Below are 57,459 nucleotides of genomic sequence, written 5' to 3'. Positions count from 1 at the left end.
TATTCCAGAAACCTATATTGTCGGCTAGTCCATTAACTTGTATCGAGCCACTTGAAGTATGGGGTGATTAAGCCGTTAAGCATTGCCTTCTAGAAGGTAAACTAGCCGTAAGTGACGTAACTACTCGTAATTGAGCTGAAAATTTTTTGGGTTCAGCTAATTGCATCGAACATTTAGTAAAAGTACTCACGACTAAGCTTAATTGCTAGCCTAAATTTTAGTTGAATAACGCCAGGTTTGCAGGGGATTAGTCAGACTGTGTTGGGCTGGTAATGTGAATGCTTAAAGCACATCGACACCTTGACGGTGTAGAAGATCGATAAGTGAGATCAAAGGTAAACCTATTAGGGTGTTTGGGTCTTTTCCTTCTAGCTTTTCAAACAGTGCGATTCCAAGCCCCTCACTTTTAAAACTGCCAGCGCAGTAATAAGGTTGTTCGAGATCAACATAATTGCAGATTTGTGCATGGGTCAGACTGCGAAAGTGCACGATAAACGGCTCAACAATCGTTTCTACTGCGCCAGTTATGCCATTGTGGACGGCAAGCCCTGTATAAAAAGTAATTGATTGACCACTTGCTGCCGTCAACTGGGCGATGGCCGTTTCACGGTTAAGGGGCTTACCGATGATTTGATTATTGATCACGGCAACTTGATCTGAGCCAATCACAATCGAGTTTGGCTTTTGTTTTGCCCCTGTAGCGGCTTTTAGCTTGGCTAAGCGCGACACCAATTCAGTTGGAGACTCGTTTTCAAGTGGAGTTTCATCGACATCTGGAGAGCAGCAGTCAAATTCTAATGCTAACTTTTTTAATAGTTGTTGCCGAAAGGGGGAGGTTGAAGCTAAAACGATAGAAGTGGACATAATGGACCTTGTGATATTTAGGGAAGCTAAAATCTATTGCTGAAGTCTTATATAAGGAGACTACCTTAAGCAAGCCTAAGTTTAACTCGTTTGTAGCGAAGAGGGTATTGTCACTAAAGTTGCTACATTGGAGCAAGTTTTATCAAGAGCAATTGAGCTTTCTAGTGATGACTTAAGCATTATGGCAATAGCAGTAACAGCGTCGCTGGTGTCTGTCTATAAGTGCTATATATATCGTTATTTAATGCAAATCGATATCAATAGGTGACGTTCAGCTTAGGTACAGGGCGTAAACCGTATTGTGTGCTGGAACTGAGCTTATATAGAGGATTAAGGTTATGCTTAAATTATGGATTGCGATTTTGATTATGTTGTCTGTAGTGGTTCACATTAGTGGCGATGTAAGCCGTCCTTTTTATCCTACGATTTTGTTTGCCATGGTACTAGGTGCCCTTGCAAGGGAGGGGATTGCAAGACTTGACCACGTAGTCGTGCATTGGGCGTCAGGTGTTAAACATGCCTGTGAGCGCGAAAGTTAACCTATATTTATGCAGCGTTTTTTAACGTTGCGCAGCTGGGCAAGGGGCATCGGCTTATGGCTGAAAAATCTCAGCTCAAACGGTGGCTTTTAGTCGTTATCAAATTATTCAATAAGTTAGCTTAGAGCACGCTAGCGTTAAATTTGACCCATTAATCTAACGTGATAGTACTTTTACAGTAGCCTTTTATAGATGCGCTTTATTAACAAGGTCACAAAAATACAATGCGCCGCTGGAATTACGAACACTTAAACACATTTATAGGTGAAATATAATGTATTGGCGGCTGTGTTTCTTGTACAATGCGGTTACCTAACAACTCACTTAGCTGAATCAAACAGTGGTTATTCATCTTGGACATACAAGAGTATTGACTTCTGCTAAAATTCACCTAAAATGCGCGCCTTATGCAAACAGTAAAGATACCGGTTTCAATTGATCCCGTTCGCGCTGCCAGTAGCCAGATTTCATATGAAGGCATGGTGCCTGGTAAGCAGTTAAAGCGATTAAATGAATTATGTGCCGGCGACTGTTCTGACGTGGCAGTGTCGCTTGAATGCGGCGTCGATATACAGGGGATAGTCTACCTTAACGGGAAGGCTGTGACGGAGCTCACTCTGGATTGTCAACGTTGTATGACACTATTTACCACTGAGGTTACGGTCGAGTTTAGTTTTGGACTTTGTAAGACTGAAGCTGAAATCGATGAGCTCCCGGATGCGTATGAGCCTATTGAGTGCAATGAAATTGGCGAAATTCGTCTACATCAATTGATTGAAGATGAATTGATAATTGCTATGCCTTTGATTGCCATGCATGAGAATGAAGATTGTCATCTAGGCAAACAAGACATAGTTGTAGGCGAGATCGAACCCGCTCAAGAGGAGCGTCCAAATCCGTTTGCAGTGTTAGAAAAACTGAAGAGCAAGTAATCTAGGAGACAGGGCCAATGGCTGTACAACAGAATAAAAAATCTCGTTCTAAGCGCGGAATGCGTCGTTCACACGATTCTTTGAGCACAGCTCAACTATCTGTGGATGCAACGAGTGGTGAACTACACCGTCGTCACAACGTGACTGCGGACGGTTTCTACCGTGGTCAAAAGGTTATCAACAAGTAATTTGTTGAGACCCTTATGACAAATCTGACGCTTGCGTTAGATGCGATGGGGGGCGACTTTGGTCCCCGCATCACAGTGCCTGCAACTTTGCAGGCACTTCGCTTAAACCCCCTTCTAAAAATCGTACTCGTGGGTGATAAAACCCAGATCGACGAACATTTAGCATCTGCCGAACCAGCAATAAAAAGCCGCATTGAGATTAAACATACGACCGAAGTGGTTACTATGTCTGATCGGCCTGTTCATGCCTTAAGAAACCGTAAGCAAAGCTCGATGCGTTTAGCCATTGAGTTAGTTCGAGACGGAAAGGCTCAGGCATGTCTGAGTGCAGGTAATACCGGCGCGCTTATGGCGATGTCTAAGGTACTACTTAAAACCTTACCAGGTATCGACCGTCCAGCATTAGTAAGCTGTTTACCCGCGGTAAATAATACCCCTGTTTATTTACTCGATTTAGGCGCGAATATTTCTTGTGATTCCGAAACCTTATTCCAATTTGCGGTTATGGGGTCGGTGCTCAGTGAAACTGTTGATAAAACCGTTTCACCTAAGGTCGCGTTACTCAATGTTGGTATCGAAGAGATTAAAGGTAATGATCAGGTTCAACAAGCTGGTCAGTTACTGCAACAAATTCCTCAAATAAACTATACCGGTTTTATTGAAGGTGATGAGATTTACTCAGGTAATGTAGACGTGATTGTGTGTGATGGTTTTGTGGGTAATATCACTCTGAAAACCTCAGAGGGCATTGCTCGTTTACTCGTCCATCAACTGAAAAAGAGCCTAAGTGATGGTTTTTTTGTCAAGATGCTCGCTAAAATCATCGCCCCACGTATACGTTCTTTGTTAAATCAGATGAACCCCGACCACTATAATGGCGCAAGTCTGATAGGATTGCGCGGAATTGTAGTAAAAAGTCATGGGTGCGCAGATGAAGCTGCTTTTTTACAAGCAATTACTTTGGCAGCTACCGAAGCGCAACGTCGACTCCCGCAGATGATCGAAGATCGTCTAGAGTCGATTCTTTTAGACATTAATAGCTGATAAATTCCTTATGCATACAAAAATTCTTGGTACTGGTAGTTATCTACCGGTGCAGGTGCGTAGTAATCACGATCTTGAACAGATGGTTGAAACCACAGATCAATGGATTGTGGAGCGCACTGGTATTTCAGAACGTAGAATCGCGGCAGCAGACGAAACCGTTGCGACCATGGGATATCAAGCTGCGTTAAAAGCCATTGAGATGGCGGGTATCGAAGTGGCTGAAATTGACATGATCATCTGCGGAACGACGAGTGCGAGCAACGCGTTTCCAGCGGCTGCATGTGAAATACAGGCCATGTTAGGAGTTCATACTATCCCGGCCTTTGACATCGCCGCAGCTTGCTCTGGTTTTGTATACGCCTTATCTGTAGCGGATCAGTTTGTAAAATCTGGTGCAGCTAAAAATGTGTTAGTGATCGGTGCCGATGTGCTTTCTCGTTTGTGTGAGCCAGAAGACCGCTCAACGATTATTTTATTTGGTGATGGTGCTGGCGCAGTGGTCATAGGTAGATCAGATGAGCCTGGTATTATTTCGACGCATATCTTTGCCGATGGTCGCCAAGGCGATCTGCTAAAATGTTCTATCCCACCGCGTAAAGGAGAAACCTCTGAAGCCGTGGGTTATATGACAATGAAAGGTAATGATGTATTTAAAGTTGCGGTGACTCAGTTATCTCATGTCGTAACCGAAACCTTGCGTCATAATAACGTGGATAAGTCAGAGATCGATTGGCTCGTGCCACATCAGGCTAACTTTAGAATTATTAAAGCAACCGCAAAGAAACTTGATATGAGTTTAGATAAAGTGGTGCTAACGCTGGCTAAGCACGGTAACACCTCAGCGGCATCTGTGCCTATTGCACTGGATGAAGCTGTTAGAGATGGTCGTATTCAGCGTGGTCAGCTATTGCTACTTGAAGCCTTCGGTGCAGGGTTCGCCTGGGGAAGTGCTTTAGTTCGTTTTTAATTATCGTCTTAGATAATATCTTAAGATAACGCCTGACTGATAAACGTCAGCAGGCGTCGATTTAGAAGGTAGATTAATATGGAAAATACAGCTTTTGTATTCCCAGGACAAGGTTCTCAAGCATTAGGAATGCTAGCCGAACTCGCCGAAACTCATTCGGTAGTTGGTGAGACCTTTGCTCAAGCAAGCAACGTTCTTGGATACGATTTATGGGAGCTGGTTCAGCAAGGACCTTTAGAAACCCTAAATGAAACCGATAAGACTCAGCCTGCACTATTAGCTGCAAGCGTAGCGATTTACCGTGCCTATTTAGCATCGGGTAAAGGTTTTCCAAGTGTTATGGCGGGCCATAGCTTAGGTGAATACTCTGCACTTGTATGTGCTGGCGTGATTGACTTTGAAGCGGCGATTAAATTAGTTGAGCTGCGTGGACAACTGATGCAACAAGCGGTTCCAGCAGGTACTGGTGCTATGTTTGCCATTATTGGCTTAGATAATGACGCTATCGCTAAGGCGTGTGAAGAGGCAGCAGAAGGTGCCGTGGTTAGCCCTGTTAACTACAACAGCCCTGGACAAGTGGTTATCGCAGGTGAAAAAAACGCTGTTGAGCGCGCTGCAGCACTGTGTAAAGCCAATGGCGCGAAGATGGCTGTTGCGCTGCCAGTTAGTGTGCCATCACACTGTCAATTGATGAAACCAGCTGCCGATAAGCTAGCAGTGGCACTAGAATCAATTGAGTTCAACACGCCTTCCGTAAAAGTTATTAATAACGTTGATGTAGCAAGCCCAGAAGCCGCTGCTGATATTAAAGATGCACTAGTGCGTCAATTATATTGCCCTGTACGTTGGTCTGAAACCGTAGAGTTAATGGCTAACGATGGGATCACCAATCTGTTTGAAATAGGGCCTGGTAAAGTACTAACAGGTCTAACAAAACGTATTAATCGCTCGCTTTCAGCGCAAGCTGTAAACGATGTGGCCTCTTTAACGGCGTTGACCGAATAAGGAAATCTGATGAGTATAAGTTTTGATTTGACTGGTAAAGTAGCCTTAGTAACAGGCGCTAGCCGTGGTATTGGACGTGCCGTTGCAGAAACATTAGTTTCAGCTGGCGCAGTCGTTATCGGTACTGCAACCAGTGAACGCGGTGCAGAAGCGATTCAAGCCTATTTAGGCGATAAAGGCCATGGTCTTGTTTTAAACGTAACTGACGCAGATTCTGTTAAAGCTTTGTTTGAAACGATAAAAGAAAAAGCAGGCGATGTTGATATTTTAGTTAATAACGCAGGTATTACTCGTGACAATTTATTAATGCGCATGAAAGATGACGAATGGCAAGATATCATAGATACTAACCTGACATCTTTGTTCCGCACCTCGAAAGCGGTGATGAGACCTATGATGAAAAAACGTCATGGTCGTATTATTAATATTGGCTCAGTTGTAGGCACCATGGGCAATGCAGGGCAAACTAACTACTCTGCAGCTAAAGCGGGTCTGATTGGATTTACAAAATCTCTTGCAAGAGAGGTTGCATCTCGTCAGATTACAGTTAATGCTATTGCCCCTGGATTTATCCAGACAGATATGACGGATGAGCTGACGGAAGACCAGCAACAAGCTATTATGTCTCAGGTACCAATGGAAAGACTTGGTCAGGCGCAGGAAATTGCTAACGCAGTCCTCTTTTTAGCGTCTGACTCTGCTGCTTATATCACTGGGGAAACTCTCCATGTGAATGGTGGCATGTACATGGTTTAAAGGGATCGGCAGGCTGTGATTACTCTAGGGTGATCTGCATCAACTGTAGGCTCGATTGTGGTTAGACCACGAAAGTTAAGCTTGCAATGTCTGCCAAATTCAATAAACTACTCGCAATCTTGCGCAAGTGCGTAATTTGAATAGGAAAGAAAACTAATGAGCAACATCGAAGAACGTGTAAAGAAAATCATCATCGAGCAACTAGGTGTTAAAGAAGAAGACGTTAAATCAGCAGCATCTTTCGTTGACGATTTGGGTGCAGATTCTCTAGACACTGTTGAGTTGGTTATGGCTCTAGAAGAAGAGTTTGACACCGAGATCCCTGATGAAGAAGCTGAAAAGATCACTACTGTTCAAGCAGCGATCGATTACGTTTCTAAGAATCAGTAATCTAGAATTCTTGAAAACAGGCGGCATTTTTGCCGCCTGTTTTTGTTTGTAAAAGCCGCTGGTTGATGTTCATTTTTAGCAGTTAAATTTTTCGATTTACCCTAAATACTTGTCGATCGAGATAAGTATTATTCCAACCAGAACTGGCACATACCCGTTGAAACCATATTTTCAAATGCTGGGTATAGGTATTGGTAGTTCAATCTCTTTGCAGCTATCATCATTATTCATTTTTAAAGTAAAAAGGTGACCGCGTGTCTAAACGTCGAGTAGTCGTAACGGGCTTAGGCTTAGTCAGCCCTGTGGGAAATACAGTGGAGTCTTCTTGGAAGGCCCTAGTTTCTGGTAAGAGTGGTATCGCGCCGATAACTAAATTTGATGCTAGTGAGTTTTCTACTCGCATTAGCGGTTCTGTTAAAGACTTTGATGTCGAGCAGTACATGTCTCGCAAAGACGCGCGTAAGATGGATCTGTTTATTCAATACGGTATGGCCGCAGGCATTCAAGCCGTTGAAGATTCGGGCCTTGAGATGGATAAACTTAACCCCGCTCGTGTAGGTACCGCAATTGGTGCCGGTATGGGCGGTATGCCACTGATTGAGCAAAACCATGCTGCTTTACTAAAAAGTGGCCCACGTAAGATTTCTCCATTTTTTGTGCCAAGCACGATTATCAACATGATTGCGGGTCATCTGTCGATTAAATATGGCATGACAGGTCCTAACTTTGCTGTGACCACGGCTTGTACAACAGGCGTGCATAATATTGGCTTTGCTGCGCGTACCATTGCTTATGGTGATGCGGACGTGATGGTTGCTGGCGGTGCAGAAGATGTAACTTGTCCATTAGCCGTAGGTGGCTTTGGCTCAGCGAAAGCCTTGTCTACTCGTAACGATGATCCTGAAGCGGCGAGTCGTCCTTGGGATAAAGATCGTGACGGCTTCGTTATTGGCGATGGTGCTGGCGTTATGGTGATGGAAGAGTATGAGCATGCTAAAGCTCGTGGTGCCACAATCTACGCCGAGTTAGTGGGTTTCGGTATGAGCGGTGACGCATTCCATATGACATCGCCACCAAGTGATGGTGCTGGCGCTGCTGCAGCAATGGTTAATGCGATTAATGATGCAAAAGTTGGCCGTGAAGAGATCGGTTACATTAACGCTCATGGTACTTCAACACCGGCAGGCGACAAGGCCGAGGCTGCTGCTGTTAAGTCCGTATTTGGTGATCATGCTTACGATTTGTTAGTGAGTTCTACTAAATCTATGACAGGTCACCTATTAGGCGCCGCAGGTTCAGTTGAGGCGATCGTAACGATTTTAGCACTTAAAGATCAGGTGGTTCCACCTACGCTAAACTTAGATAACCCAGATGAGGGTTGTGATCTTGACTTTGTGCCTCACACTGCCCGCGATTATAAGTTCGAATACGGACTATGTAATTCATTCGGCTTCGGTGGTACTAACGGTTCATTACTGTTTAAAAAAATGTAGTCAGTGATTTTGTCGAACATATAAAAAGCGCCTAAGGGCGCTTTTTTTTATGTCGTTTGAAGTTTGATATTTGAAGTGATTCACATAATTTAAGCCAAATATTAAAACAGTATATCGGCTAGATTAACCTTGTTTAATGTAAAGATAAGTCGCTAGAATTCGGATCTTATTAGGCAGATACTGCAGCTCTTAGCTCACGCAGATGAGCTCAACGCAGATCATACCTGAGGAACACGAAAAAGTGCTTAATCCAATTGTTATTCCTATCATGCCAATCCTAGGCATTATTACTGCCAATATAAATGAGCTTATTCGGGGCGAGTCATTAGCACGCTTTCCCAAGTTGCAATTGGGAGTTAAAACTTTCAACTTAGCCGTCGCCGCATTTACTGTGGTTTGGTTCGCGCTATTGATTGCCGCGATCGATGTGAGTAACGCTAACAGTGTTCTTGCTGGCATTGAAGTGATGGCATTGTTCCTTGCTGGCATTGGTGCTTACACTCTGTTTAATGGTGGCAGATTGCTTGGAGAGAAGTCACAGCTTTGGCTTTATCGTTTAGCGTTACCGACTGTGTTAGTTGGTAGCTTTTTCGTCAGTCAGTTTGGCTAAAAGGTGCTGATGTAAAGAATTTGGCGTAAAATACTCAATAGTGAGTAAAAATTATTGAGGCCAGATATGGCAGGTACAGAAAGACAACTGACACTGAGGTTTTTAGCAGAACCAGCAGATGTAAACTTTGGCGGCAAAGTACATGGCGGCGCCGTAATGAAGTGGATTGACCTCGCCGGTTATGGCTGTGCGGCAGGTTGGAGCGGAAAGTACTGTATTACCGCTTATGCTGGTGGCATTCGTTTCGTAAAGCCGATTCATGTGGGGAACATTGTTGAGGTGACGGCCAAGGTTATCTACACGGGTAGAACCTCTATGCACCTTGCCATAGATGTAAGAGCTGGCGATCCTAAGTGTTCAGAGCGTGCATTGACGACTCACTGTGTGCTCGTTATGGTAGCAGTTGATGATGAAGGCCAACCGACGGAAGTGCCTGATTGGAAGCCGACATCAGCTACGGATATTGAATTACGTGAGTCAGCGATTCGATTGATGGAGATGCGTAAGAAGATTGGCGCAGAGATGCAGGCCCATCTGGATCTGCAGCCACAGCTTTAGTGATTAACCTCATTAAAGTTTATGTTCATTAAAGCTAGCCCTAGGCTAGCTTTTTTATTGCCTCAATAAAGTTGGTTTCTATCACTCCTTGCCTTTAGAATGGGCAAATTACTAAAAATATTCCCTACAACATTCCCTACAATAGGACATAAAATGGCTAAGGTTGCATTCATAGGTTTAGGTGTGATGGGTTACCCCATGGCGGGTCACTTAGTTAAGCATGGTCATCAGGTTACGGTTTATAACCGTACTGAAGCAAAAGCCCAAGATTGGGTAAAAGAGTTTAATGGTGAGTACCGAACGACTCCAAGAGAAGCTGCAATCGGCCAAGATATAGTGTTTGTATGTGTCGGCAATGATGACGATCTCCGCCAAGTAACACTCGGTGATAACGGTGTATTAGCGGGAATGAGTGCAGGGGCCATTTTGGTTGACCATACCACCGCATCCGCCGATGTGGCCAGAGAGATCGCCAGTGTGGCTAAGCCATTGGATATTGGCTTTATCGATGCTCCGGTATCGGGTGGACAAGCAGGTGCTGAAAACGGCGTGTTAACTGTTATGGCTGGCGGTGAACAAGCCACATTTGATAAAGCCAAACTTGTGATTGAGTCGTATGCCAGATGCGTTGAGTTACTCGGTGAGGTAGGTGCAGGGCAGTTGACCAAGATGGTCAATCAAATTTGTATTGCAGGTGTGGTTCAGGGGCTGGCTGAAGGACTGCACTTTGCACGAAGCGCGGGCTTAGATGGTGAAAAAGTCGTTGAAGTGATCAGCAAGGGCGCGGCGCAATCTTGGCAGATGGAAAATCGTTATCAAACTATGTGGAAAGGCGAATATGATTTTGGTTTTGCCGTTGATTGGATGCGTAAAGACTTAGGTATTGCGCTAGATGAGGCGCGCCGCAATGGTTCTCACTTGCCGTTAACGGCTTTGGTGGATCAGTTTTACTCTGAAGTGCAGGCCATAGGTGGTAAGCGCTGGGATACGTCGAGTTTATTTGCAAAGCTAGAGAAAAACCGTAGTTAACCGATGTTAGTTTAAGGCGATAGATAGGCATAATAAAAAAGGACCACAACTGTGGTCCTTCTCTTTGTAGAACAGGGTGGCGACAGCGACTATTCTGGCTCAACCACAATATGTTCAAGCTCGACCGCAGCAACGCTATGTAGGGCGTCCATAGCGGCGCCAACGAGTGAAATAACCCCTTTAGAAGACTCTATTAATACTGCGCGGTTAATTTCGCTGAAATCGCGGTTATGACGTGCCATGGTAGATAACGCCATCTGCATAGGTTGCATCGATGGGTTAAATGCAGCGTTTTCAGCATAACGACCGCAATAGGTCGCGCCATCTTTAGTCTCTAACACGACTGCTGCATAAGTCTTGGTATACGGCGCATAACTCAGCCCTGCATGATCGAGTCCTTCGATGATCATCGGATCGTTAGAATCTAATGTGAGCGTATGCTGCTGCTTAGAAAGTAAAGGTTCGGTGATGTTAAGGTCGCTTGGGCCGAATGCATAAGGCAGGTAATGAGACAGCGGCTCAACTTTCTGCAGCGGCAGGTGAATGTTCACTTTACCACCTTCAACAAGCTCATTGATAAATTGACGGCAATGTCCGCAAGGTGACGCGTTGACTATGATATCTTCAATAATGCTTTCACCGCTTAGCCATGCATGGCTAATGGCGCTTTGCTCTGCGTGAACCGAATGAAATAGTGCTTCACCTGGAAGTTCAATATTCGCGCCCATATAGATATCACCGCTCTTACCTCTAGCGATGGCCCCCACGTGAAAATCACTGATAGGCGGTCTAGCTAAAGCCGCAGCAATGGGAAGTAGGGCTAAAAGTAGTTCGTTTAGCTCCATCTTGGTTGCTGTTTGAAGCTCTTCTATTTGCTGAGCATCGATATGGCCCGCAAAGTCTTTATTCAGTATTGGTACGATAGCGGTTGCTAGTGGCTCTGGTAACTTAGCTACGCTTTTTAAGAACCTGTCCTGCATATGCTATTTCCTTTTATTAACACTAAAGAAGTATCATTCTAGTAATCTTGTTACAATTAGAATGAGACGAAGATCTCAGTTGTCGCCGATAAAGCTTATAGGCTTCTAAGATAATGACATAAAGCCTGTAATAATTTTTGCTTAGATTCATCTTGCTCGGTCTCTTCAAGTAAGTTTTCCAAGCGAATGATATAATCGGGATCGTTTAATCTCGATTGGCAGAAATCGCGCCAACGATATTGCTCAGTATCATCGAGGGTTTCCGGATAGTTACGTGCGCGGTACCTAAAGAGCATCTCTGTGAGTCTTGAATCATCGAAATCCAGTTCAAGAGCCGCTAGGTTATTTGGCTGAGTGTTGCGGATGATCTCAATTTTAGCTTTGTCGGCAGCGCTGAAGAAGCCACCGCTATAGAGAGCTTGATCGGGATCGACAGTTTTTTCTTCATGTTCTACATCAAATACGGCAACTAGCTTTTCACGCAGTTCAGGATGTTGTTTTAGCTTTCTGTATTGGTCTCTGGCAAAGGCTTTATTAATGTCGAGTCTGGCTGCATTTTCATCGGTTAAGGTATTCGCCGCTGCAATAAATGGACTCTTGTTGATATGGATCTGCTTAATACCTATAGGCAACTCATCGGGTGCTAAATCGCTGCGGCGGGTATACATGCGTTCACGGATCTGCTCGACACTAAGCTCAATAAGCGGACTCACATCCATGGCAAGGTTTACGCATATAACCGCATTCTTATTGGTTGAGTGATAAGCGACAGGCGCAATAATGGTGGTGCAACCGTTTAGCGCACTAATTTTGGAGCTAACATGGACAAGTGGCTTCATATCAAGCACATCAATCAGCTTAGATACCTGCTGTTTCTGTCTCAGGCTAAAGTAATAATCAAATAGCTTAGGCTGCACCGTTTTGATCAGTTTTGCCATGTCGATGGTGGCGTACACATCAGACATAGCATCATGGGCTTTCTCATGGCTTAAGCCATTGGCAACGGTAAGTTGCTCAAGCTTAAAGCTAGGCGAGCCATCTTCTTTCTCTGGCCAGTTAATGCCTTCGGGTCTAAAGGCGTAGCAGGCACGAACGAGATCGATAATATCCCAGCGGGTGTTGCCGTTTTGCCATTCACGGGCATAGGGGTCGATAAAGTTGCGATAGAAGCCATAGCGTGACACTTCATCGTCAAAGCGCAATGAGTTGTAACCCACTACGCAGGTCTTAGGTTGACTAAACAGGCCGTTAATCCTGTCCATAAACTCGGCCTCAGGCATACCTTTAAGGTTAGCGAGTTGCGGAGTAATACCTGTGATCAAGATAGCCTCTGGTGACGGCAGGTAATCATTAGCGACCTTACAGTAAAAGGTTTCAGGCTCACCGATGATATTAAGGTCCATATCCGTACGCACGCCAGCAAACTGAGAAGGCCTGTCTTTCGCTGGGTTGGCCCCGAAAGTCTCATAATCGTGCCAGAAGAGGGTGGGTTGGTTATTGGTAGACATATATTGATTGGCTATCACAAATAATAATTGTGCTTATCATAGCACTTGAGTGATTTGAATGTCTTAGTTTCCTTGAGCACAATGGTCCTATTTGCCTGAGTTCATACAGTTTACTGACTGGATCGAAAAAGCTAAGCGCAGTAGAATAGCCGCCCTTTTTAGGATAAAGGTTAAGTTTGAAGCGTTTTATGGCTGCTAAGAACTATTGAGGCATACTGCAAACTGTCCAGTCGAGCATTTATCAAGCTATGCTTCCCAATCAATTTGTACCGAACCGTAGCGAGCAATGTGGTCGTGACAGGTGTAATTGATTGTCTAGGTTACCTTGCTACTTAGCCTTGCTCGCCTGTCCTATAAAAGAGTTGGCTCATATTGAGCCCTCTATCTATTGCTCTCGTGTCATCAGCTTCCGTTCTTGGAGGAGTCGACGCTATGTTGAGTCTGTTGATAGCCCAATTAAATAGCATCACTCTTATTAGGATGCTAATTAAAGTGTAAGCCTGAGCTTGTCTTTTCAAAGGATGGTATTTTTTGGAGATTGAAAAATGATTTACCGCTGCCCACTATGTGAACAGACTTTATCAAAACAAGATAAAACCTGGTGCTGTCCTGCGAATCACAGATTTGATTGTGCTAAAGAAGGTTACGTAAACCTGTTACCAGTACAAAAGAAGAAGTCGAACGATCCTGGTGACAATAAAGAGATGATGTTTGCTAGACGAGAGTTTCTTAATAAGGGGTATTACCAAGTACTTAGCGATAAGGTTAACCTGCTAGCCAATGAGTATCTTGAAGATGCCCGTTATGGATTGGATATTGGCTGTGGGGAAGGGTACTACTCAAATCGCTTGGTAGAGAGTTTACCTGAAACATTTTCGCTTTATGGTGTCGACATCAGTAAATCAGCTCTGAAGTATGCAGCCAAACGTTACCCTAAGATTGCCTTTAGTGTTGCCAGTGCGTTCGATATGCCGTTTCCTGACGATAGTTTCGACTTTATGTTACGCATTTATGCGCCGTCCCTAGATGTAGAGCTTAAGCGAGTAATTAAGTCGGGTGGGATATTGATAACCGTATGCGCAGGCCCTAGACATCATTTCGCGCTTAAAGAGCTTATTTATGATAATCCGAAAGAGCACACCCAAGAGGCATCGCAAATCGAGGGCTTTGAGCTGATCCACCAAGAGCGGATTGAGCAAGTGTTAACACTGAGCGATTCTGATGACATTAGTCACTTCTTAAAAATGACACCCTATAACTGGAAATTAACAGAAGAACAAAAATTAGCTTTGGCTAATTCAGGTTTGAGTTGCGAGCTAGATTTTAAAGTAGAAGTCTTCCGAGCCTTATAAATCAAAGGTTGTAGCTTGGTGGTTGTTTTTTAAGCGGTTGTTGTGGTTTAAGTTTGAACTGATATAGTTAAAATTTTTGATCTAATTAGCAAGCCGCAGAAATATAAGTAAAAAGACTCAAAATATCGATACTAATGTGTGTTGACTTATGGTGAGAATGGTTTATAGTGTTTGCAGCTTGAAGGTTAGGCTTATTTTTATGTGTTCAATACGACAACGTTCGTCCTGTTAACATTAAGTAAACCGGCATTTTCCAGCTCTACTGCCGTTAAGGCTTTAATTTATATTTACAGGATTCAATATTATGTCTCAAGTTACTGGCGTTGTTAAGTGGTTCAACTCTGATAAAGGTTTCGGATTTATCGAGCAAGAGTCTGGTCCAGACGTATTCGTACACTTCCGCGCTATCAACTCTGACGGTTTCAAGACTCTTGACGAAGGTCAAAAAGTTCAGTTTACTGTTACTCAAGGTCAAAAAGGCCCACAAGCTGAGAACGTAACTGTTATCTAAGTTACCAGCTTGATTAGCACTCGCTAATCACACAGAATTTTGAAGAGCCGTGGTTTTACCACGGCTCTTTTTTCGTTTAAAGCTAGAAATAATAGTTTTAAAGTCGCTCAACACTCCCAGAGCTAAAACTCAAAGCTCATCTCGTAGCACGTCCGTAAGCTCAAGTTTCACCTCTCGTTAAGCATTCCCAGCTCACTCTTGATTTCATCTTACTCGCGGTTTGTCATCATATTGTAGCTGCGGTTCTCTGTAACCCAATATTAGAGAAGGGAGCCGCAGAGCGCTGAGTCACAAGCTGCGGCGACAAAGCGCAGTATGCTACCGTTGGAAAGCATAATTTAGGACTCAATAGGGTTAGGAGATAAGGCGAAGCAAAGGAATAGTGAGCGGTATAATAAGAATGGCGCCTGTTGGCGCCATTCTGTTTTGGTTTAACGCTCTGAGTCTCAAGATAATAGTATAAGCCTAATCGAACAAGCGAGGCTTAAGCTTTCGAGAATAGCTTCTCTTCTAATGTTCTCCCTTTTAAGAGCGCTTTATACTGCCAGTTTTGCTGCTTAAATAAGTTGAGTAGAGCGAGCTCGATGGCATAGTTTTCGTCACTATTGTGCTTAATTAAGAACTCGTTGGGCTGACGTTCTTCGATGGCGGAAATATCACCAAGTTGTAACACCGCAGAGACTAATTCGCTAGCGTCACATTGCTGCATGGTCAGTGTTAGGTAATCTTCATGCTGCGATTGCTTCACCGATACCGATTGGCTTAACTGACCTTGCTCTAGGTAGAGCACTTGATCGCAAAGCTTTTCCAGTTCATCTAAATTATGTGAGCTGATAATAAAGGTTGTTTCACCTGAAAGTGTCTTTACCAGCTCACGGATCTTCTTGGCATTAGCGGGATCTAGGCCTGCAGTTGGTTCGTCGAGTAACACTAATTCTGGCGAGCCAATAAGTGCCTGCGCAATAGAGACACGTTTTGACATACCGTGGCTCAAAGATTTTGGCTTTTGTTGGGCGCTATCGGCCAAATCGACCAGACTCAATACACGCAACGCCTCGGCCTTAGCTGATTTAGTCGAAAACCCTTGCAAAGTGGCAAACAGGGTTAACTGAGTGATGATATCAAGGTTTGGATCTAGCGCCGCATCTTGTGGCAAAGATGAGACTCTTCCCAATAATTCCGCGCTACCAGGTTTAGCTCCTAACAAGGAAACTTCACCTGCCGATGGCTTAATGTAACCACATAGAAGACTAAATAGCGTCGTTTTACCTGCGCCATTTGGGCCGACTAACGCAATAGGGCTACCAGCTTCAAGTGTGATGCTGACTTGTCTTAAGGCTTGTTTATTACCGTAGGTTTTAGATAAGCCTTTGCAACTAACTAAACTCATAGTGCGCTCCTATTGATATACATTCTGCCTAATACCAGCAACACAAAGGCTTGGCATAACGGTACTGGAGCATAGACAAAGCTGCCTAGGCCTTGGGTATTTATCATTAAGGAGATCTGAGAGCCCGGGAGGAGCCACTTCAGTTCACTAATAATAGGTAAATAGTTGTTGATAATCGCGATGCTGACCGACATCAAGGCCCAAACTAAAATGGCATAGATCGTGGCTTGACGAGCCGAATTAGCATAAAGGGATAACAGTGCCATCAAGGCGGTGTAGGGCAGTAATACTATAATGAGATTAAGTGTGACAAGGAGTCCTGAGAACAGAGCTGGCATTAACAGGGTTACATCTCGGCTTACTGCAAGCACAATGGTGGCGATAACCGTCATTGCGAGTAATAGGCTTTGTAGTGCCATATGGCCGAGATAGCGACCAAAGAACAGACTGTCTCTACCGACTCTAAGGGTCAAGAAGCGGAATGTGCCCCGTGAATTATCGGTAGCAAACTGATCGGCGGATACAAAGATACTAAACAGTGGGAAGATATAAAGCGCTGCAATCCAATAAACGGCCATTTCAGCTACAGGCCACTTAAACAGTTCACTCACGGCTTGCTGGCCGAAGATCCCTTCAATAAGCCCTCTAAAGTCAGGGTTAAGCAAGAAGCTTGATGCACCACTTATGGGGTAAAGTAAAATAAGTAGCCAAACTAGCGAAAAGGCCACGAGAGCGATTAACCCTCTAGGGTTAAAAAGCATTTTTTTTAGCTCAAACTGAGCGAGTAATAGCGTATTTTTAAGCATGCTATTTTTGGGGGAGCTGTTTTGCAAACTAATCCCTTAATCGTTAGGTATTGTCGAGAGTTCCAGATTAACACCTATTGTCGATAGGCGTTAATCTTAACCTTGTAAAAGGATGTTATTGCGACTTAATTATTGAGTAAGCTTTGCAATTGGGCCTTCAGTTCCGCCACTTCTTGCTCAAGGGTACTGACTCTCGCTTGCAGATCGTTGCTATCCTGTGTACCAAATGCTTCTGACACTGGAGCAGACACTGCTGGTATTTGACTGGGATCGACTTCACTAAAAAGTTGACGATAGCGAGCCTCACGTTTACCAGGCTCTTTAGCTAATTGGACAACCAGTGGCTTCTCTCGTCTGTGCAGATCGTTTAATGTGGCTTCGACTTCGCTAACATCGTGAAACTCATGTAGGCGGTTGCTACGAGTTCTTAACTCACCGGGCGTTTGCGGCCCTCGAAGCAGTAAAAGACAGATAACCGCAAGCTCTGACGGTTTAAGCTGTAGATCACTAAATTCAGTATTGCAGAAACGGTGCTTGTATTTCACCACTCGGCTACCAAAACCAGACTGCTCTGAGATTAAGCGTTTTTTGCTCAATGCATCTAAGGTGTTTTGTACCTCAGATTCGCTAAGGCTAAGGACGGGCTCTCTACTGGTTTTTTGGTTGCAGCCAGAGGTTAAACTGTTGAGGGATAGGGGATATTGTTCTGGGGTGGTGATCTCTTTTTCGAGTAAAACCCCGATAACGCGCGCTTCATGTGGAGTCAGTTCCATATTAACCTCTTAATAAAAAAGCATGGCTTTGTTATAACAGAGCCATGCTTTAATGCAAAGGTGGTTTAGAAGCCCTAACTATGCAGTTGCTGAGTTTATAAGCAATATCTGCGTTTAGATTAGTCTGCTAGACGGATCCCATCAGGTGAGATGGTGATCTGCTTGCTCTTATAAAGACCGCCGATACTCTTTTTAAAGGCTTTTTTACTCATAGATAGTTGAGAGTAGATCACCTCTGCATCGGTCTTATCATTTAGAGGCAGGAAACCGCCAGCTTGTTTAAGCTTGATCATAATTGTCACAGAGTGCTTATCGAGTTCCTCTTTGGCGCCTTTTTGTAAAATCAGGTCGATTTTACCATCGCTTCTCATGCGTTTGATAAAGCCTTTCAGTTTTTGACCAAAGCTTAAACGAGTGTAAACCTCGTTTTTATAAAGTACGCCCCAATGGGTGTTGTTGATAATAGCTTTATAGCCCAGATCGGTGCTGCCACCAATGATAAGGTTAACTTCTTCACCTTCTCTGAACTTTGGCTCCGTCAGATCTAGGAACTTCTCGATTTTAGAAGAGGCGACGATGCGGTCATCAACATGGCTGGTATAGATATAAACTAGGTATGACTTACCTACCTCAATTTCTCGGTGCTGCTCACCGAATGGCAGGAGGAGATCTTTATCTAAACCCCAGTTTAAAAATGCACCGTATGGACCAGTAGCCGTTGCTTCAAGGTAGGCGAATTGTCCGACTTGCGCAAAAGGACGTTTAGTCGTGGCAATGATCATATCTTCTGAGTCTAAATAGAGAAACACATTGATTAGATCTCCGACTTGGCAATCCTTTGGTACAGCTTTGCGAGGAAGAAGTACCTGGCCCATCTCTTTAGCGTCTAAATAGACACCAAAATCAACTTGTTTGACGACTTCTAGCTTACAGGTTTTGCCTATCTGGATCATGATGTTCTCTACTTTAAAAACAGTAACGATTAAATTCAGCTGCGATTATAGTGGAAAACATTCCAATATGCTTTAGCCCATTGAAACTAATGGCTCAAAGTCGCGAAGTCACTGTAATTAAAATGGGGGATTTATCACGATTAGAGTCATAAATGGTACGTAATGTTACCGCGCTATTATAAGGTGATAATAAATTAGCACTAAATGCGCATATGAGTCTTGCATTCTCAACAGTCTCAAGGTTTAATTGCGCCGCAAAAATTCAGTGAGAAAAGTGCGTCGTTCGTGCTCTCATTTTTTGAATAAAAAATACCGAACTGCGGTTAGGTAATATTTAAAGTCACAAATAGTTTTTTATGGATTCGGTTTTACATGTTAGCTTTTACAGCATACATTCATTAGTAACCATAAAAGTAGTGAATCGCTGTGATTTAAGTAGGCGGTTTTACTGGGTATAGTTAATACTTATTGAGGGTAACGCTTGCGATGTTACCGAGTGTTGAGCCAAACAATTTGTACTTTGTAGATGAATCGGGATGTTACTGATTTAAATAATCGCAAGTTGATTGATATAACAAAGATTCGATCAGCTTATTTGAGTTAAATAGACAGGTTAGGACAAATATGAGCAATTGGTCTATTGATGATGCACGCGCAAGTTATAACGTAAATCACTGGAGCCAAGGACTATACGGCATTAGCGATGAAGGCGAGGTGACAGTGTCACCGGATCCTAGCCGCCCAGATTGTAAAATTGGTTTGAATGAAATGGCAAAAGATATGGTTAAGTCAGGTGTGGCTTTACCAGTTTTGGTGCGTTTCCCACAAATTTTACATCATAGAGTAAATAGCCTGTGTCAGGCATTTAATCAGGCGATTCAAAAGTATCAATATGAAAATGATTACTTGCTGGTATACCCGATTAAAGTAAACCAACAGCAAACTGTTGTTGAAGAGATCCTAGCCAGTCAGGTCGCGAAAGAAGTACCGCAGTTAGGTTTAGAGGCGGGCAGTAAGCCTGAGCTAATGGCTGTGTTAGCTATGGCGCAAAAAGCCAGTTCGGTCATTATCTGTAACGGCTATAAAGATAAAGAATATATTCGACTTGCCCTAATCGGTGAGAAGCTTGGCCATAAGGTGTATATCGTCCTTGAGAAGATGTCTGAGCTTAAAGTCGTCCTTGAGCAAGCTAAAGAGCTAGGCGTGACGCCACGTCTTGGTTTACGTGTTCGTTTGGCGTTCCAAGGCAAAGGTAAGTGGCAGGCTAGTGGTGGCGAAAAGTCTAAATTTGGCTTGAGTGCTGCGCAGGTATTGCAGGTGATTAACTCGCTCAAGCAAGAAAATATGCTTGATTCATTAGAGTTACTTCACTTCCACTTAGGTTCGCAAATCGCTAACATTCGTGATATTCGCCAAGGTGTAAGCGAAGCGGGTCGTTTCTATTGCGAATTGATGAAGCTTGGTGCAAACGTTAAGTGTTTTGACGTAGGTGGTGGTCTAGCGGTTGATTACGATGGTACTCGCAGCCAAAGCAGCCATTCAATGAACTATGGCTTGACTGAGTACGCTAACAATATCGTCAGTGTATTGACCGATATGTGTAAAGAGTATGAGCAGCCAATGCCGAGAATTATCTCGGAGTCAGGTCGTTACTTGACTGCACATCATGCGGTACTACTAACTGATGTAATTGGTACTGAAGCCTATAAACCTGAGGACATTCAACCGCCAGCGGAAGATGCACCTCAGTTACTGCACAACATGTGGCAGTCATGGGTTGAAGTGAGCGGTAAAGCCGATCAACGCGCCTTGATTGAGATTTTCCATGATTGCCAAAGCGATCTGTCAGAAGCTCACTCTCTGTTTGCTGTTGGTCAGTTAGGTTTGGCAGAGCGTGCATGGGCAGAGCAGGTAAACCTACGAGTTTGCTACGAACTTCAGGGCAGCATGAGTTCTAAGTATCGCTTCCATAGACCGATTATTGATGAGTTGAACGAAAAGTTAGCGGATAAGTTCTTTGTTAACTTCTCATTGTTCCAGTCGCTACCAGATGCATGGGGTATCGATCAGGTGTTTCCTGTGATGCCATTATCAGGTCTTGATAAGGCGCCAGAGAGCAGAGCGGTAATGCTAGATATCACTTGTGACTCTGACGGTACTGTCGATCAGTACGTAGAAGGTCAAGGTATTGAGACTACGCTACCTGTTCCAGCTTGGACACAAGAGAGCCCATATTTAATCGGCTTCTTCTTGGTTGGTGCATATCAAGAGATTTTGGGTGATATGCATAACCTGTTTGGCGACACTAACTCTGCGGTTGTCCGTTTGGACGAAGATGCGCGCACTAACGTTGAATCAGTATTAGCTGGTGACACGGTGGCTGACGTACTTAGATATGTAAACTTGGACGCGGTTTCATTTATGAGAACCTATGAAGAGTTAGTAAACAAGCATATTGCTGAAGATGAGCGTGCTAACATTCTAGAAGAGTTACAGTTAGGTCTAAAGGGTTACACTTACCTAGAAGACTTCTCATAAGCAGATTGTTAGCTGGGGAGTCGACCCTGTGTTTGTTGAAGCCGAAACGTTTTAACTAGGGTTAACGACCGAGCTAGATATGTATAACCAGCTTTAAGTTCGCTTGAAGCTGGTTTTGTTTTTAAGCCTTTAGAAGCTTGTATGAGTTATCAAGAACTACTGGCTAGATTTTGGTTTAGTAAGAAGCTAGGAACTTAATTCAGTCTAGCTGCTCAAACAACTTACACTCGTTTGCATAAGTTAATAGCTCTCATTACTTAGCTGCTATTTGAAGGAATCGCGATAGGATGTTTTTTGAAGGGTCGGAGAAGAAAATAGAGCTACAGGTCAACTGCAGTGCTGTTTCATTGCGATCTTTGCCATTGGATTTTTGGCAGCAAACACTATCGCTGGCTGGAGCTGAGATCTTATCACAGCTTTCAAATCAAACTTGTGATGCTTATGTTCTCAGCGAGTCGAGCCTGTTGGTTTGGGAGCGAAAACTTTTATTGATCACCTGTGGCAATACTCGTCTCGTTGACGCAGTAAGCTATGTGCTCGAACAGATCGGGACAGAGGCTATATCAAGCTTTAGCTACCAACGTAAGAGTGAATTTCTATCTCATTTACAGGCCAGTCGTTTTGAAGATGATGTCGAGCAACTCAGATCCCAACTTTCGGGCACTGCTTATAGAGTCGGACACTTAGATAATCATCATCACTATCTTTTTTGTAGTGAGCCCGTCGTGCAGAGCGATGCGAGTGCCTGTTTGTTGATGTACCACATAAAAGGTGAACTAGCCAAATATTTACGCAGCGATAATCAATCGAGCCATGAGATCCGTAAACGATTACAACTTGAACGGTTATTACCTGAGTTTAAGTTCGATGACTATCTATTTAAGCCCTGTGGCTATTCGGTTAATGGCATATTTGAAGACCAATTTATAACCATACATATCACACCTCAAGAGCACAGCTCTTATGTGAGTATTGAAACAAACTTGAATTTTTCGCAGTATCCGTTCAACATTTTCTCTGAGTTGTTGAACATATTGAACCCCAGCAGTTGGGACATCATTGGGATGAATATGCAGGTCGCCAATAAGGACTTTCCTTCTCATCGAAGGATTGCCAGTTGTGATCTACAGTTAAATCCGCTCAATGAATTTAATTACAATCACTATACACAAGCCGACAGCGAAAAACTGTATGCTGAAGTATTGTGACTCTAGACACTTTATGGAGTATTTATGACCACTATTGCAGATAAGCCTGATTATTCGCTTTATTCAAATGCATTTGGTTACTTAAGACAGCCGCTGGACTTTAAACCATTAGAAGGTGATGCGGATGTTGTTGTATTAGGCTTACCGTTTGATATGGCGACAACGGGGCGTTCTGGTGGACGTATGGGGCCTGGCGCTATCCGTAACGCTTCAGTTAACTTGGCTTGGGAAGAGACTCGCTGGCCTTATCAGTTTAAATTAAGCGAGCACGTAAAAATCGTCGATGCTGGTGACTTAGTTTATAACTGTGGTGACTCTGCAGACTTCACTCAGCGTGTAGAGGATTTCGCGACTAAGATCCTAGAAGCAGATAAGGCGATGCTAAGCTTTGGTGGCGACCACTTCGTGACACTACCTTTGCTACGTGCTCACTATAAGAAGCACGGTAAGATGGCGTTATTGCACTTTGATGCGCATACCGACACATATAGCCAAGGTAGCAAGTATGATCATGGTACTATGTTCTACCATGCGCCAAATGAAGGCATCATCGCTGCAGAAAACTCAATTCAAGTGGGTATTCGTACTGAGTACGATACAGCAAATCACCTTTTCAAAGTGATTGATGCTGCAGCTGCTAATGAAATGACAGCAGATGAGATCGTTGCACAAATTCGTGAGCGCGTTGGTGATATGCCACTTTACGTGACTTTCGATATTGACTGTTTAGACCCTGCTTTTGCACCTGGTACCGGTACGCCTGTATGTGGTGGTTTAACTAGCGACAAGGCGATGAAGATTATTCGTGGTCTAAAAGGCATGAAGATTGTAGGTATGGATGTGGTTGAAGTCGCCCCTGCCTACGACAGTGCAGAGATCACCGCTTTAGCTGGTGCTACCTTAGGTCTAGAGATGCTGCATGTTTGGGCTGAGTCTAACGGTAAGATCAAATAAACCATCCTAGCTAACATGTTAGATGAAAATATCTAGCTCGGGAGCGCGTTAAAAGGTTCCCGCCTAACGGCTAAGATTGTTATGATTAAAGAAGCGCTCAATGAGCGCTTCTTTTTTTATGTGCTTTGAAAGGATTTTTACATGTCAGAGATCAGTGATATCAGACGCGAATACACATTAGGTGAATTGCATAATGAAGAGGTGCCTAGTGATCCTATGGACCTATTTAATGCGTGGTTGGAAGTCATTCGTGACTCTGACATCAAAGATCCAACGGCTATGTCCGTAGCGACGGTCGATGAAAATGGGCAACCTTTTCAACGAATTGTATTACTTAAACGGTTTGATAACGATGGCTTTGTGTTTTTCACGAACCTTGAAAGCCGTAAGGCTCAGCATATTGCTAATAATGCACAGGTTAGCATTCTATTCCCTTGGCACAGCTTAGATAAGCAGGTTGCTGTTACTGGTATCGCTGAACCGTTATCAAAGACTGAGGTGCTTAAATATTTTATGAGCAGACCTAAGGAGAGCCAAATTGCAGCATGGGTGTCTAAACAATCTAGCCCTATTAGTGCAAGAAAAGCACTCGAGAGTAAGTTTGCCGAAATGAAAGCTAAATTCTCTAAAGGTGAAGTGCCTCTGCCTAAATTTTGGGGCGGTTATCTTGTTAGGCCAAAGAGTATTGAGTTTTGGCAGGGAGGAGAGCACCGTCTGCATGACCGGTTTATCTATACCAAGGTTGAGGATGGCTGGCAGCACAGCCGCTTAGCGCCATAATTCCAATCAGTATTCCAAAAGCCGCATTGTTTGCGGCTTTTGTGTTTTTGGCTATCCGTCCTAATATAAATGAATGTAGTTTGAGCTATCGAGCTAACAATTACTGGGGCTGGTGGGGTAAAAATAAGCCCTTGTGAATGTTAAACCATTGAATTAGGTTAAGCTTAACTAAAAGTGAATAACTAAATCATGAGAGGACATGGGCATGAGCATAAAAAATATTATCATAGGCATATTACTACTGCCTTTTTCGCTGATGGCGTCGGCTGGCGATTGGATTGTTGAAAACGACAGCTCTGAAGTTAACTTTATATCCGTTAAGAAGGGTGATATTGCAGAGATTCATCATTTTAAATCTATCGCTGGAACCTTGACTGATAAAGGCAAATTCAACTTTTCGATTGCCTTGGCTAGTGTGGCAACCAACATAGATATTCGTGATGAGCGTATGGACTCTTTATTATTTGAAGTCGATAAATACCCAAAATTGAAGCTAAAAGCTAATATTGATCCAAAGATACTCGCAGGTATTGCTGTAGGCTCTGTGAAAGTGGCGACAATTGACGCTGAAGTTTCGTTACATGGCAAAAAGCAGAAGATGGCGTTTACTGTGAGTATCGCAAAGCTCTCAGACTCTCACATCCTCGTTGCGAGTGTGGCTCCGGTTATTGTTAATGCCGACAGTTTTGGTCTGTCTTCTGGAGTTGATAAATTACGTGAAGTTGCTGGGTTGTCTGCAATTAGTAAAGCGGTGCCTGTGTCATTTATGCTGAATCTTAAACGGTAGATAAATAAGCAGGATTAGCGCTGACTTTGAGTGAATTAGAGTGGCTTTGAGCGTTTTAGTAGGGGGCGCTTAAGTTATTTTGTAAAGTGCGGCGCTTTGCGGGAAAAGTGGTGTCGATTAAACTGGGGTGATTTCAATTAGAAACAAACTCAGATACTATCCTTGCAAGAAGATAAACAATAAATTGACTACGCCCCTTGCGTAAACAGTATAGATTGCAGTGCGCATAGGGTTGTGTATTTTAGGTTGACTATGGTTACCGATAAAGACGGATATATACATTTGATTCAGTACTTGACTGAGCATTTAGGAATATTTGAAAACTCACAGCAACATAGCCCCAGTGATGAGACAGTCATGGAGCTATTTGAAGAGCAGCTTGCCGCACAAATTATCATGGTTTGTGGTCAAAACCCTTCATTGACATTTTCTCAGAGAAATTTGGTAATTCGAGAAGTCGATGCCATCGTTTATGATCTTGAGGAGATCTTAGCTCGAGTCGCCGATCATAAGGCTACCGTTGAGCAAACTCGATTTATTAGCGAATTTTCGGGATTGATTAAGAATCTGTTTGATCAAGAAGTCGCGAGATTAACCGCAGCTTAATGGCAGCAACTTTATATTTAGTTACAGTTCTCTCATGCTATCAGCTTGTTAGCTTTGGCTTAAAAGCCTAATGTTGCTGTATAGATGTGAGGGGTTATAATGCTAAATGAGCTGAGAAAATCTATAAATAGACAGCATATGTTAGTGTATGCCTGTCTACTGCTGTTTTGGTTTTTCCTAAGGCTTTTTAGTGATAATGCTTTCGGTTTTGGCTGGGGCTTTTTTCCGTTAGTCGTGTCTTTGCCATTTGTGCCCTTTATCCTAGTCTGGTTGGCTGTGCAGTTTTATCGGCACCTAAGACTATTTAACAGTCACTTTAATCGAAAGTTACACGCATGTCATTGTACCTGTACATCAGTACTGTTTAGTTTATTTGTTTTTCATTTTATTTACTAAAATCGATGAGTCGGAGGCAGTGATTATCTTAATTGGTGTTAATGAATCTTTGCGGTGATTTTTTCTTTATACGCCAGTATTCATACAGCTTTCTTATGCCATAGTACCGCAGTCTTTATTCACCTTTATTTCTTGCTATCATAAAGCTAAACAAGTCTAGGTTTATGACTCTTATATTAAGGAAACACCATGCTTAAAAAAGCAGGATTGTGCTTATTGATCCTCACATCTTCTTTCTCTGTAGCCGCGAGTGAGAAAGCGGTAATAGGTTCTACCGCCAAGATGTCGGTGGCCCATGCCGACCTTTCTTATGTTGCACGTATCGACACTGGAGCGGTTAATACTTCACTGCATGCCTATGACATAGAGGTTGAGGGCGGCAGTGCTAAGAATATGAAAGACAACATTGGCAAGATGGTCTCTTTTACAACAGAGAATAACGCTGGTGAAAAAAAGCGCCTAACAGCCAAGATAGTTAAGACCTCTACGGTGAGTAACTCCCAAGGTACAGAAACTCGCTATATGGTCGATCTAGATGTTGGCTTTAAGGGTAAAGAGCGAAAGGTTCGTGTTAATTTGCGAGATCGCAGTCATATGGATTACAAGCTCTTGATAGGTCGAAATTGGCTTAAAGGGCGTTATGTCGTCGATGTTTCAGAGAAAAAGCTCATTGGGCCAACAGCGCCGATTAGTGTTGTTGAGTCGGGGTTAATTTTTAAAACCCGTATCGATACCGGCGCGGTTGAAAACTCGTTGCATGCCTATGATATGAAGATTGACAATGAAGATCCTGACATGGAAAAAAATGTCGGCAAGGTGATACATTTTACCACTGAAAATGAGAAGGGAGAGTCTCATGTGGTGAAGTCTCGTATCGTGGAAACATCATTGATCCGAAATGCTCAAGGAAGCGAGATCCGCTATATGGTAGAACTTAAAATTGGCGAGCCAGGTCACGAGTATAAAGTTAAGGTTAATCTGAGAGACAGAAGTAAGATGTCTTATAAACTCTTGATTGGTCGAAACTGGCTACAAGGGCACTATATTGTTGATGTATCGAAATAGGCCTTAGCGTCACTGCTAAGCTTTTACACGGTTCATAAAAGCGCCTACACGAACGAGTATCGTGTAGGCGCTTTTTATTTTATTAATTGAATAACTGGTAGCTTACCAAGGTCTTAAATCTTGACTCTATTGGTAAGGCTGTAACGGTGAGCTGGCCCTGAAACTCAGTCTTTAGCCAGACAGAAAGCGCCGATAGGGTGCCTGCAACTTTGTCACTATCTAGTGTGTTCTGCAGCACGGCTAATTGCTCTTCATTAAAGCCTTTACCGTTATCGTATATTTTCATGACGACTTGTTGAGCCTCTTTATTTAAGCTGACTTTCATTTTGTGAGCACTAGCTTGTTGGTAAAACGCATCGGTAATGGTGTTGCTGATGGCACGGTAAAAGATCAGTAAGTAGTGCCAATGGATCCCCTCAACAATAAGCCGGTTATCACTCTCAATTTGGAGCTCGATATTCTTAGCCGTTAACTTGGGTTGTAATAGGGCAACAACATGTTCAAGCAAGGAAACTAGGTCGATAGGTTTAGCGATATAGTCTTGCGCTGAGAAGAGATACTCGAGATGTCTGAGACGTTCGGTTTGATTAGCTAATTTATTGTTGAAGTCGGCGATACTCAGCTCGCCACTGGCCAGACGATATGCGCTGGCCGCTAAATCATCTTGCTTTCTAAAGATCGGCTTTACAATTGCCGCAACTAAAGAGGGATAAATCGTTTGATTTTCGTGTTTTACTTTCTCAAAGCTGTTTTGGCGATAGCTCTCCAATTTGGCTTGCTGACTCTCGCTCTGTAAGCGTTTATTCGTCTGTTCAAGTTTTTCAATAAAGCGGATGTTATCGGAGGTTTCCTGCCTAAGTATTTCAAATTGAGCTCGCTTCTTGAGTTCAGCCTCTTTCGTTACACTAATATCGAAAGCAATGGTTCCAACAGAAGTCAGCTGCTTGTTGTCATCGAAAATCGGGAACTTAGTCACAAGGTAGATATGCTGTTTACCCTCAACAGGGAAGCTCTGCTCATAACTTAGCTCAACTTTATCTTTGATCACGAGCCGATCTTTCTCTTGATTAAGAGTGGCTATCTCTTTTGGCATCACAAGGTGATCTTTTGTTCCTAAGATATTCTCTCTTTTGCGTGATAGGGTCTGGCAAAACTGGTCGTTTACTAACGTGAACTCTCCGTTTAAATTATTGATGAAAATTAAGTTATGAGCTGAGTTTAGTACTGAGTTAAGCTGTTCTTTTTTCTCTTGTAACTCAGCTTTTGATTGCTGCTGGACATCCAGCTGTTGTTCTAGGGCGAGGTTAGTGGCGTCTAGACTCGCGAGGGCAACCTCTAACTGGCGTGTCCGAGAGCTAAAGGCTTTGGCAAGCATGCCTATTTCATCTTTTCGGTTTGTCGCTTCTAGCTCGATTTTGGCGGGGTTTGAGTCATTCAAAGCGCGAACCATGCGGCTGATAGGGGCGATAAAGAGCTTATTTTGCACGATGAAAAGTAGTATTAGGGCAAGTATTTGTATACTCACTAGGTAAATACCGACGGAGCTTGCTAATGACTGAGCGTTGTTGGTAATACTCGACATGGGTGTCACTAAGATGATTTTCCAGTAGGTTCCCGGCATTAAGAAAACTGTGACTATGACGGGTTCTTTAAGCCTTGGATCGCTATTTAAGCGCTTGGTAGCAACAAGCTCGACTTGCTGAAGCTTGTTATTAGCATTTTGGTTAATCAGCGCCACAAGTTTAGCGCGCTCATGTTCGGGGGTATTTTTAATCACATCTGTGAGCTGTGCATCTTCATAAGCCTTATTCAGATTAGACTGACGAATAAAATCGGTATCTATTTTTTTTGATAGTCTGTTGCAGCGGTGCGAAAGAGGGGTGTTCTTTGGAAAATGCGCTAAAAGGCTGAAATAGGGTTCGATTATTGAGTGGTTCACTCGTGTCTATATCTGCGTCTGGATAAGATAACAAACGGTTTTGTTGATCGAGTGCGAAGACATATCCACCATGGCTCGATATGGCACTGTTAAAGAAGTTGTCTAGGCTCGATAGGGCAATATCTACCGTGGATACGCCGATGAAACGATGCTCCTGCCACATAGGAACCGACGCCGTTAGCATCGCATTCTGAGTATAGGGGTCGATATAGGACTTAGACCAGTATGTGGTATCTGTCGGGTAGTACTTGGCGGGTACGTACCAAGGTTCATTGTAGTAGGGGGAGAGGCTATCGGCGTTATAGTCGTTGACTTTAATCAGCTCTGAGGCAAAGTCTCGCGCCCAAAAATAACTGTCTTTTCGTTTGCTTGGGTCAAATGAAAAGGGTTCAGGCCAAACGCCTCCACCAAGTATTACCTCTTGTTGCCCTGGTTGCTCTAAAAGTGCAGGAATAGCTGCATTTAATTGCTTAGGATCATGTTGGTACAGTTCACCTAAAGCGCCGATAGAAACAGCGAGATTTTCAATTTTATTAGTTTTTTGCTGTAGCTTCGCAACGATAGTTTTTCCGAGGTTTATGCTTAAAAACTCTTGATTATCGATTAAACGGTCAGTTTCAATGGATTTGAGAAACACAACGCTGGCGATAATGATGACCGCAGCCACGAGCAGCTGAACCAACATAAACTGCATCGGTAAATTTGTGCGCCAGTCGGTTAATTTTGAACTCTGTTTGTTAGGCTTTACCATGATAGTTGTCTGCTTAAATAATGAACATGCCCCTCAATTGGTATCCGTACTAAAAAAGGTATGGTTTTTATTCTGAGCTAATTATATAAGCCTTGTTGTTTTTATGTAAAATAAATGCGGCCAACCGAGGACGTAAATTTCTTTTAAATCAAAAAAAAACAGCCAAAAGGCTGCTTTTTTACCTCAGGCTTTAAATTATATCTTTAGGCCGATAAGCAATTTATCTAATTGCTCTGCCGTTGCATGTAATTCATCACAGCCTGATACCGATTGGTTTGCCGATTGTTCGACATCGTGAGATTGATTTCGAATGTCCATCAGGTTGGTGGCAATCTCGTTAGCAACGGAGGATTGTTCCTCTGCCGAGGTGGCGATCAATACACTCATTTCATAGACTTTGGCACTGTGATGGGCTATTCCTTGTAGATCTTTGCCCGTATCTAGCACGTGTTTCTTACCTTCTTCGGCCTTCTCAACGGTGCGGCTCATTACTAACTTTAAGTTACGCGCACCAGATTGTAGGGCCTCAATCATGGTTTTAATTTCAACCGTTGCGGCTTGCGTGCGACCTGCAAGAGTTCTGACCTCATCGGCAACTACCGCAAACCCACGACCTTGCTCACCTGCGCGGGCTGCCTCAATCGCTGCATTTAACGCGAGTAGGTTTGTTTGCTCTGAGATGGCGTTAATGGTGGTGACTACCTCATCAATTTTTGCTGCATTGTCATTGAGGTTGTTTACCGCTTCTGAAGCATCATCTATCTCTACTGAAAGGCTCCCGATCGCTTCAACTGTGACAGCGATATCACGAGAACCAGCATCGACCTGAACATTGGCTTCTTGGGTTTCTGTCGATGACATCTCAGCATTGCGGGCGACTTCCGATACTGCTGCGGTCATCTGCTCCATGGCGGTCGCTAATGAGTCGATATGTTGGCGCTGATTCATCGCTAAAGATTGTCCTTCCTGCGCCGTGTTTCTAAATGCTTGAACGACATTGCGGATCTGTAGGCTAGCATTGGTCATTTCTGTCACTAATTTATGCTGACGCTCGACGAGGGTGTCGATACTTATCGCTAGAATACTAAACTCATCTTTAACCTCGAAAAAATTCAGCCGCCCTGTGAGATCGCCTTCAGCTGCTCTTTTTAGCGCCATGACATTGGTATAGAGCGCACCGCCTACGAAACTCGAAATATAGTAGCTGACGATTAAGATAATGCAGATCAATATGGCGGTCGCAAGATAGCCAAGATATTCGTTATGGTTTTCAGTGTTCAGCTTGGTGGTAAGAACTGTAATTAGCCCGAGAGGACTTTGTGAACTCACACTTCGAACCTTGTCACCTTCAATGGCTGTTTCGCCACCTTTTGCAGCTAAGGTTGAGATTTGGTGGCTTGCACTGCTCTGCTGATGAACTGCAACTTGGCCGTTTAACGCGCTAAGGAATGCATCTCGATTCTCTGCAGGTACATATTGATAGGCAGTATCTAGGGTATGACTCAGTGTTTGGTTGAACTCTTGAGTTTGCGCGACTTGGCTATCGACTAAGTTTTGCCTGTACTCGTTATTGAGCAGAGCCGACAGGCCGAGAAGAGTAATGATTGGAATTATCGCTAATAAGGCAAACTTTGATTTAAGGGTCATATGGATAAGGTATTTATCGACCCAACGGAACTTCACTTCTTTCATCGTATTCTCTTTTTATATTTAGCGGCGACTTAGTTATTTATCGGAAGGTCAGTGCGTTCCTTAACTATTTTTTTACGATAAGAGGTGTATTTGATGACTTTTTATTCCAATGTTTACTTAAGTTATTGAATAACGTCATATCTAAATGATGAGCATTTGTTAGAAAAACAATCCAGCAAGTGCTACGGACTCCGTTACTCGAAGGTTCGCAAGCTTCAGTGGCTGGCCACCTATAAAGAGAAACTTAAGATTAATTACTCGCTGATTTAGTGTGTGCTGTATAAGGACTAAGCAAAATAAACAGTTAGCATCGAAAAAAGTGAATTAGCCCTAGTCAAATGTCCCTGTCTAACGTAAAATTTTAGTCTTTTTCTATTTTCACAAAGAAAATACGTTAGCCCAAAAGTCGTAGGTCTAGGACTTACTTGCACTGGAAGAGATGATGTCACAGTTAACAGAGATCGTAGAACAGGCTTTAGCCGCCATCGAAGGAGCTACAGATTTAAAAGCTCTCGATGACCTCCGTGTCGATTACCTTGGTAAGAAAGGTCAAATCACCGACATGATGAAAATGATGGGGAAACTTCCTCCAGAAGAGAAACCAGCTTTTGGTCAAGCTGTGAACCAAGCTAAGCAAGCGGTTCAAAAGCAATTATCTATTCGCATCGATGGCCTGAAAGCTGCTGAGCTTGAAGCTCAGTTGAAGGCTGAAAGCATCGATGTGAGTCTTCCTGGTCGTCGTATTGAGAACGGTGGTTTACACCCTGTTACTCGTACCATTGAGCGTATTGAAGCTTTCTTTGGCGAGCTTGGTTTTACCGTTAAAGATGGTCCAGAGATCGAAGATGATTTTCATAACTTTGATGCGTTAAACATCTCTGAGCATCACCCAGCACGTGCCGACCATGATACCTTCTACTTTAATCCGAAAGTCATGTTACGTACGCAAACTTCTGGTGTGCAGATCCGCACTATGGAGCACGAGAAGCCACCTTTACGCATCATCTCTCCAGGCCGTGTATACCGCAATGACTACGATCAAACTCACACACCGATGTTCCATCAAGTGGAAGGTTTGTTAGTTGCTGAAAATGTTAACTTTGCCGAGCTTAAAGGCATTTTGCACGACTTCCTACGTAATTTCTTCGAAGAAGATTTAGAAGTGCGTTTCCGTCCTTCATACTTCCCATTCACAGAGCCTTCTGCCGAAGTGGATGTGATGGGTAAGAACGGTAAGTGGTTAGAGGTGCTAGGTTGCGGTATGGTGCATCCGAATGTACTTCGCAGTGTTGGCATCGATCCAGAGAAGTACTCTGGCTTCGCATTTGGCATGGGTGTTGAGCGTCTTTCAATGTTGCGTTATGGCGTTAACGATCTACGTTCATTCTTCGAAAACGATCTACGCTTCCTGAAGCAGTTTAAATAAACGGAGCTATAATAGCATGAAATTTAGTGAATCTTGGCTTCGTGAGTGGGTTAACCCAAGCGTAAATCGTGAAGAGTTAGCACACCAAATTACAATGGCTGGTCTAGAAGTTGACGGTATTGAGCCAGTTGCAGCCGATTTTAGCGGCGTTATCGTTGGTGAAGTCGTTGAATGCGGTCAGCACCCTGATGCAGATAAACTGCGTGTTACTAAGATCAATGTCGGTGGCGAAGAGCTAATCGACATCGTCTGTGGTGCTGCAAACTGCCGCCTAGGACTTAAAGTCGCTGTGGCTATGGTTGGTGCGGTACTGCCTGGCGATTTCAAAATTAAGAAAGCCAAATTACGTGGTCAACCATCATTCGGTATGCTGTGTTCATTTGGTGAGCTAGGTGTTGATATCGAAAGCGATGGTATTATTGAACTGCCACTTGACGCACCAATTGGTCAAGACGTTCGTGAATACCTAGATCTAAACGATGCGGTTATCGATGTTGATTTAACGGCGAACCGTGCAGATTGTCTAGGTATGGCTGGTCTTGCTCGTGAAGTGGGTGTATTAAACCGTCAAGCGGTTACAGAGCCTACTTGGGAAGCGGTAGAAGCCAGCATCGATGATGCTGTGACTGTAGATATCCAAGCTGAGCAAGAGTGTGGCCGTTACTTGGGCCGCGTGATTAAGAACGTAAATGTCAAAGCTGAAACGCCATTATGGATGCAAGAGAAGTTGCGTCGTAGCGGCATCCGTTCAATCGATCCGATTGTAGATATTACTAACTATGTGTTGATTGAATTCGGTCAGCCTATGCACGCATTTGACTTAGCTAAGTTAGATGGCGGTATTCAAGTTCGTAAGCCTAACGGTGAAGAGAAACTGACTCTGCTTGATGGCAACGAAATCACTATCCCAGAAGATATGCTGATTATTGCTGACCAAGTTAAGCCATTAGCCCTTGCGGGTGTATTTGGTGGCGAGCATAGCGGTGTGACTACTGAAACGACAGACATCGTTCTAGAGTGTGCTTATTTTGCACCGTTAGCGATTTTGGGTAAGGCACGCCGTATCGGCCTGCATACAGATGCATCACACCGTTTCGAGCGCGGTGTCGATCCTGAACTTCAACATAAGGTTATGGATCGTGCAAGTCGTCTAGTACTTGAGATCTGTGGCGGAGAAGCTGGCCCAGTTGTAGAAGCTAAGTCTGAAGAGAATCTACCTAAGCCTGTACAGATCGTATTGCGCCGTAGCAAGTTAGATAAGACTTTGGGTCATCATATCGAAGATGGCGAAGTTAAAGAAATTCTAGAGCGTTTAGGTTTTGCTGTTGAAGTGAGTGAAGGGCAGTGGAATGTCACTACCGCCACTTACCGTTTCGATATGGCAATTGAAGAAGACTTGATTGAAGAAGTTGCCCGTATTTACGGTTACAACAATATTCCAAATATTGCGCCTGTAGCGCAGTTAAGCATGTCTGATCACAAAGAGTCGAACATTAACATCAAGCGTGTTCGCAGCATGTTAGTGGCACGTGGCTTCCAAGAAGCTGTGACTTATAGCTTTGTCGATCCTAAGCAGCAGGAGCTGGTTCATCCAGGTGCTGAAGCTATGATTCTACCGAACCCAATTTCGGTTGAAATGTCGGCTATGCGTCTATCTATGTTCACTGGTCTGTTGACTGCGGTGGGTTATAACCAGAGCCGTCAGCAAAACCGTGTAAGGTTGTTCGAAACGGGTCTACGTTTCGTACCAAACGAGTCTGCTGAATCCGGCGTGTCACAGCAACCTATGCTTGCTGCGGTTATTGCCGGTAATCAGAATGACGAACATTGGACAATGGAGTCAAAGACGGTTGATTTCTTCGACCTTAAAGGTGACCTAGAAGCGGTCATCGGTTTGACTGTTGCTGATGCTGAATTTAGTTTCCGAGCAGCAACTCATCCAGCACTTCATCCGGGGCAATGTGCTGAAATCTTAAGAGATGATCGCGTAATTGGTATCATAGGAACGGTTCATCCGAGCCTAGAGAAGCCATTTGGCCTAAACGGAAAAACAATTATTTTCGAGCTAGAATTAGACGCTTTATTGCACGCTAATTTGCCGCTAGCCCAGACTGTGTCTAAGTTTCCAGCTAACCGCCGTGATATCGCCATCGTAGTTGATGACGCTGTTGCTGCAAATGATGTTGTAAAATTGATAAGAAAAGTTGGCGAAAATCAGTTGGTTGGCATAAACTTGTTCGATGTATACCGAGGTAAAGGTGTAGAGGAAGGCAAAAAGAGCCTTGCAATAGCACTCTTATTACAAGACAACGCTCGTACATTGGAAGAGAAAGAGATCGCAGAGATGGTAGACGTAGTGGTTTCTGCTCTGAAAGACGAGTTCAACGCATCGTTGAGGGACTAAAAGTATGGCACTTACCAAAGCCGAAATGGCAGAACATCTTTTTGAAACGCTAGGTATCAACAAGAGAGTAGCGAAAGAGATGGTAGAGACGTTTTTCGAAGAAATTCGTCAAGCTCTTGAAAGTGGTGAGCAGGTCAAGCTATCTGGCTTTGGCAACTTTGACCTGAGGGACAAGAATCAAAGACCGGGAAGGAACCCAAAGACGGGAGAAGATATCCCAATTTCGGCACGCCGCGTAGTGACGTTCCGTCCGGGACAGAAACTCAAAAGCCGCGTCGAAGAGGCTAACGCAAAGAAGTAATTGCTTTAGCACTGTAATGAAGAGGCCACTCAATTGAGTGGCTTTTTCTGTTTCCATTCGCTGTAGAGGTTTTATTCTTGTCTAGAAAGCCGAAGTATTTTGACCGACGTTTTAAACTGAGTCTATTGCACCCAAGATATTGGTTAACTTGGGGCGCTATTCTAGTGCTGGTGGTATTTGGTCTTATGCCAGCATGGTTAAGGGATCCTATTGCTCGTGTGTTGGCTAAATTGGTCATGAAGATAGCAAAGAAGCCAATTAAGATTGCTAGAGCCAATTTGACCACCTGTTTTCCTGAAAAGTCTGGCGATGAGATCGATGCGTTAGTAAAAGATAACGTCGAAAACTTCGTCATGATCTTGCTAGCTCAGTCTGAGTTGTTACTCAAGTCTCGTGCTCATATGAGACGCAGGGTACAGCTACATGGCTTTGAACATGTTGAAAAAGCAAGAGCTGCAGGTCAGCCTGTGATTTTTATCATGCCACACGTGTGGGGCATTGAGTATGCAGGTTTAAGGCTTAATCTCGATTTACCTATGGTTTCGATGGCAAAGGCCCATAAGAATGATTTGTTTAATTGGTTCAATAACCGTATGAGAAGCTCTCAAGGGGGCAATATCTATATGCGTGAAGCCGGTATTAGAGCCTTGTTAGCTGAACTTAAGCAAGATAACAGTTTCTTTTATCTACCCGATGAAGATCTTGGACGTGATAAGAGTGTATTTGCGCCGTTTCTTGGCACCACTAAGGCGACATTGCCAGTTGTGGGCCGCTTAGCTCAGGCGGGTAACGCACAAGTGATGCCAGTGAAGATTGGCTATGATCAATCTAAACGCCATTTTGATTTAACGGTTATGCCAGCAATCGAACCAGAAACTATGCAGGGTAAAGAAAATGAAGCCATTGCTTTAAATAAGGCGGTAGAGCAGGTGATCTTAGCTTATCCAGAGCAATATATGTGGTTCTTGAAAGTGCTTAAGACTCGCCCTGAAGGTGAAGAGTCAATTTATAAATAGTCTATCTGAGTTGTACATATAGACATTGTCTGCATTTTGAACCACAAAAAAGCCGCAATAGAGATTGCGGCTTTTTTATTGTTTAGCTGAGGTCATCAATCAAACCGATAACTTTAGCCACTCGCTCGACTAGACGATAAGTTGGTATTCGTCACGCAAGATGTCGATGATCTCTTGCTTAGGGTTTTCACTGATATGTAGCTTCTCACCAATGATCTTTTCAGCAATGCCCACATAAGTGTTAGAGATATCCATCATCACTGATTCTGGAAGCTTATTATCGGCAGCTAGTGCGAAACGCTCTTCCATGCGGTTCTTGTTTAGCAAGATATCAGGATCTGGGAAGTGGTTAAGTAGCCACTGTCTAAAGCCTTCTTTAGATTGCTCGATGATCTTACCATCGCGGTGTGATGAACCATCCCAAATGCGTGAGCTATCTGGCGTACCGACCTCATCCATATAGATAAGCTTTTCATTACCTGCAGCGTCATTGACGTAGCCAAATTCAAACTTAGTATCAACGAAAATTTGATCATGCTCAGCTAAAGCATCGCTAATCACGTCAAAACCTTCTTTAAGGAGCTTTTCGTAAAGATCGATATCCGACAGGCTGCTGAAATTAAAACCTGCTACGTGGCGTTCAATGTCGCTACGTGAGACGTTTACGTCATCGGCTTCTGGTACGCCTTCAAGGCCGGTTAATACACCCTTAGTTGATGGTGTGATCAGTAGCTCAGGCAGCTTTTGATCTTTCTCTAATCCTTCTGGGATAGTAATGCCACAGAATTCACGCTCACCTTTAGTGTATGAACGCCACATTGAGCCAGTAATATATTGACGTGCAATCGCTTCAATCATCACAGGACGGGCTTTTTGTACAATCCACACTAGCGGGTGGGGGATGTCTAGGATGTGACTATCGGCAAGCCCTTTATCTTTGAAAAGTTTAAACCAGTGGTTTGAGATGGCATTAAGCGCAGTACCTTTGCCTGGCACACCATTTAAGCCATTTTCACCTTGCCATACGCAATCAAAAGCCGAAATACGGTCACTGATGACCATAATGGCAAGTGGTGCATCGGCTGGCACATCGTAACCTTTATCTTTAATTAACCGAGCGCTATCTTCTTCGGTTAACCAGTAAACACTGCGGACCTTACCTGAGTGGACAGGTTTGTCGGTACGAATTGGGAGGTTGTCATTAACGACTAAAACTTTATCTGCAAGATTCATAGGGCACACTTTTATTATTGAGAAGCTTAATTTTAGTGGCGCAGATTGTAACAGAAGTTGAGAGTTGCAACACTAGGGCAACTTGAGTTTTACTCGCTGAAAAAACAGTGTTTTCTATAGTGTAAAATCGAGTGTTAAATAGGGGATGAATTGAAATATTATGCTGTTATTAGGTGTTGTTACCGACTAAATATCGATAATGAAAAAGGGCGTAAACCGATTTTACACCCTAGTAAGTCGACTACTTGGCCTTATTGTGTCTTTTCATTAGATTTAAGTTGATATCTTGCAGGCTTAAATTTTGATCTTCTAACAAAACCAGCAAGTGGTAGATAAGATCAGAGGCCTCATCTATCAGTTCCGCTTTATCATGAGTTGCCGCGGCTAATGCCGTTTCTAACCCTTCCTCACCCACTTTCTGGGCGATGCGCTTAGTACCTCGTTCAAACAGGTGGGCGGTATAGCTTGACTCAGGGTCTTGCCCTTTACGTGACGCAATGAGAGTCGCAAGGTTATCGATAAAACTGTGGGCGTTACCTTCTTTCCAGCAACTTTCTGTGCCTTTATGGCAAGTCGGCCCATTAGGGAGCACTTGTACTAGCAAGCTATCATTGTCGCAGTCCATATCGATTGCGATTAACTCAAGGGTGTTGCCTGAGGTTTCCCCCTTGGTCCAGAGCCTTTGCTTGCTGCGACTGTAGAAGGTGACTTGTTTAGTCGATAGCGTCTTATCTAATGCGGCTTTATCCATATAGCCGAGCATCAGTACTTTACCGGTAAGGAAGTTTTGCACTACAGCAGGGATTAACCCGTCAGTTTTTCCCCAGTCCAATAGACTAACAAGCTTGTTGTCTATCGGCTTTGATTGGTCAATCTTAGTCATATTAAATCCCTAATTTGATTAACGCGTTTAATTGAATCTATTCGAACTAGCTTAAACGCGCACTGCAATTTGATTATTTTTAAGATACTGTTTTAACTCTTGGATATCGATGACCCCTTTATGAAATACGCTTGCAGCCAGCGCCGCATCGACATTGGCCTGACTAAATACATCCTTAAAGTGCGACATGGTGCCCGCACCGCCCGATGCGATTAAAGGTACATCACAGATGCTACGTATCATCGACAGCTGTTTAATATCATAACCTTGGCGTACGCCATCCTGATTCATCACATTTAAGACGATTTCGCCGCAGCCCTGTTTCTGCACTTCTTCAACCCAATCTTGGGTATACCATAGGGTGTCCTTGGTTGCCGCCTCGTCACCGGTAAATTGTTTGACCTTGTAGCTATCGCTATTGGCATCATAGTAAGAGTCGATACCTATGACGATACATTGGCGACCAAATTCATCTTGCAGCCTGCTGATAAGGCTTGGGTCGGTAAGCGCGGGAGAGTTTATTGAGATTTTATCGGCGCCAAAGGCGAGCTTTTCTCGCGCCTGCTCGATGGTTCTAATGCCGCCAGCCACGCAAAAAGGGATATCGATACGCTCGGCTACTCGACTAACCCAAGACTTATCGACCACTCTATCGTGAGCACTGGCGGTAATATCGTAAAAGACCAGCTCATCGGCACCTTCATCGGCGTAGCGTTGGGCAAGAGGCACGATATCACCGACTATTTCATGGTTTCTAAATTGCACTCCTTTTACCACTTTACCCTCTTTAACATCGAGGCAGGGAACTATGCGTTTGGCCAACATGTGATAGCCTCCTCAACGGTAAACTGATTAATGAGCAGCGCCTTACCTATGATTATGCCCGAGGCGCCGCTATCTCTAACTGCACTGACATCATCTAAGGTGGCGATACCGCCAGAGGCCTGCCACTGAATATCTGGGTAGTGTTCGGCGATCTCTTTATAAAGCTCCGTATTGGCGCCCTTGAGCGTGCCATCACGGCTAATATCGGTCACTAACGCATGTTTTAACCCAACGGACTTAAACTCTTCTACCAGTGATTCTAAGCTTTTTCCGCCTCCAGACTGCCAGCCTGATACCGCAACAATCTTTTCGCCTTGCTCATTAATATTCACATCTAATGCGAGGCAGATAGCGTCACTACCATATTTAACAAACCAGCTTTTGACTAATTCAGGTTCTTTAACTGCTAATGAACCGATAACAACTCGGCTAACACCTATCTCCAGAAGCTCGCTTAACTGGGCTTCGGTGCGAATGCCGCCGCCAACTTGGATTGGGGTATCAAGGTTATTGACCAATTCGCAGATGAGCTTTGTCTGTCGCTTCGCGGGATATTTCGCCCCGGTTAAGTCGACGATATGCAGTAGATTGGCCCCTTGCTGCTGATAAGATTTAAGTTGATCTAAAGGGCTTAAGTTAAAGGTGGTTTTCTGAGCATAGTCGCCTTGATAGAGGCGAACGACTTGGCCGTCGATAAGATCGATTGCTGGAATAATCATAATTGCGCCTCTTGCTGGCCATTAGCCAGCTTATCATCTGTTTGAGTGAAGGTTGCCCTGTCCATCATGAGGAAGTTTTTAAGCATTGTTGCGCCTACTTTTGCGCTCTTTTCTGGGTGAAACTGCAGGCCGATAAAGTTATTTTTAGCGATTGCGGCGCTAAATGTTTCGCCGTGTTCAGCCGTCGCAATCGTGTACTTACTGATTGGCGCGCGGTAACTATGCACGAAATAGACATAGCTGCCAGCTGTGATCCCATAAAAAATAGGGTGTGCGCTTGGGACTATCTGATTCCAGCCCATATGGGGCAAGGGGAGCCCCTGAGTGTCGAGCAAGTCAATATCGGTTGTAATGATGTTAAGACATGGGCAATCATCGCTTTGGTTGCCACGCTCTTTAGATACTCGTGTTAACATCTGCATGCCTAAGCAGACACCTAACACAGGTTGTGTCAAGGTGGGGATAAGCTTATCTAAGCCTTTGTCTTGTAGTGACGTCATCGCAGCCGCGGCTGTACCGACGCCGGGCAAGACGACTCGATCGGCGGCCTTGATCGTCTCAATGTCATCGGTAACGAAAAGACGTTCGCGCTCAATATCGGTCATTAGGCGTTCAAAGGCGTAACGTACAGAGCTTAAATTGGCGCAGCCGGTGTCGATGATAACAGTGTTGCCGACTATGGCTGTGTTATTGCCCAAGGCTGTTTTATCTTGTTGGCTCATAGCACACCCTTACTTGAGGGCAATGCGTCACCCTCTATCGCAACGGCTTGTCGTAGGGTACGACCTAGGACTTTGAATAAGCTCTCAACCTTGTGGTGGTCGTTATCACCTTGAGTGCTAATGTGTAAGGTGCAACGTAGGCCATCGGCAAAAGAACGGAAGAAATGCGGTACCATTTCGGTGGCCATTTGGCCAACGAGTTCACGCTCAAAGTTGCCATCGAACTTAATAAATGGGCGGCCAGATAAGTCTAATAGGCAGCTTGCGCTAGCTTCATCCATTGGAATTGCTTGCTCAAACGCATTGCCAAATCGGGCAATACCTCGCTTATCGCCTAGGGCTTGGCGCAGCGCATCACCGATAGCGAGCGCTGTATCTTCCACACTGTGGTGATCGTCAATTTCTAGGTCGCCATCGACCTGTACATCCATCTTAAAGTTACCGTGAGTGGATATTTGCTCAAGCATATGATCAAAAAAACCTATGCCAGTATTGATGGCACCTTTGTCGTTTGAGTCTAAATCCACCGTGACACTAATATCCGTCTCTTTGGTTGTACGGGTGACGGTTGCACTACGGTTTTTATTCAGTAGTTTGTCGGCAATGGCGTTCCAGTTCAGAGTTTGGGGATTATATTGCAAGCCTAAAATACCCATAGCATCGGCAAGCCCAAGATCGGTATGACGGTCGCCGATGACAGCAGATTGAGTAAAGTCAATTTTGCCCGATGTCAGGTACTCTTTGACTAACCCGAGTTTGGGCTTGCGGCAGCTGCAGTTTTCATCATCAAAGTGAGGGCAAATCAACACATCATCAAATAACACCCCTTGGCTATTTAAGATCTGCATCATCATATCTTGTGGGGCGTCAAAGTCGTTCTTAGGAAAAGAGGGGGTACCTAAACCGTCTTGGTTACTGACCATCACTAAACGGAAACCAGCGTTTTGCAGTCTGAGTAATGCTGGGATCACATTGGGTTCAAACACTAACTTGGCTAAACTATCGACCTGTTTGTCTGTGACGGGCTCTTCGATGATAGTGCCATCGCGATCGATAAATAATATTTTCTGCTTCATTGTGTGGCTACCTTTCAGTGTTCGGCTTGGCTAAATAAAATCAGCAAAGCTTTTGTAATTTATATTTATATCAGCTAATTCAATGGGGGCTTACCCTTGGCACTTATTCATTCCTGAATAGGTCGATGAGGTAATCCGTTTGTCTCTGGTTAGTAAAGCTAAAGCGGATAGCTTGGCTAAGACGCGGATCGCTATAGCATCTTGCAATAACGCCTGCGGCCTCTAGCTTTTGCTGGACTGCTTGTTTGTCATCAAATTCGGCAAGTACATAGTTACCGTGGGCCTTTACCACCTTGGCTCCATATCGCTGTAATGAGGCTGCTAACCTAAGGCCTTGGCGCTTCATTTCACTGACTTGCTCAACCATGGTCTCAAGTCCAGCTGTGCTCAGAGCCTTAGTGGCGACATCGCTGACGGGCAGGGGGATCGGGTAGGGGGCAATCACTCGCATGCAAATGTCGATGATGTTTGGATTGGCCAGCAAGAAGCCACAGCGAGCGCCTGCAAGTGCAAAGGCCTTTGATAAGGTTCGCAAAACAACGAGATTAGCTGAACTAGCAACTAAATCGGCAACGCTGTACTCAGGGCTAAACTCAATATACGCCTCATCCACAACCACGATAGCGTCTTGGCAGCTCTCGAGAACCTCGATGATTTTATCTCGTGGGATCACGCTACCTGTTGGATTATTTGGGTTACAGATAAACACTAACTTGGCACTACTGACTTGAGTCTGGTAATCACTGGGGAGCTGAAAATCAGCAGTCAGTGATAACGCTTTTACTCCGACATTAAAGGTCTTAGCGCTGATAGCGTACATGCCATAAGTAGGGCCAAAGGTGGCGATGCAGTCTTTACCGGGTACACAAAAGGCGCGAATGAGTAACTCAATGGCTTCGTCTGCGCCGCGACTTGTGATAATGCTGTCAGTAGCGACTTGGCAATAACGACTATAGGCTGCAATAAGCTCTGGCGGCTGGCATTCTGGATAACGGTTTAAGCCTTCAAGCTCGCTATTATTAAAGGGCGATTCATTTGCGTTGATCCAGATATCGCCTTGACCCCCTATGCGCCTAGCCGATTGATAGACCTCCAGATGCAGTAGCTCAGGCCTTGCAAGGCGTTGAGCAAAATTTAGCTCGCTCGTTAGGTTATTACCTGTTGTACTCATAACCTCTCCTCAATGGTGTCATATGCGCTAACATATTTTTCGTTAAGGCTTGTTAGCCGCACTGCAACAGCATTCTTATGGGCGTCTAGTTGTTCAGCCGCTGCCAGTGTCATCACGCTATCAGCGATTGTTTGCAGCCCTCGAGGTGTGAGCTCTTGTACCGTAAATCTGCGGCTAAAGTCAGCCAAAGACAGACTCGAAACAGTTTTACTGTAACCGTAAGTGGGCAATACGTGGTTGGTTCCACTGGCATAGTCCCCCACCGATTCGGGGGTGTATGCGCCTAAAAACACCGAGCCGGCGGCGCGAATATCATTAAGGACGTCTCTGGGGTTTTGGGTCTGAATGATCAGGTGCTCAGGGCCATAGAGGTTTGAGACCTTAGCCGCCATCTGCAGATCTTCAACGATCAGGGTGCGGCTACTCTCAAGTGCAATTGTCGCTATCTCTGCGCGCGGTAGCAGCTTAAGCTGATCAATAAGTGCTGAGTCGACTGCTTCTGCTAGCTCTTTGGAGTCAGTAACAAGCATCACCTGTGAGTCGGCGCCGTGTTCGGCCTGAGATAAAAGATCGGCGGCAACAAAGTCAGCATTCGCTTGAGAATCTGCGATGATAAGCACTTCAGATGGACCGGCAGGCATGTCGATACTTACCGTACAGCGATTATCTTGACTTACGGCGCGCTTTGCCTCGGTGACAAAGCGGTTACCTGGCCCAAAAATCTTATCTACCTGTGGAATTGACTCGGTACCAAACGCTAAGGCGGCGATAGCCTGAGCGCCACCCACCTGATAGATCTCATCGATTCCGCAAGCGTTTGCAGCATAGACGATGGCATCATTGATAGGAGGAGGGCTCACTAATACTCTTTTAGTGCAACCCGCTATCTTGGCTGGTAGTGCTAACATGAGCACAGTAGAGATCAGCGGCGCAGTTCCCCCTGGAATATAGAGGCCTACGCGTTCAATAGGCTCGGAGCGAAGCTCACAGCGGATCCCGGTTTGAGTCTCGATATCCACCTTTGGCTGTTGCTGCGCTTGGTGAAAGCGTTCGATATTGGCCTTAGCTTGGGCGATGGCCTGTTTCAGTTCATCGGGTACCTGTTTGCAGCTTTGAGCTATTTCAGCTGCAGTTAGCTTTAGCGTCTCTAGGCTTATGCTGTCGAACTCTCGGTTAAAATCCCTAAGGGCATTGTCGCCTTTGGTGACAACAGCCTCGATGATCCTAGCCACACTTTGCTCAAGGCTGTTATCGCCAATTAATGGCGAACGCTTCAGTGCCGCTGACTGCGCTTGTGGGTTGAGTGATTGCCAGTTGAGGATCTGCATGGCTTTTACCCCATCATCTTTTCAATTGGCATAACCAAAATAGAGCTAGCGCCCAATTGCGTCAGTTGCTCCATGGTGTCCCAGAACAGATCTTCGGTACTGACGGCATGGATAGCAACACGATTGGTATCGTCATTTAGTGGCAACACTGTTGGGTTCTCTGCACCTGGTAGGAGAGCGACAATCTGCTCTAGGGTTTCGTTTGGTGCGTGTAGCAAGATGTACTTACTCTCTTTTGCGCGTACCACGCCATTGATCCTAGATAAGATTTTATTGATTAGCGCTTGTTTATCATCTGGTTGTGATTGGTTCGATTGGATGATGCAGGCCATAGAACGGTAGATAACATCGGTTTCGTAGAGGCCGTTTGCCTCTAAGGTGGCACCGGTTGATACTAAGTCACAGATCCCGTCTGAAAGCCCGGCTCTCGGCGCGACTTCGACTGAGCCCTTAAGCATACAATCACGATAATTGATGCCTTTCTGCTCCATGTAGCGGCGTAGCAGATTAGGGTAAGAAGTGGCGATCCTCAGCCCTTCTAATGAACCCACGCCTTGGTAGTCGAACTCATTAGGTACAGCTAAAGATAGGCGGCAAGCGCCAAAATCTAATTCACGAAGCTTAATGCAGTCTGCGGGCTTACCTAAGGTTTGACGTTCAATCTGTTCCTCTTCCAGAACATTCTCACCGATGATCCCAAGGTCAACAACACCGTCCATAACAAGCCCTGGAATATCGTCATCACGAACTCGCAGAAGATCGATTGGCATGTTATCAGAGTGAGCGATAAGGCGCTGCTCATTAACGTTAAATTTAACTCCACAGCTCTTTAGTAGCTTCTGTGATTCTTTCGATAAACGGCCTGACTTTTGGATGGCTATGCGTAATCTATTTGACTCTGACATGGATAACGTCCTATTGGTTGATTCAAAAATTCTTATAAAACAATCTGTTAAGATAAAACCAAAAAACCCTTGGAATTCCTTCCAAGGGTTTTTGATATTTTTAAATCAACCGCCGGAAGGAAATAGTCCTTCGGCAGTAAGCTTCCGAAGGCTACCGCATATGGTGGTGATGATGGATAGTGTTCAAAAGCTGTGTCATGTTCGTTTCTCTCAATTTAAATCTGTGAGCTTAATGGCTCAGAATGCTCAAGGCTTGCTCAAGGCTTGCTCATTGGGCTAAGCGACTTGCTTGTCTTGGTATTTAAACTAATCAGTTTTAAAAATGATTGCAACCTCTTATTTCGGCAGATGAGTAAACTTCATCTAAATGTCACTTTTAACTTAAAATTGATAATTTGCACGGTGTTTTAAAGTACCTTGTTCTAAAAACAGGACAATGGTTAGTGAGGTTAAAAGTTTCACCATTGTGGATCAAAAAAACAAAAGCTAATCTTGGCGAGCTAATTGAGATAAACTGCCCGCACTCCCTAAAAGCAAGCCTGCCTGGCTAAATTAAAGGTTCGTTACCTCTTGAACGTTCGATTAACACAACAAGTTGCTACGGCATTTTCAAGCCAAGGTGTATTGGCTCAGTCAATTAAAGGCTATAGTCTCCGCGAGGTACAGGCCAAGATGGCTCAGGCCGTGGCGGAGTCTATTCATAACCGCAATAACTTAGTGGTTGAAGCTGGCACTGGCGTAGGCAAGACATTTGCGTATCTGATCCCTGCATTGTTAAGTGGCAAACAGGTGATAGTCAGTACTGGCAGTAAAAATCTTCAAGAGCAGTTATTTTATAAAGACTTACCAGCTTTATTGGCCATGCTAGGGTTAACACCTAAGGTGGCGTTATTGAAGGGGCGCAATAACTATCTGTGTCAACATCTAATGGAGAAGGAACTGTCGGGCGCAAGTTCGATGGAAACCCGAGTATTAGACGATCTCTTGCGGATCAACCAGTGGGCGGGCCAAACGATAGATGGTGATATTGGCGGCTTAACGGCGGTGTCTGAAAACTCTCCTGCGTTGCCGTTAATTGTCAGTAGTAAAGAGAACTGTATCGGGCAACGCTGCGATTATTATGATGAATGTTTTACCCGCAAGGCTCGCAATCGTGCCATGGACGCCAAGGTTATTGTGGTTAATCACCACCTATTTTTAGCCGATCGGATCATCAAAGAAACGGGCTTTGCCGAGTTATTACCAGATTCAGATGTGGTGATCTTCGATGAGGCGCACCTGTTACCTGATATCGCCGTAACCTACTTTGGCCAACAGTGCTCGACGAGGCAATTGTCTGAGTTATTTGAGAAGTTAATTGATATATACCGTCAAGAATTGAGAGATGCTAAGCAGATAGAGTTGCTTAGTGCCCGTTGCTCAGCGATTTTAAACGAGTGGCATCAAGTGCTATTTGAGCTAGGTGATAACGATTGGCGCCGTTTACTAGCGAATAAAGCGTTGTCGGCGCTCTCTTGGTCATTAATCAAGGAAATCAAAGTGCTTCAGAGCCTGTTGATTGGTCATGCAGGACGCAGCGATAACCTCGACGATGCAATCGAAAAACTAGAAGTGGTTACTAATAAATTAGAGCTATTTTTCTTATGTGAGAACAATCAGGCGGCCTATAGTATCGATTATGGACACCGTTATTTAGTGTTGCGTATTGCGCCAATTGATGTGGCCAAAGAGTGTCGAAAACTGTTTGAGTCTAATGTTTCGTGGATTTTTACCTCGGCGACACTGCAAATTAACCGTGATTTGAGTTTATTTACGCGCCAGCTTGGCTTAACCCAGAGCCAAGAGATGTTACTAGAAAGCCCTTTCGATTATGCCAAAAATGCGCTTTTTTGCGTGCCTCGGCACTTATCTAGTGTGAATAACCATCATGCTGCGTTGACACAATTTGTCGATGTCTGCGTTAAGGCGATTAATGCTGCGAAAGGGCGCACCTTTATCTTGTTTACGAGTCACAGGATGCTCAACCTTGTCGCGCCAGCACTACAGAGACGTATAGCTTACCCTATCTTGGTACAAGGTCAGGCGGGTAAACAGAGCTTGTTGAAAAAGTATCGCCAACTTGGCAATGCAGTGCTGCTTGGCACTGGCGCTTTTTGGGAAGGCGTAGACGTGCGTGGGCGGTTACTTAGCTGCGTGATCATCGACAAGCTGCCCTTTATCTCTCCGGATGATAATTTGTTCCGTGCCCGCAGTGAGAGCATTGAGCGTGAAGGTAAAGATCCCTTCAGTGAAATATCCTTGCCTCAGGCGGTGATCACCTTGAATCAAGGAGTGGGTCGATTGATCCGCGATGAAAAAGACAGGGGAGTCCTGATTTTGTGTGATAACAGAATCGTCAATAAACCTTACGGGCAGGCTTTTTTAAACTCTTTACCGCCCATGGCCAGAACCCGTGACCTTGATAAGGCGACTGCATTTTTAGAACAGATCAAGTGATCAGTAATATGACCAAGTAGATGGCGGTCAGTAAGATGAGGGCCAACAAGCAGCGCCGACGATAATTGAGCCCCTGTGGATTGAGTAAGCTTGGAAACAGTAAAAAGTTTAGCGGGTTAAATAAGGTTTTATGACTAATGATGGCAACCCCAGGATTACGACCGCGATAGAGCATTTTAGAAAAGTAGTAGAGGAATCGAAACAGTAGCACCGGAAAGCTAATGTATATGAGCAGTGTTAGCGTCAGTTCGACGGTCATTTCATACTCAGCAAACGTTAACATCAAGCCTTTCTGCCAAGCTTCCTCTAGGCTATTAGAAAACCAGATCAGTATAAAAATGGTCATTAGCATAGAAAAAATGACAAACAGTAGTGAGTAACGAAATAGACGAAACCAATCTATGGTGATCTGTCGCATTCTTCCTCCCTAGGCTTTGACCATGCGGTGAGCATGGAGGTTGTCTGTTATTAAATTTAGAGCAATTTTTCTGCTTTAGCGCTTTTTTAGCACGAATTAAAAGCAACGAATTACTGTTTTGGGCGTTGAGGTGAGCTGTCATAGGGGGGAATAATGCCGGGATTAAAGTATGAGGTAAGTAATTTGGCCTTAGGACTTAATGCTTTGGTTTAAGTTGGGGTATAATTGGCAAAATTGACATTAACCAAGTTGTGCATTGACTTGGCTTTTATCATCGCCTTTTTTAATGCGAGAACTTTACAGATCGTTGCGATGGTAAATCAGATAAATAATAGGTTTGGTAAGTAATTCATGACAAAACAATCTAACGATACGACACAGCTGAGTATTTTAGCACTCGATACCTGCACTGAGTCGTGTTCTGCAGCAGTTAGCCATCTAGGTGTTGTTTATAGTGAGCAAGCCGATGCCCCCCGCGAACATAGCCAGCGCTTATTGCCAATGGTTAAGTCGGTTTTGGCTCAAGCTCAGTTGAAGCTGCAAGATGTCGATGTGATTGCTTACGGTCGAGGCCCTGGTAGCTTTACTGGGATCCGCATTTGTACCAGTATTACCCAAGGTCTAGCCTTAGGCCAAGAGCTCCCCGTCATTGGCATTTCAACCCTAGCCGCGATGGCGCAATCGGCTATCGATAAAGGGGCAAAGCAAGTTTTAGCCGCTATCGACGCGCGTATGGGGGAGGTGTATTGGGGGCAATATATCGCAGTTGACGGATTAGCCACCTTAGTCAATGAAGAAGTGGTTAGTGCACCTGAGGCTATCGTACTAAGCTTAGACGAGGCGTTACCCATCACGGCTTGTGGAACCGGATTTGATGCTTATCCAAAGTTACTTGAGTTAGTGCCTGTAATGGGACTCTGTGAAGAGGCTAAATTTCCAGAAGCTAAATATATGCTGGCATTGGCTCAAGATGGCGTGAATAAAGGTCTAAGTACGTTGGTTGATGACTTAGCTCCGGTCTATTTGCGTGATACGGTAACATGGCAAAAACTGCCTGGCAGAGAGTAGTGTAGCTTGCTAGCTCCTAAGCCTGTATCGAGTTAATTAAGGACGATTAAATGCAGATCAACACCAATCCAGTTGTTACCAACAAGCTTGAGAGCAACAAGGCAACAGCCTCGGTGCAGACCCAGGCTGTTACTCGCGACAGTGTTGAGTCTGTATTGCCGACTAAGGCCCACCAAGCGCTCGTTATAAATGACTATCACGAAGATACAGCCGCACTTCAGTCGCGTCTTGGTGCCCATGTTGAATATGAACGCCATACTGGTGGCCAACGTGGAGCCGTTGCCCAATATCTGATTAATCAACACGCCGCAAAGCGAGAAGAGATCCAACAAATGGTTGGCATAGATACTTATGCCTAAGCATCAGCCGAGTTCGAGTCACGACAGTAGCTTGAGTCACTCGGCTCCGTTAGCAACGGCTTCAGGTGCTCCCGGTCGTACGCGCTTCTTGCTTGAACTCTTTATCGCCTTCATAGTCACTCGCTTGCCTTTTGTGAGTATCCCCTTTAAATGGTTAGAAAGTTATTTCCATGAGCTTTCACATGGTCTAGCAACGATTATAAGCGGAGGTGTGGTTAGTCATATTGAGCTGTTTCCCAACGGTGCTGGTTTATGTTTTAGTCAGGGAGGCTGGCCATTGCTGATAGGCTTTGCGGGTTACTTTGGTGCCGCGCTGTGGGGCTACCTTATCTTTATGTTTGCAACTTGGCCCCGGGGCATACGAGTAAGTTTTGCGATACTGGGCGGCGCCGTTGTACTGACGATTCTACTCTGGGCTCGAGATCTGCTCACTATTTCCATTCTTGTTACGCTGGCAGTGTTATTTTTATTGCCGCTAAAGCTTAAGCAAAATCAGTTTCTTGCTAGCGGTCTACGGGTGATCGCCTTGATGATAATTCTAAATGCACTTGCAAGCCCTGTTGTGCTACTCGGACTTGAAGGTCAGGGGGATGCTAACATGCTGGCTCAGCAGAGTTGGGTACCTGCTTGGGTTTGGGTCGGTGTCTGGTTAGTCACTAGTGCCTTGATGCTCTATCTATGTTGGCGCAGAGTGGATGGCGCGGCACAAAGGCGTAGTAATAAGATTAAAATGTAACTCTCTGTTTTTAGTGGTTGGTTTTTTGTTAACCTGCTGTTAGGTTGATGCCTGTCATCAAAAGGGGAATTACAATGAAAAAGACAATGTTAGCGGCAAGCGTACTGCTTGTAAGCACTTGTAGCCTATCGTTATCTACCGCAGTAAATGCACATGAGAATCATGCTTTAGAAGCCGCAGTCAGTAGTGACTTCAGACAAGCTAAAAATAGTGCTCGTGATCAATACCGCCACCCAGAACAAACTCTTAGTTTCTTTGATATCAAGCCTAGCGATACCCTTATCGAACTTTGGCCTGGTGGTGGCTGGTACGCCGAAATTCTCGCTCCGTATTTAGCTAAAGATGGCCATTATATTGCGGGTAATTTCGACACAAATCCCAGTGATGAAAAGGCCCGCAATGGATACCGACCAAAAGTAGGTAAGAAGTTTGAAAAGTGGCTAAAAGAACATCAGGCTAATTTAGGTAACGCAACCACGGTGACCTTTGATCCTCCAAACTATTACACTATGGGTCCCGATAACAGTGCCGATGTGGTACTGACCTTCCGAAACCTGCATAACTGGGCAATGAAAGGCTATTTAGAGCCTGTATTTGAATCGGCTTATAAGGTGCTGAAGAGTGGTGGGACATTTGGCATTGTTGAGCATAGAGGCGAGCCAGGTGTGGATGCTAAAACTGGTTATATGGATCAGGCTAAAGTGATTAAACTTGCAGAGAATGCGGGTTTTACCTTTGTCGCCAGCTCTGAGGTGAACGCTAATCCTAAGGATAGTAAAGATTATCCAAAAGGCGTGTGGACACTGCCTCCAAGGCTAGCCCTTGAAGATCAAGACAAAGAAAAGTATCTCGCAATCGGTGAAAGCGATAGAATGACGCTGAAATTTGTAAAAAAATAAGAGTGTAGATGAGCTTAGCGCGTGAGTTTGGTGACGAAGTCAGTATTCAGTTGCCTCATATTAAATTGGCTGGACGTTTGTGGGGGGCGGCAGACAAGCCACTGATATTGGCGCTGCATGGCTGGTTAGATAACGCCAATAGTTTTCAACCTTTGAGTGACTATTTAACCGATTATCAAATTCTCGCCATCGACTGGCCGGGACATGGAGCCTCGGAGCATCGTCCCGGTGCTTATCCATTGCATTGGATAGATTACTTGTACGATCTCGATGCCTTGCTAGATGTACTCTCTATCAACCAGCGCCCCGTGGCCCTTTTAGGTCATTCCCTTGGCGGCATAATCGCGTCAGCCTACTCGGCAGCGTTTCCTAATAAAGTAGAAAATTTAATCTTGATCGAGGCTTTGGCCCCCCTTTATGAGGATGAAGTTAAAGCCAAAAAAAGGTTAGACAATAGCTTTCGCGGTCATCGACGTTTTCTTGCCTCAATGGCAAAACCAGTCAGTGTATATCGTGATATGGCGGTTGCCGTGCAAGCACGGCACAAATTAACCGCACTAGAGCTACAATGGTGCGAATTATTGACACAGCGCAATATGCAAACCCTTGATTCTGGGGTATGCTGGCGCAGTGATCCTCGTTTAAAATTAGACTCCCCTTTAAGACTGACTTTTTCGCAAGTCGATGCCTTAATGCAAGCCCATAAAGTCAACACTCTATTAATTTCTGGTAGCGGAGGTTTTTCTCAGTTGCGAGAGGCGATCCCTATGGCTAATCGTTGGTTTGAGCGGCTAAAAAGTGTAAAAGTCGAGGGAGATCACCATCTTCATATGGGAGGTGCCGAGGAGGTGTCTAATCTCATTCGGGATTTCTTAAAAACGTAAACAAAAAAGAAGCTAGGTTTTTTGTTTCATTTATGTGATGATAATCAAAATTTAAACGCTCGTATGATTTATTGGCGTTTGCAATAAATATAATGAATTGACAGTGTTTTAGCTTGCTTATTGGCAAGCTGCTAACGACCATTGCGGTATTGTTTCCACCGCAGGTGGAGATATTAGGAGATTTTTGTGGACCAACTTTGGATTAATAATCTACCAGATGATGTGCCTTCTGAAATTGATGTAGAACAATATGCATCACTTGTGGATCTATTTGAAACTTCAGTGGCAAAATATGCGGATCAACCAGCGTTCGTGAATATGGGTGCAACACTGACCTACCGTAAGCTGGAAGAGCGTAGCCGAGCTTTTGCTGCCTATCTCCAAAACGAGTTAAAGCTAAATAAAGGCGACCGTGTCGCTATTATGATGCCGAACCTGTTGCAATATCCTATCGCTCTATTCGGTATCTTACGTGCCGGTATGGTTGTAGTGAACGTCAATCCTCTGTATACCCCACGCGAACTCAAGCACCAGCTAACAGATTCTGGGGCTAAAGCGATTGTTGTTGTGTCTAACTTTGCGCACACCCTAGAGAAAGTGGTTGCCGATACGCCAGTTGAAAGCGTTATCCTGACAGGACTTGGTGATCTCTTAAGCGCGCCTAAGCGTACCGTGGTTAACTTCGTTGTTAAGTACATCAAGAAAATGGTGCCTAAGTACCATTTGCCACATGCAATCTCTATGCGCAAGGCACTCTATAAAGGTCGCCGCTTACAGTATGTTAAGCCTAACGTGAAAAGAGATGATCTTGCCTTTTTACAATACACAGGTGGTACAACCGGTGTTTCTAAAGGCGCCATGCTTAGCCATAGTAACGTGGTGAGCAACCTTTTACAGGCTGACGCCGCGTACGGTCCTATGCTTGATAATGGTAAAGAGTTCGTGGTGACGGCGCTGCCGCTATACCATATCTTTGCATTGACGGTTAACTGTTTGTTGTTTATCCATAAGGGGGCGAATAACCTGTTGATCACCAATCCTAGAGATCTACCTGCATTCATTAGTGAGCTAGACAAGCATCAGTTTACTGTTTTAACAGGTGTAAATACCTTGTTTAACGCGCTGGTTAATAACGAAGACTTTGGCAAGCTTAATTTTTCAGAACTCAAGCTATCGATTGGTGGCGGAATGGCTGTGCAGCGTGCTGTTGCTGATAAATGGCAAGGGTTAACAAAGACGCGCCTTCTTGAAGGTTATGGTCTGACAGAGGCTGCACCATTGGTGACTTGTTGTCCCTATAATCTAGACGGCTACAACGGATCAATTGGTTTCCCTGTTGCTAACACCGATATGCAGGTCCGTGATGACGCAGGAAATGTACTGCCTCAAGGCGAAACGGGTGAGTTATTTGCAAAAGGGCCGCAGGTCATGGTTGGCTATTGGCAGCGTCCAGAAGAAACGAGTAAAGTTATCGATAAAGATGGCTATTTAGCCACCGGCGATATCGGCTATATGGATGATAAAGGTTACTTCTACATCGTTGACCGTAAGAAGGATATGATCTTAGTATCTGGCTTCAACGTGTTCCCGAATGAAGTTGAAGAAGTGGTTGCATTGCACCCTAAAGTGATTGAAGTCGCCGCAGTGGGTGTACCCCATGAAGTGTCTGGCGAGTTGGTTAAGGTATTTGTGGTCGCAAACGACAAATCTTTGACCAAAGAGGACGTAATCAAGCATTGTCGAGTGCATTTGACGGGATATAAGATCCCTAAGCTGGTAGAATTTAGAGATGAACTGCCTAAAACCAACGTAGGTAAGATCCTGCGTAGGGAATTGAGAGATGAGGTTAAGTAAGAATCCCCTCATCAGTCATTAAGTGGCGATTGCCACTTTTGGTTATACTAAAGCCGGCAATCGCCGGCTTTTGCATATTTATGGAGTAGACAACTTTGTTAGTGTTTCAATATATTGAAGATGATGCCAGTTTAGCGGCGCTTGTGGAGCAATACCAAGAAGCTGATTTATTGGTGCTAGACACTGAATTTGTTCGTACTCGTACCTACTATGCGCGATTGGGCTTAATCCAAGCCTATGATGGAAAGACGCTAGCACTTATCGATCCTTTAGCGGTCAATAATTTGGACCTATTCTGGCAGTTGTTGACCAAAGAGGGCTGCGTAAAACTGTTGCATTCATGTAGTGAAGACCTAGAGGTCTTTGCACGTTACGGCCAGCGACAGCCTACGAATCTATTCGACAGTCAAATTGCAGCAAGCCTTGCAGGAATGGGTCATGGTTTAGGCTATGCAAAACTTGTCGAGCAGATGCTGGAAGTTAGCATTGATAAAGGCGAGTCACGTACCGATTGGTTAAAACGCCCATTAACGGAGGCACAGCTTAATTACGCCGCAAATGACGTTTATTATCTTTATAAGCTTTACCCGCAGCTGGTTAAGTTGTTAGAAGAGCAGGGCAGGCTTGATTGGGTTTATGAAGAAGGCGTACGTATGACGCAGGGGCGTTTAGAGACGCCAGCCCCTGAAACCGCTTATCTTAAGGTCAAGAATGCTTTCCAGCTTAGCTCAAATCAGCTTGCTGTATTAAGGGATTTGTCCCAATGGCGCCTTAAGCGTGCTCTACAAAAAGATCTGGCGTTAGGCTTTGTCGTTAAAGATCACGCCCTGATTGGTTTGGCTAAGAAACAGCCTAAGTCAACGAATGATCTCTATAAGATGACGGAGCTTACCGAACAGGAAAAGCGTATTCACGGTAAAGAGATTATTAAGATCATCAGTAACGTCAGCTATGATAATCCGCCTAAGCCACTTGACGTTATCGCCCTTAAAACTGGATATAAAAATGCGTTTAAGAGCATCAAGACCTGTATTGCAGAGCAAGCGGAGTCGAAGGGAATTCCGTTGGAGTTATTAGGCTCTAAGAAGTATATTCATGAATATTTGCAGTGGGTTTGGGATGGCAAAAAAGGCGATAAACCTCTAATTTTAAAGGGCTGGAGAGAAGCGATTGTCGCTCAGCCGTTATCGGAGCTTAAGCTGTAATATCGTTAGTATTAATATCAAAAGAAAGCCCGCGAAAGCGGGCTTTTTTGTTAGATGAAGCGCCAATACCGAGGGAGGATTAATTCTGCTCTGGCAAAGTGACATTTAGCTCAAGCACTGAGAAGTGGTCATCGGTCTGCTCGAGCTGAACTGAGACTTGATCGGGCCCGACTTGAACATACTTACGGATCACCTCGATGATTTCCTGCTTCATTTGAGGAAAGTAATCTGGGGCGTCACGCTCTCCACGTTGATGTGCAACGATGATCTGCAGTCGTTCTTTTGCTGTCACCGCAGTGCTTGGTTCCTTTTTCGTTTTAAAATAATCAAGAAGAGACATAAATTAGCTACCAAAAATTCGTTTTAAGAAACCTTTCTTCTCTTCCGTAAGAAATCGGAAAGGCAGTTCTTCACCTAATAACCTTTCTACAGCATCGCTGTAGGCCATACCCGCATCGCTTTCTTGATCGATAATGACAGGTACACCAGAGTTAGAGGCTTTTAATACGGCTTGTGATTCCGGGATTACGCCCAGTAGTGGAATCGCTAAGATCTCTTCGACATCTTGTACACTTAGCATTTCGCCGGTTGTCACGCGAGCAGGTGAGTAACGAGTCAGCAATAGATACTCTTTGACTGGCTCTAAACCTTCTTCTGCACGCTTAGATTTACTCTGCAACATACCTAAAATTCGGTCTGAGTCGCGCACAGAGCTAACTTCAGGGTTAGTGGTAACGATAGCGATATCGGCAAAGTAAAGTGCCATCATAGCGCCAGTTTCGATACCTGCAGGAGAGTCACAGATGATGTATTCAAAATCTTTGGCTAGATCTTCAAGAACCTTACCCACGCCTTCTTTAGTCAAGGCATCTTTATCACGAGTTTGAGAGGCGGGCAGAACAAAAAGATCCCCACATCGCTTATCTTTAATGAGTGCTTGATTAAGATTGGCTTCGCCATTGATGACGTTGACAAAGTCGTAGACTACGCGGCGTTCACAGCCCATGATTAAGTCTAGGTTACGCAGTCCTATATCAAAATCGATAACAACCGTTTTATGGCCTTTCATTGCAAGACCAGTGGCAATTGCAGCACTTGAGGTGGTTTTACCCACGCCACCTTTACCCGATGTGACAACAATAATCTGTGCCATTTATTATAATCCTTTCTATATTTGCGCTCTTTATAGAGGCAATGATTCAACCGTAAGCGACTCGCCTTCTAGACGAATACAACCGCTTGGTGCGGCTCCGTTTTGCTGAAGGTTCTCAGTTAACCAGTATTGACCTGCAATCGATACCAGTTCTGCTTCAAGTTTTTTTGCCATGATAACGGCATGTCTGTCGCCCGACGCGCCAGCCATGGCTTTACCACGTAAAGTTCCGTATATATGGATACTGCCATCAGCGATTACTTCTGCACCATTTCCAACCGCGCCAACAATAATCAGATCGGCATTTTTTGCATAGATCTGTTGTCCTGAGCGGACGTTTTGTTTAACGATTTTGGTGGTCTTAGGCAGTTGAGGTTGTGAATTGGATTCTTTCCCCGATTTAACCGTGGCCAGACCAATCGCTTTAGCTTGTTTAGTGAGTTCAGCTGACGCACTTGTGATCCCAACGATGATCAATTGACGACTGGTTAATATCTCTTTTAATCCAAGTATGTCAAAATTACTCGTTTGAATGGCGCTCAGGTTGACCACTAAAGGTGCACCTAGAAAAAATTGCGGTGCAATAGCGAGCTTAGCATCTAACTCCGCCGCGATAACTGCCATATCATCACTGTTGATATGCAGTACAGAAAGAGTAAAAGAAGAGCCTTTTAATTCGAGGCTAGGTGTTTGCATTCCTGTATTGCTCTCTAGAAAAAGTCAGCGCAGGGCCGATATCCATTATATTCCTAACGGACCATGGTATAGTGTGCTCCCTTAGCTGGCAAGTTGAATAGTTTGGAAATTGAGTCGTATATGATCTGTGCAGTATATAAAAGCCTACGAAAGGCTGAAAGTTACCTTTTCGTTGAAAAACGCAACGATTTTGAGCGTGTTCCAGAAGCATTAATGGAGATGTTTGGCGAGCCACAATTAGTGATGATGTTGCCGATAGATAAAAGAGAACACTTGGGCTTTGCCGATATTAAAAAAGTGAGATCTGAACTGAAA

At 44.3% G+C, this 57,459-nt stretch carries 58 protein-coding genes (1 of these 58 cut by a window edge); 35 read left to right on the top strand and 23 right to left on the bottom strand.

Annotation, left to right across the window (positions count from 1 at the left end; genetic code table 11):
- Positions 1-282: 282 nt before the first annotated feature.
- Positions 283-864: a nucleoside triphosphate pyrophosphatase gene (locus tag K5Q92_RS02970; RefSeq protein WP_220767558.1), complete on the bottom strand. Its 582-nt coding sequence runs from the start codon at positions 862-864 to the stop codon at positions 283-285.
- Between the two features lie 338 nt (positions 865-1,202).
- On the opposite strand from K5Q92_RS02970, the gene K5Q92_RS02965 reads away from it, so the two are divergent.
- The 12 genes from K5Q92_RS02965 to K5Q92_RS02910 all read left to right on the top strand — a co-directional run bounded on the left by K5Q92_RS02965 (position 1,203) and on the right by K5Q92_RS02910 (position 10,378).
- On the top strand, positions 1,203-1,403 hold the full coding sequence (locus tag K5Q92_RS02965) for a hypothetical protein (RefSeq protein WP_220767557.1): 201 nt from the start codon (positions 1,203-1,205) through the stop codon (positions 1,401-1,403).
- Positions 1,404-1,810: 407 nt separating this feature from the next.
- On the top strand, positions 1,811-2,335 hold the full coding sequence (gene yceD, locus K5Q92_RS02960; protein ID WP_220767556.1) for a 23S rRNA accumulation protein YceD: 525 nt from the start codon (positions 1,811-1,813) through the stop codon (positions 2,333-2,335).
- Between the two features lie 17 nt (positions 2,336-2,352).
- Positions 2,353-2,523 (top strand): 50S ribosomal protein L32, encoded by a 171-nt coding sequence (gene rpmF / locus K5Q92_RS02955; protein ID WP_020913118.1) that lies wholly within the window; start codon positions 2,353-2,355, stop codon positions 2,521-2,523.
- A gap of 15 nt (positions 2,524-2,538) precedes the next feature.
- A complete protein-coding gene (gene plsX, locus K5Q92_RS02950; RefSeq protein ID WP_220767555.1) occupies positions 2,539-3,567 on the top strand; it encodes a phosphate acyltransferase PlsX in 1,029 nt (342 codons plus the stop codon).
- 10 nt (positions 3,568-3,577) lie between these two features.
- Positions 3,578-4,537, top strand: a complete 960-nt coding sequence (locus K5Q92_RS02945; RefSeq protein ID WP_220767554.1) for a beta-ketoacyl-ACP synthase III — start codon at positions 3,578-3,580, stop codon at positions 4,535-4,537.
- Positions 4,538-4,615: 78 nt separating this feature from the next.
- Positions 4,616-5,542: an ACP S-malonyltransferase gene (gene fabD, locus K5Q92_RS02940; protein WP_220767553.1), complete on the top strand. Its 927-nt coding sequence runs from the start codon at positions 4,616-4,618 to the stop codon at positions 5,540-5,542.
- 9 nt (positions 5,543-5,551) lie between these two features.
- Positions 5,552-6,298, top strand: a complete 747-nt coding sequence (gene fabG, locus K5Q92_RS02935) for a 3-oxoacyl-ACP reductase FabG (protein ID WP_220767552.1) — start codon at positions 5,552-5,554, stop codon at positions 6,296-6,298.
- Between the two features lie 156 nt (positions 6,299-6,454).
- Positions 6,455-6,688 carry an acyl carrier protein gene (acpP, locus tag K5Q92_RS02930; RefSeq protein ID WP_011496723.1) on the top strand — a complete coding sequence of 78 codons (234 nt, stop codon included), beginning with the start codon at positions 6,455-6,457 and terminating at the stop codon, positions 6,686-6,688.
- 254 nt (positions 6,689-6,942) lie between these two features.
- The gene (fabF, locus tag K5Q92_RS02925; RefSeq protein WP_220767551.1) at positions 6,943-8,181 is read left to right on the top strand and encodes a beta-ketoacyl-ACP synthase II; all 1,239 of its coding nucleotides are present in this window, start codon (positions 6,943-6,945) and stop codon (positions 8,179-8,181) included.
- 241 nt (positions 8,182-8,422) lie between these two features.
- A complete protein-coding gene (locus tag K5Q92_RS02920; RefSeq protein WP_220767576.1) occupies positions 8,423-8,791 on the top strand; it encodes a hypothetical protein in 369 nt (122 codons plus the stop codon).
- A 66-nt stretch (positions 8,792-8,857) separates the two neighbouring features.
- On the top strand, positions 8,858-9,349 hold the full coding sequence (locus K5Q92_RS02915; protein ID WP_220767550.1) for an acyl-CoA thioesterase: 492 nt from the start codon (positions 8,858-8,860) through the stop codon (positions 9,347-9,349).
- A 153-nt stretch (positions 9,350-9,502) separates the two neighbouring features.
- Complete coding sequence (locus tag K5Q92_RS02910; RefSeq protein ID WP_220767549.1) at positions 9,503-10,378, top strand: NAD(P)-dependent oxidoreductase; 876 nt, start codon at positions 9,503-9,505, stop codon at positions 10,376-10,378.
- 89 nt (positions 10,379-10,467) lie between these two features.
- Here K5Q92_RS02910 and cdd read toward each other — a convergent pair whose 3' ends face one another.
- Together cdd and sbcB are read right to left on the bottom strand one after the other, a co-directional pair.
- Positions 10,468-11,358, bottom strand: a complete 891-nt coding sequence (gene cdd, locus K5Q92_RS02905; protein WP_220767548.1) for a cytidine deaminase — start codon at positions 11,356-11,358, stop codon at positions 10,468-10,470.
- A gap of 95 nt (positions 11,359-11,453) precedes the next feature.
- On the bottom strand, positions 11,454-12,866 hold the full coding sequence (sbcB, locus tag K5Q92_RS02900; RefSeq protein WP_220767547.1) for an exodeoxyribonuclease I: 1,413 nt from the start codon (positions 12,864-12,866) through the stop codon (positions 11,454-11,456).
- Positions 12,867-13,411: 545 nt separating this feature from the next.
- Here sbcB and rlmA point away from each other — a divergent pair.
- Both rlmA and K5Q92_RS02890 read left to right on the top strand, forming a co-directional pair.
- Positions 13,412-14,218: a 23S rRNA (guanine(745)-N(1))-methyltransferase gene (rlmA, locus tag K5Q92_RS02895; RefSeq protein ID WP_220767546.1), complete on the top strand. Its 807-nt coding sequence runs from the start codon at positions 13,412-13,414 to the stop codon at positions 14,216-14,218.
- 304 nt (positions 14,219-14,522) lie between these two features.
- Positions 14,523-14,729 (top strand): cold-shock protein, encoded by a 207-nt coding sequence (locus K5Q92_RS02890; RefSeq protein WP_011865413.1) that lies wholly within the window; start codon positions 14,523-14,525, stop codon positions 14,727-14,729.
- Between the two features lie 484 nt (positions 14,730-15,213).
- Here K5Q92_RS02890 and K5Q92_RS02885 read toward each other — a convergent pair whose 3' ends face one another.
- The 4 genes from K5Q92_RS02885 to K5Q92_RS02870 all read right to left on the bottom strand — a co-directional run bounded on the left by K5Q92_RS02885 (position 15,214) and on the right by K5Q92_RS02870 (position 18,651).
- On the bottom strand, positions 15,214-16,119 hold the full coding sequence (locus K5Q92_RS02885) for an ABC transporter ATP-binding protein (RefSeq protein ID WP_220767545.1): 906 nt from the start codon (positions 16,117-16,119) through the stop codon (positions 15,214-15,216).
- Positions 16,116-16,925 (bottom strand): ABC transporter permease, encoded by an 810-nt coding sequence (locus K5Q92_RS02880; RefSeq protein ID WP_220767575.1) that lies wholly within the window; start codon positions 16,923-16,925, stop codon positions 16,116-16,118. Before K5Q92_RS02880 ends, K5Q92_RS02885 begins: the two co-directional genes overlap by 4 nt.
- A 125-nt stretch (positions 16,926-17,050) precedes the next feature.
- Entirely contained in the window at positions 17,051-17,698 is a 648-nt protein-coding gene (locus tag K5Q92_RS02875; RefSeq protein WP_220767544.1) for a YceH family protein, read from the bottom strand.
- A 119-nt stretch (positions 17,699-17,817) separates the two neighbouring features.
- Complete coding sequence (locus tag K5Q92_RS02870) at positions 17,818-18,651, bottom strand: S1 RNA-binding domain-containing protein (RefSeq protein ID WP_220767543.1); 834 nt, start codon at positions 18,649-18,651, stop codon at positions 17,818-17,820.
- 624 nt (positions 18,652-19,275) lie between these two features.
- On the opposite strand from K5Q92_RS02870, the gene speA reads away from it, so the two are divergent.
- The 7 genes from speA to K5Q92_RS02835 all read left to right on the top strand — a co-directional run bounded on the left by speA (position 19,276) and on the right by K5Q92_RS02835 (position 26,985).
- Positions 19,276-21,189, top strand: a complete 1,914-nt coding sequence (speA, locus tag K5Q92_RS02865) for a biosynthetic arginine decarboxylase (RefSeq protein WP_220767542.1) — start codon at positions 19,276-19,278, stop codon at positions 21,187-21,189.
- 287 nt (positions 21,190-21,476) lie between these two features.
- Positions 21,477-22,397, top strand: coding sequence for an adenosylmethionine decarboxylase (locus K5Q92_RS02860; RefSeq protein WP_220767541.1), 921 nt, complete (start codon positions 21,477-21,479; stop codon positions 22,395-22,397).
- Positions 22,398-22,421: 24 nt separating this feature from the next.
- On the top strand, positions 22,422-23,351 hold the full coding sequence (speB, locus tag K5Q92_RS02855) for an agmatinase (protein ID WP_220767540.1): 930 nt from the start codon (positions 22,422-22,424) through the stop codon (positions 23,349-23,351).
- 141 nt (positions 23,352-23,492) lie between these two features.
- Positions 23,493-24,131, top strand: a complete 639-nt coding sequence (pdxH, locus tag K5Q92_RS02850) for a pyridoxamine 5'-phosphate oxidase (RefSeq protein WP_220767539.1) — start codon at positions 23,493-23,495, stop codon at positions 24,129-24,131.
- A 211-nt stretch (positions 24,132-24,342) separates the two neighbouring features.
- A complete protein-coding gene (locus K5Q92_RS02845; RefSeq protein WP_220767574.1) occupies positions 24,343-24,918 on the top strand; it encodes a YceI family protein in 576 nt (191 codons plus the stop codon).
- Between the two features lie 252 nt (positions 24,919-25,170).
- Positions 25,171-25,524, top strand: a complete 354-nt coding sequence (locus tag K5Q92_RS02840; RefSeq protein ID WP_220767538.1) for a DUF3802 family protein — start codon at positions 25,171-25,173, stop codon at positions 25,522-25,524.
- Between the two features lie 585 nt (positions 25,525-26,109).
- Complete coding sequence (locus K5Q92_RS02835) at positions 26,110-26,985, top strand: RimK/LysX family protein (protein ID WP_220767537.1); 876 nt, start codon at positions 26,110-26,112, stop codon at positions 26,983-26,985.
- Between the two features lie 82 nt (positions 26,986-27,067).
- On the opposite strand, the gene K5Q92_RS24185 is transcribed toward K5Q92_RS02835, so the two are convergent.
- The 3 genes from K5Q92_RS24185 to K5Q92_RS02825 form a co-directional block, all read right to left on the bottom strand.
- Entirely contained in the window at positions 27,068-28,762 is a 1,695-nt protein-coding gene (locus K5Q92_RS24185) for a PAS domain S-box protein (protein ID WP_259649467.1), read from the bottom strand.
- Positions 28,763-28,799: 37 nt separating this feature from the next.
- Positions 28,800-29,675: a cache domain-containing protein gene (locus tag K5Q92_RS24180; RefSeq protein ID WP_259649466.1), complete on the bottom strand. Its 876-nt coding sequence runs from the start codon at positions 29,673-29,675 to the stop codon at positions 28,800-28,802.
- 195 nt (positions 29,676-29,870) lie between these two features.
- Positions 29,871-31,367 carry a methyl-accepting chemotaxis protein gene (locus tag K5Q92_RS02825; RefSeq protein ID WP_220767536.1) on the bottom strand — a complete coding sequence of 499 codons (1,497 nt, stop codon included), beginning with the start codon at positions 31,365-31,367 and terminating at the stop codon, positions 29,871-29,873.
- 442 nt (positions 31,368-31,809) lie between these two features.
- Between K5Q92_RS02825 and pheS the strand changes: the two genes are divergently transcribed.
- The 4 genes from pheS (at position 31,810) to lpxM (ending at position 36,514) form a co-directional block, all read left to right on the top strand.
- Positions 31,810-32,793 carry a phenylalanine--tRNA ligase subunit alpha gene (gene pheS / locus K5Q92_RS02820; RefSeq protein ID WP_202720151.1) on the top strand — a complete coding sequence of 328 codons (984 nt, stop codon included), beginning with the start codon at positions 31,810-31,812 and terminating at the stop codon, positions 32,791-32,793.
- Between the two features lie 16 nt (positions 32,794-32,809).
- Positions 32,810-35,197, top strand: a complete 2,388-nt coding sequence (pheT, locus tag K5Q92_RS02815; protein WP_220767535.1) for a phenylalanine--tRNA ligase subunit beta — start codon at positions 32,810-32,812, stop codon at positions 35,195-35,197.
- A gap of 4 nt (positions 35,198-35,201) precedes the next feature.
- Positions 35,202-35,498 carry an integration host factor subunit alpha gene (gene ihfA, locus K5Q92_RS02810; protein WP_012142935.1) on the top strand — a complete coding sequence of 99 codons (297 nt, stop codon included), beginning with the start codon at positions 35,202-35,204 and terminating at the stop codon, positions 35,496-35,498.
- A 77-nt stretch (positions 35,499-35,575) separates the two neighbouring features.
- A complete protein-coding gene (gene lpxM / locus K5Q92_RS02805; protein WP_220767534.1) occupies positions 35,576-36,514 on the top strand; it encodes a lauroyl-Kdo(2)-lipid IV(A) myristoyltransferase in 939 nt (312 codons plus the stop codon).
- A 129-nt stretch (positions 36,515-36,643) separates the two neighbouring features.
- On the opposite strand, the gene K5Q92_RS02800 is transcribed toward lpxM, so the two are convergent.
- From K5Q92_RS02800 to hisG, 9 genes are all read right to left on the bottom strand, one after another.
- Positions 36,644-37,747, bottom strand: a complete 1,104-nt coding sequence (locus tag K5Q92_RS02800) for a phosphoribosylaminoimidazolesuccinocarboxamide synthase (RefSeq protein ID WP_220767533.1) — start codon at positions 37,745-37,747, stop codon at positions 36,644-36,646.
- A gap of 241 nt (positions 37,748-37,988) precedes the next feature.
- The gene (hisIE, locus tag K5Q92_RS02795) at positions 37,989-38,630 is read right to left on the bottom strand and encodes a bifunctional phosphoribosyl-AMP cyclohydrolase/phosphoribosyl-ATP diphosphatase HisIE (RefSeq protein ID WP_220767532.1); all 642 of its coding nucleotides are present in this window, start codon (positions 38,628-38,630) and stop codon (positions 37,989-37,991) included.
- Positions 38,631-38,681: 51 nt separating this feature from the next.
- Positions 38,682-39,455, bottom strand: a complete 774-nt coding sequence (gene hisF / locus K5Q92_RS02790) for an imidazole glycerol phosphate synthase subunit HisF (RefSeq protein ID WP_220767531.1) — start codon at positions 39,453-39,455, stop codon at positions 38,682-38,684.
- Entirely contained in the window at positions 39,437-40,174 is a 738-nt protein-coding gene (hisA, locus tag K5Q92_RS02785; protein ID WP_220767530.1) for a 1-(5-phosphoribosyl)-5-[(5-phosphoribosylamino)methylideneamino]imidazole-4-carboxamide isomerase, read from the bottom strand. Before hisA ends, hisF begins: the two co-directional genes overlap by 19 nt.
- Positions 40,171-40,896 carry an imidazole glycerol phosphate synthase subunit HisH gene (hisH, locus tag K5Q92_RS02780; RefSeq protein WP_220767529.1) on the bottom strand — a complete coding sequence of 242 codons (726 nt, stop codon included), beginning with the start codon at positions 40,894-40,896 and terminating at the stop codon, positions 40,171-40,173. Before hisH ends, hisA begins: the two co-directional genes overlap by 4 nt.
- Positions 40,893-41,972 carry a bifunctional histidinol-phosphatase/imidazoleglycerol-phosphate dehydratase HisB gene (hisB, locus tag K5Q92_RS02775; protein ID WP_220767528.1) on the bottom strand — a complete coding sequence of 360 codons (1,080 nt, stop codon included), beginning with the start codon at positions 41,970-41,972 and terminating at the stop codon, positions 40,893-40,895. The genes hisH and hisB overlap by 4 nt, the downstream gene beginning before the upstream one ends.
- Positions 41,973-42,075: 103 nt before the next feature.
- A complete protein-coding gene (hisC, locus tag K5Q92_RS02770; protein ID WP_220767527.1) occupies positions 42,076-43,143 on the bottom strand; it encodes a histidinol-phosphate transaminase in 1,068 nt (355 codons plus the stop codon).
- Positions 43,140-44,471, bottom strand: a complete 1,332-nt coding sequence (gene hisD / locus K5Q92_RS02765; protein ID WP_220767526.1) for a histidinol dehydrogenase — start codon at positions 44,469-44,471, stop codon at positions 43,140-43,142. Before hisD ends, hisC begins: the two co-directional genes overlap by 4 nt.
- 5 nt (positions 44,472-44,476) lie before the next feature.
- A complete protein-coding gene (gene hisG, locus K5Q92_RS02760) occupies positions 44,477-45,376 on the bottom strand; it encodes an ATP phosphoribosyltransferase (protein WP_220767525.1) in 900 nt (299 codons plus the stop codon).
- Positions 45,377-45,389: 13 nt separating this feature from the next.
- On the opposite strand from hisG, the gene K5Q92_RS02755 reads away from it, so the two are divergent.
- The gene (locus K5Q92_RS02755) at positions 45,390-45,656 is read left to right on the top strand and encodes a hypothetical protein (protein ID WP_220767524.1); all 267 of its coding nucleotides are present in this window, start codon (positions 45,390-45,392) and stop codon (positions 45,654-45,656) included.
- A gap of 290 nt (positions 45,657-45,946) precedes the next feature.
- Positions 45,947-47,872 carry an ATP-dependent DNA helicase gene (locus tag K5Q92_RS02750; RefSeq protein WP_220767523.1) on the top strand — a complete coding sequence of 642 codons (1,926 nt, stop codon included), beginning with the start codon at positions 45,947-45,949 and terminating at the stop codon, positions 47,870-47,872.
- Here the strand turns inward: K5Q92_RS02750 and K5Q92_RS02745 are convergent.
- Positions 47,865-48,290, bottom strand: a complete 426-nt coding sequence (locus K5Q92_RS02745; protein WP_220767522.1) for a hypothetical protein — start codon at positions 48,288-48,290, stop codon at positions 47,865-47,867. The genes K5Q92_RS02750 and K5Q92_RS02745 overlap by 8 nt on opposite strands.
- Before the next feature lie 351 nt (positions 48,291-48,641).
- Between K5Q92_RS02745 and tsaB the strand changes: the two genes are divergently transcribed.
- From tsaB to rnd, 7 genes are all read left to right on the top strand, one after another.
- Complete coding sequence (gene tsaB / locus K5Q92_RS02740; RefSeq protein ID WP_220767521.1) at positions 48,642-49,358, top strand: tRNA (adenosine(37)-N6)-threonylcarbamoyltransferase complex dimerization subunit type 1 TsaB; 717 nt, start codon at positions 48,642-48,644, stop codon at positions 49,356-49,358.
- 50 nt (positions 49,359-49,408) lie between these two features.
- Complete coding sequence (locus K5Q92_RS02735; RefSeq protein ID WP_220767520.1) at positions 49,409-49,717, top strand: hypothetical protein; 309 nt, start codon at positions 49,409-49,411, stop codon at positions 49,715-49,717.
- Complete coding sequence (locus K5Q92_RS02730; protein WP_220767519.1) at positions 49,710-50,453, top strand: M50 family metallopeptidase; 744 nt, start codon at positions 49,710-49,712, stop codon at positions 50,451-50,453. The genes K5Q92_RS02735 and K5Q92_RS02730 overlap by 8 nt, the downstream gene beginning before the upstream one ends.
- A gap of 74 nt (positions 50,454-50,527) precedes the next feature.
- Positions 50,528-51,352: a class I SAM-dependent methyltransferase gene (locus K5Q92_RS02725; RefSeq protein WP_220767518.1), complete on the top strand. Its 825-nt coding sequence runs from the start codon at positions 50,528-50,530 to the stop codon at positions 51,350-51,352.
- 8 nt (positions 51,353-51,360) lie between these two features.
- The gene (locus K5Q92_RS02720; protein ID WP_220767517.1) at positions 51,361-52,236 is read left to right on the top strand and encodes an alpha/beta fold hydrolase; all 876 of its coding nucleotides are present in this window, start codon (positions 51,361-51,363) and stop codon (positions 52,234-52,236) included.
- A 186-nt stretch (positions 52,237-52,422) separates the two neighbouring features.
- Positions 52,423-54,090: a long-chain-fatty-acid--CoA ligase FadD gene (gene fadD, locus K5Q92_RS02715; protein WP_220767516.1), complete on the top strand. Its 1,668-nt coding sequence runs from the start codon at positions 52,423-52,425 to the stop codon at positions 54,088-54,090.
- 95 nt (positions 54,091-54,185) lie between these two features.
- Positions 54,186-55,295, top strand: a complete 1,110-nt coding sequence (gene rnd / locus K5Q92_RS02710; RefSeq protein ID WP_220767515.1) for a ribonuclease D — start codon at positions 54,186-54,188, stop codon at positions 55,293-55,295.
- Between the two features lie 79 nt (positions 55,296-55,374).
- On the opposite strand, the gene minE is transcribed toward rnd, so the two are convergent.
- From minE to minC, 3 genes are read right to left on the bottom strand one after another with little or no spacing between them, the layout of a single operon-like run.
- On the bottom strand, positions 55,375-55,635 hold the full coding sequence (gene minE / locus K5Q92_RS02705; protein WP_202720173.1) for a cell division topological specificity factor MinE: 261 nt from the start codon (positions 55,633-55,635) through the stop codon (positions 55,375-55,377).
- Positions 55,636-55,638: 3 nt separating this feature from the next.
- Positions 55,639-56,448 (bottom strand): septum site-determining protein MinD, encoded by an 810-nt coding sequence (gene minD, locus K5Q92_RS02700; RefSeq protein ID WP_220767514.1) that lies wholly within the window; start codon positions 56,446-56,448, stop codon positions 55,639-55,641.
- Positions 56,449-56,478: 30 nt separating this feature from the next.
- Positions 56,479-57,144, bottom strand: coding sequence for a septum site-determining protein MinC (gene minC / locus K5Q92_RS02695; RefSeq protein WP_202720175.1), 666 nt, complete (start codon positions 57,142-57,144; stop codon positions 56,479-56,481).
- A gap of 120 nt (positions 57,145-57,264) precedes the next feature.
- Here minC and K5Q92_RS02690 point away from each other — a divergent pair, with 120 nt between their 5' ends.
- Positions 57,265-57,459, top strand: partial view of a YcgL domain-containing protein gene (locus K5Q92_RS02690; protein ID WP_220767573.1) — the 5' portion only. It continues 87 nt past the right edge of the window; only the first 195 of its 282 coding nucleotides appear in the window; its start codon is at positions 57,265-57,267; the stop codon falls past the right edge of the window.

This window comes from Shewanella sp. MBTL60-007 (assembly GCF_019654915.1).
Taxonomy (GTDB): domain Bacteria; phylum Pseudomonadota; class Gammaproteobacteria; order Enterobacterales; family Shewanellaceae; genus Shewanella.
The sequence above is the reverse complement of the archived record's forward strand: the minus strand, read 5'-3'. Positions and strand labels throughout refer to the sequence as shown.

Excerpts from the sequence above, each read along its gene's own strand:
- K5Q92_RS02970 (WP_220767558.1), bottom strand. The coding sequence starts at position 864 with ATGTCCACTTCTATCGTTTTAGCTTCAACCTCCCCCTTTCGGCAACAA.
- K5Q92_RS02965 (WP_220767557.1), top strand. The coding sequence starts at position 1,203 with ATGCTTAAATTATGGATTGCGATTTTGATTATGTTGTCTGTAGTGGTT.
- yceD (WP_220767556.1), top strand. The coding sequence starts at position 1,811 with ATGCAAACAGTAAAGATACCGGTTTCAATTGATCCCGTTCGCGCTGCC.
- rpmF (WP_020913118.1), top strand. The coding sequence starts at position 2,353 with ATGGCTGTACAACAGAATAAAAAATCTCGTTCTAAGCGCGGAATGCGT.
- plsX (WP_220767555.1), top strand. The coding sequence starts at position 2,539 with ATGACAAATCTGACGCTTGCGTTAGATGCGATGGGGGGCGACTTTGGT.
- K5Q92_RS02945 (WP_220767554.1), top strand. The coding sequence starts at position 3,578 with ATGCATACAAAAATTCTTGGTACTGGTAGTTATCTACCGGTGCAGGTG.
- fabD (WP_220767553.1), top strand. The coding sequence starts at position 4,616 with ATGGAAAATACAGCTTTTGTATTCCCAGGACAAGGTTCTCAAGCATTA.
- fabG (WP_220767552.1), top strand. The coding sequence starts at position 5,552 with ATGAGTATAAGTTTTGATTTGACTGGTAAAGTAGCCTTAGTAACAGGC.
- acpP (WP_011496723.1), top strand. The coding sequence starts at position 6,455 with ATGAGCAACATCGAAGAACGTGTAAAGAAAATCATCATCGAGCAACTA.
- K5Q92_RS02915 (WP_220767550.1), top strand. The coding sequence starts at position 8,858 with ATGGCAGGTACAGAAAGACAACTGACACTGAGGTTTTTAGCAGAACCA.
- K5Q92_RS02910 (WP_220767549.1), top strand. The coding sequence starts at position 9,503 with ATGGCTAAGGTTGCATTCATAGGTTTAGGTGTGATGGGTTACCCCATG.
- cdd (WP_220767548.1), bottom strand. The coding sequence starts at position 11,358 with ATGCAGGACAGGTTCTTAAAAAGCGTAGCTAAGTTACCAGAGCCACTA.
- sbcB (WP_220767547.1), bottom strand. The coding sequence starts at position 12,866 with ATGTCTACCAATAACCAACCCACCCTCTTCTGGCACGATTATGAGACT.
- rlmA (WP_220767546.1), top strand. The coding sequence starts at position 13,412 with ATGATTTACCGCTGCCCACTATGTGAACAGACTTTATCAAAACAAGAT.
- K5Q92_RS02890 (WP_011865413.1), top strand. The coding sequence starts at position 14,523 with ATGTCTCAAGTTACTGGCGTTGTTAAGTGGTTCAACTCTGATAAAGGT.
- K5Q92_RS02885 (WP_220767545.1), bottom strand. The coding sequence starts at position 16,119 with ATGAGTTTAGTTAGTTGCAAAGGCTTATCTAAAACCTACGGTAATAAA.
- K5Q92_RS02880 (WP_220767575.1), bottom strand. The coding sequence starts at position 16,925 with ATGCTTAAAAATACGCTATTACTCGCTCAGTTTGAGCTAAAAAAAATG.
- K5Q92_RS02875 (WP_220767544.1), bottom strand. The coding sequence starts at position 17,698 with ATGGAACTGACTCCACATGAAGCGCGCGTTATCGGGGTTTTACTCGAA.
- K5Q92_RS02870 (WP_220767543.1), bottom strand. The coding sequence starts at position 18,651 with ATGATCCAGATAGGCAAAACCTGTAAGCTAGAAGTCGTCAAACAAGTT.
- speA (WP_220767542.1), top strand. The coding sequence starts at position 19,276 with ATGAGCAATTGGTCTATTGATGATGCACGCGCAAGTTATAACGTAAAT.
- K5Q92_RS02860 (WP_220767541.1), top strand. The coding sequence starts at position 21,477 with ATGTTTTTTGAAGGGTCGGAGAAGAAAATAGAGCTACAGGTCAACTGC.
- speB (WP_220767540.1), top strand. The coding sequence starts at position 22,422 with ATGACCACTATTGCAGATAAGCCTGATTATTCGCTTTATTCAAATGCA.
- pdxH (WP_220767539.1), top strand. The coding sequence starts at position 23,493 with ATGTCAGAGATCAGTGATATCAGACGCGAATACACATTAGGTGAATTG.
- K5Q92_RS02840 (WP_220767538.1), top strand. The coding sequence starts at position 25,171 with ATGGTTACCGATAAAGACGGATATATACATTTGATTCAGTACTTGACT.
- K5Q92_RS02835 (WP_220767537.1), top strand. The coding sequence starts at position 26,110 with ATGCTTAAAAAAGCAGGATTGTGCTTATTGATCCTCACATCTTCTTTC.
- K5Q92_RS24180 (WP_259649466.1), bottom strand. The coding sequence starts at position 29,675 with ATGGTAAAGCCTAACAAACAGAGTTCAAAATTAACCGACTGGCGCACA.
- K5Q92_RS02825 (WP_220767536.1), bottom strand. The coding sequence starts at position 31,367 with ATGAAAGAAGTGAAGTTCCGTTGGGTCGATAAATACCTTATCCATATG.
- pheS (WP_202720151.1), top strand. The coding sequence starts at position 31,810 with ATGTCACAGTTAACAGAGATCGTAGAACAGGCTTTAGCCGCCATCGAA.
- pheT (WP_220767535.1), top strand. The coding sequence starts at position 32,810 with ATGAAATTTAGTGAATCTTGGCTTCGTGAGTGGGTTAACCCAAGCGTA.
- ihfA (WP_012142935.1), top strand. The coding sequence starts at position 35,202 with ATGGCACTTACCAAAGCCGAAATGGCAGAACATCTTTTTGAAACGCTA.
- K5Q92_RS02800 (WP_220767533.1), bottom strand. The coding sequence starts at position 37,747 with ATGAATCTTGCAGATAAAGTTTTAGTCGTTAATGACAACCTCCCAATT.
- hisIE (WP_220767532.1), bottom strand. The coding sequence starts at position 38,630 with ATGACTAAGATTGACCAATCAAAGCCGATAGACAACAAGCTTGTTAGT.
- hisF (WP_220767531.1), bottom strand. The coding sequence starts at position 39,455 with ATGTTGGCCAAACGCATAGTTCCCTGCCTCGATGTTAAAGAGGGTAAA.
- hisA (WP_220767530.1), bottom strand. The coding sequence starts at position 40,174 with ATGATTATTCCAGCAATCGATCTTATCGACGGCCAAGTCGTTCGCCTC.
- hisH (WP_220767529.1), bottom strand. The coding sequence starts at position 40,896 with ATGAGCCAACAAGATAAAACAGCCTTGGGCAATAACACAGCCATAGTC.
- hisB (WP_220767528.1), bottom strand. The coding sequence starts at position 41,972 with ATGAAGCAGAAAATATTATTTATCGATCGCGATGGCACTATCATCGAA.
- hisC (WP_220767527.1), bottom strand. The coding sequence starts at position 43,143 with ATGAGTACAACAGGTAATAACCTAACGAGCGAGCTAAATTTTGCTCAA.
- hisD (WP_220767526.1), bottom strand. The coding sequence starts at position 44,471 with ATGCAGATCCTCAACTGGCAATCACTCAACCCACAAGCGCAGTCAGCG.
- hisG (WP_220767525.1), bottom strand. The coding sequence starts at position 45,376 with ATGTCAGAGTCAAATAGATTACGCATAGCCATCCAAAAGTCAGGCCGT.
- K5Q92_RS02745 (WP_220767522.1), bottom strand. The coding sequence starts at position 48,290 with ATGCGACAGATCACCATAGATTGGTTTCGTCTATTTCGTTACTCACTA.
- tsaB (WP_220767521.1), top strand. The coding sequence starts at position 48,642 with ATGACAAAACAATCTAACGATACGACACAGCTGAGTATTTTAGCACTC.
- K5Q92_RS02735 (WP_220767520.1), top strand. The coding sequence starts at position 49,409 with ATGCAGATCAACACCAATCCAGTTGTTACCAACAAGCTTGAGAGCAAC.
- K5Q92_RS02730 (WP_220767519.1), top strand. The coding sequence starts at position 49,710 with ATGCCTAAGCATCAGCCGAGTTCGAGTCACGACAGTAGCTTGAGTCAC.
- K5Q92_RS02725 (WP_220767518.1), top strand. The coding sequence starts at position 50,528 with ATGAAAAAGACAATGTTAGCGGCAAGCGTACTGCTTGTAAGCACTTGT.
- K5Q92_RS02720 (WP_220767517.1), top strand. The coding sequence starts at position 51,361 with ATGAGCTTAGCGCGTGAGTTTGGTGACGAAGTCAGTATTCAGTTGCCT.
- minE (WP_202720173.1), bottom strand. The coding sequence starts at position 55,635 with ATGTCTCTTCTTGATTATTTTAAAACGAAAAAGGAACCAAGCACTGCG.
- minD (WP_220767514.1), bottom strand. The coding sequence starts at position 56,448 with ATGGCACAGATTATTGTTGTCACATCGGGTAAAGGTGGCGTGGGTAAA.
- minC (WP_202720175.1), bottom strand. The coding sequence starts at position 57,144 with ATGCAAACACCTAGCCTCGAATTAAAAGGCTCTTCTTTTACTCTTTCT.